The 57,671-nt window shown below is 38.9% G+C and carries 47 protein-coding genes, 1 pseudogene and 1 other annotated feature (2 of these 49 running past the window's edge); of the genes and pseudogenes, 27 read left to right on the forward strand and 21 right to left on the reverse strand.

Annotated elements, in window-relative coordinates:
- On the forward strand, positions 1–875 hold the 3' portion of the coding sequence (gene metA, locus I6751_RS12560) for a homoserine O-acetyltransferase MetA (protein WP_196590849.1). Its footprint begins 85 nt before the window's first position; only the last 875 of its 960 coding nucleotides appear in the window; the start codon falls outside the window, past its left edge; it ends in the stop codon at positions 873–875.
- 159 nt (positions 876–1,034) lie between these two features.
- On the opposite strand, the gene polA is transcribed toward metA, so the two are convergent.
- Positions 1,035–3,665, reverse strand: a complete 2,631-nt coding sequence (gene polA / locus I6751_RS12565) for a DNA polymerase I (protein WP_196590848.1) — start codon at positions 3,663–3,665, stop codon at positions 1,035–1,037.
- Between the two features lie 282 nt (positions 3,666–3,947).
- Here polA and I6751_RS12570 point away from each other — a divergent pair, with 282 nt between their 5' ends.
- From I6751_RS12570 to I6751_RS12600, 7 genes are all read left to right on the forward strand, one after another.
- Positions 3,948–5,003, forward strand: coding sequence for a nicotinate phosphoribosyltransferase (locus tag I6751_RS12570; protein ID WP_196590847.1), 1,056 nt, complete (start codon positions 3,948–3,950; stop codon positions 5,001–5,003).
- Positions 5,004–5,333: 330 nt separating this feature from the next.
- Entirely contained in the window at positions 5,334–7,244 is a 1,911-nt protein-coding gene (gene phnD, locus I6751_RS12575) for a phosphate/phosphite/phosphonate ABC transporter substrate-binding protein (RefSeq protein ID WP_196590846.1), read from the forward strand.
- 221 nt (positions 7,245–7,465) lie between these two features.
- Positions 7,466–8,062, forward strand: coding sequence for a nitroreductase family protein (locus I6751_RS12580; protein WP_182187250.1), 597 nt, complete (start codon positions 7,466–7,468; stop codon positions 8,060–8,062).
- A gap of 67 nt (positions 8,063–8,129) precedes the next feature.
- Positions 8,130–8,678, forward strand: coding sequence for a glutathione peroxidase (locus I6751_RS12585; protein ID WP_196590845.1), 549 nt, complete (start codon positions 8,130–8,132; stop codon positions 8,676–8,678).
- A 179-nt stretch (positions 8,679–8,857) separates the two neighbouring features.
- The gene (locus I6751_RS12590; protein WP_196590844.1) at positions 8,858–10,678 is read left to right on the forward strand and encodes a methyl-accepting chemotaxis protein; all 1,821 of its coding nucleotides are present in this window, start codon (positions 8,858–8,860) and stop codon (positions 10,676–10,678) included.
- 289 nt (positions 10,679–10,967) lie between these two features.
- Positions 10,968–12,224: an efflux RND transporter periplasmic adaptor subunit gene (locus I6751_RS12595; RefSeq protein ID WP_196599109.1), complete on the forward strand. Its 1,257-nt coding sequence runs from the start codon at positions 10,968–10,970 to the stop codon at positions 12,222–12,224.
- The gene (locus tag I6751_RS12600; RefSeq protein WP_196599110.1) at positions 12,221–15,355 is read left to right on the forward strand and encodes an efflux RND transporter permease subunit; all 3,135 of its coding nucleotides are present in this window, start codon (positions 12,221–12,223) and stop codon (positions 15,353–15,355) included. The genes I6751_RS12595 and I6751_RS12600 overlap by 4 nt, the downstream gene beginning before the upstream one ends.
- 152 nt (positions 15,356–15,507) lie before the next feature.
- On the opposite strand, the gene I6751_RS12605 is transcribed toward I6751_RS12600, so the two are convergent.
- Both I6751_RS12605 and I6751_RS12610 read right to left on the reverse strand, forming a co-directional pair.
- The gene (locus I6751_RS12605; protein ID WP_182187244.1) at positions 15,508–16,722 is read right to left on the reverse strand and encodes a multidrug efflux MFS transporter; all 1,215 of its coding nucleotides are present in this window, start codon (positions 16,720–16,722) and stop codon (positions 15,508–15,510) included.
- Between the two features lie 18 nt (positions 16,723–16,740).
- Positions 16,741–17,313 (reverse strand): TetR-like C-terminal domain-containing protein, encoded by a 573-nt coding sequence (locus I6751_RS12610; protein WP_182187242.1) that lies wholly within the window; start codon positions 17,311–17,313, stop codon positions 16,741–16,743.
- Between the two features lie 145 nt (positions 17,314–17,458).
- Between I6751_RS12610 and I6751_RS12615 the strand changes: the two genes are divergently transcribed.
- The 8 genes from I6751_RS12615 to I6751_RS12650 all read left to right on the forward strand — a co-directional run bounded on the left by I6751_RS12615 (position 17,459) and on the right by I6751_RS12650 (position 26,465).
- Complete coding sequence (locus tag I6751_RS12615; protein ID WP_196590841.1) at positions 17,459–17,896, forward strand: MarR family winged helix-turn-helix transcriptional regulator; 438 nt, start codon at positions 17,459–17,461, stop codon at positions 17,894–17,896.
- Between the two features lie 40 nt (positions 17,897–17,936).
- A complete protein-coding gene (locus I6751_RS12620) occupies positions 17,937–19,121 on the forward strand; it encodes an MFS transporter (protein WP_196590840.1) in 1,185 nt (394 codons plus the stop codon).
- Between the two features lie 177 nt (positions 19,122–19,298).
- Positions 19,299–20,873, forward strand: a complete 1,575-nt coding sequence (locus I6751_RS12625) for a ClC family H(+)/Cl(-) exchange transporter (RefSeq protein WP_196590839.1) — start codon at positions 19,299–19,301, stop codon at positions 20,871–20,873.
- Between the two features lie 229 nt (positions 20,874–21,102).
- Complete coding sequence (locus I6751_RS12630; RefSeq protein WP_196590838.1) at positions 21,103–21,708, forward strand: TetR/AcrR family transcriptional regulator; 606 nt, start codon at positions 21,103–21,105, stop codon at positions 21,706–21,708.
- Positions 21,709–21,770: 62 nt separating this feature from the next.
- Positions 21,771–22,820, forward strand: coding sequence for an HlyD family secretion protein (locus tag I6751_RS12635; protein WP_182187232.1), 1,050 nt, complete (start codon positions 21,771–21,773; stop codon positions 22,818–22,820).
- A gap of 2 nt (positions 22,821–22,822) precedes the next feature.
- A complete protein-coding gene (locus tag I6751_RS12640) occupies positions 22,823–24,361 on the forward strand; it encodes a DHA2 family efflux MFS transporter permease subunit (RefSeq protein WP_231037851.1) in 1,539 nt (512 codons plus the stop codon).
- Between the two features lie 121 nt (positions 24,362–24,482).
- Positions 24,483–24,681 (forward strand) — a binding site (T-box leader).
- Positions 24,682–24,819: 138 nt separating this feature from the next.
- The gene (locus tag I6751_RS12645) at positions 24,820–25,299 is read left to right on the forward strand and encodes an Lrp/AsnC family transcriptional regulator (RefSeq protein WP_182187227.1); all 480 of its coding nucleotides are present in this window, start codon (positions 24,820–24,822) and stop codon (positions 25,297–25,299) included.
- Positions 25,296–26,465 carry an aminotransferase class I/II-fold pyridoxal phosphate-dependent enzyme gene (locus tag I6751_RS12650; RefSeq protein ID WP_196590836.1) on the forward strand — a complete coding sequence of 390 codons (1,170 nt, stop codon included), beginning with the start codon at positions 25,296–25,298 and terminating at the stop codon, positions 26,463–26,465. The genes I6751_RS12645 and I6751_RS12650 overlap by 4 nt, the downstream gene beginning before the upstream one ends.
- Before the next feature lie 96 nt (positions 26,466–26,561).
- Here the strand turns inward: I6751_RS12650 and panD are convergent, their stop codons facing one another.
- On the reverse strand, positions 26,562–26,954 hold the full coding sequence (panD, locus tag I6751_RS12655) for an aspartate 1-decarboxylase (RefSeq protein ID WP_182187223.1): 393 nt from the start codon (positions 26,952–26,954) through the stop codon (positions 26,562–26,564).
- Positions 26,954–27,811 carry a pantoate--beta-alanine ligase gene (gene panC, locus I6751_RS12660; RefSeq protein WP_196590835.1) on the reverse strand — a complete coding sequence of 286 codons (858 nt, stop codon included), beginning with the start codon at positions 27,809–27,811 and terminating at the stop codon, positions 26,954–26,956. Before panC ends, panD begins: the two co-directional genes overlap by 1 nt.
- A gap of 511 nt (positions 27,812–28,322) precedes the next feature.
- On the opposite strand from panC, the gene I6751_RS12665 reads away from it, so the two are divergent.
- Positions 28,323–29,780, forward strand: a complete 1,458-nt coding sequence (locus tag I6751_RS12665; RefSeq protein ID WP_196590834.1) for a DASS family sodium-coupled anion symporter — start codon at positions 28,323–28,325, stop codon at positions 29,778–29,780.
- A 104-nt stretch (positions 29,781–29,884) separates the two neighbouring features.
- Here I6751_RS12665 and I6751_RS12670 read toward each other — a convergent pair whose 3' ends face one another.
- From I6751_RS12670 to I6751_RS12700, 7 genes are read right to left on the reverse strand one after another with little or no spacing between them, the layout of a single operon-like run.
- Positions 29,885–30,697, reverse strand: a complete 813-nt coding sequence (locus I6751_RS12670) for an SDR family oxidoreductase (RefSeq protein WP_182187217.1) — start codon at positions 30,695–30,697, stop codon at positions 29,885–29,887.
- A gap of 21 nt (positions 30,698–30,718) precedes the next feature.
- Positions 30,719–30,979 carry an HPr family phosphocarrier protein gene (locus tag I6751_RS12675; protein WP_196590833.1) on the reverse strand — a complete coding sequence of 87 codons (261 nt, stop codon included), beginning with the start codon at positions 30,977–30,979 and terminating at the stop codon, positions 30,719–30,721.
- Positions 30,976–31,338 (reverse strand): PTS glucitol/sorbitol transporter subunit IIA, encoded by a 363-nt coding sequence (locus tag I6751_RS12680; protein WP_182187213.1) that lies wholly within the window; start codon positions 31,336–31,338, stop codon positions 30,976–30,978. The genes I6751_RS12675 and I6751_RS12680 overlap by 4 nt, the downstream gene beginning before the upstream one ends.
- Positions 31,339–31,387: 49 nt before the next feature.
- Positions 31,388–32,395 (reverse strand): PTS glucitol/sorbitol transporter subunit IIB, encoded by a 1,008-nt coding sequence (gene srlE / locus I6751_RS12685; RefSeq protein WP_196590832.1) that lies wholly within the window; start codon positions 32,393–32,395, stop codon positions 31,388–31,390.
- Between the two features lie 21 nt (positions 32,396–32,416).
- On the reverse strand, positions 32,417–32,965 hold the full coding sequence (gene srlA, locus I6751_RS12690; protein WP_182187210.1) for a PTS glucitol/sorbitol transporter subunit IIC: 549 nt from the start codon (positions 32,963–32,965) through the stop codon (positions 32,417–32,419).
- A gap of 20 nt (positions 32,966–32,985) precedes the next feature.
- A complete protein-coding gene (locus tag I6751_RS12695) occupies positions 32,986–33,441 on the reverse strand; it encodes a transcriptional regulator GutM (protein WP_182187208.1) in 456 nt (151 codons plus the stop codon).
- Between the two features lie 10 nt (positions 33,442–33,451).
- Positions 33,452–35,386, reverse strand: a complete 1,935-nt coding sequence (locus I6751_RS12700; protein ID WP_196590831.1) for a BglG family transcription antiterminator — start codon at positions 35,384–35,386, stop codon at positions 33,452–33,454.
- A gap of 352 nt (positions 35,387–35,738) precedes the next feature.
- Between I6751_RS12700 and I6751_RS12705 the strand changes: the two genes are divergently transcribed.
- Positions 35,739–37,244 carry a class I adenylate-forming enzyme family protein gene (locus tag I6751_RS12705; RefSeq protein ID WP_196590994.1) on the forward strand — a complete coding sequence of 502 codons (1,506 nt, stop codon included), beginning with the start codon at positions 35,739–35,741 and terminating at the stop codon, positions 37,242–37,244.
- 105 nt (positions 37,245–37,349) lie between these two features.
- Here the strand turns inward: I6751_RS12705 and I6751_RS12710 are convergent, their stop codons facing one another.
- The 6 genes from I6751_RS12710 to I6751_RS12735 form a co-directional block, all read right to left on the reverse strand.
- On the reverse strand, positions 37,350–38,501 hold the full coding sequence (locus I6751_RS12710; RefSeq protein ID WP_196590830.1) for a glycerate kinase: 1,152 nt from the start codon (positions 38,499–38,501) through the stop codon (positions 37,350–37,352).
- Between the two features lie 108 nt (positions 38,502–38,609).
- On the reverse strand, positions 38,610–39,002 hold the full coding sequence (gene crcB / locus I6751_RS12715) for a fluoride efflux transporter CrcB (protein WP_196590829.1): 393 nt from the start codon (positions 39,000–39,002) through the stop codon (positions 38,610–38,612).
- 196 nt (positions 39,003–39,198) lie between these two features.
- Complete coding sequence (locus I6751_RS12720) at positions 39,199–40,311, reverse strand: [Fe-Fe] hydrogenase large subunit C-terminal domain-containing protein (protein WP_196590828.1); 1,113 nt, start codon at positions 40,309–40,311, stop codon at positions 39,199–39,201.
- Between the two features lie 201 nt (positions 40,312–40,512).
- On the reverse strand, positions 40,513–42,498 hold the full coding sequence (gene tkt / locus I6751_RS12725; protein WP_196590827.1) for a transketolase: 1,986 nt from the start codon (positions 42,496–42,498) through the stop codon (positions 40,513–40,515).
- Positions 42,499–42,637: 139 nt separating this feature from the next.
- On the reverse strand, positions 42,638–45,970 hold the full coding sequence (locus tag I6751_RS12730; protein WP_196590826.1) for an EAL domain-containing protein: 3,333 nt from the start codon (positions 45,968–45,970) through the stop codon (positions 42,638–42,640).
- 140 nt (positions 45,971–46,110) lie between these two features.
- Positions 46,111–46,794: a YjbE family putative metal transport protein gene (locus tag I6751_RS12735; protein ID WP_196590825.1), complete on the reverse strand. Its 684-nt coding sequence runs from the start codon at positions 46,792–46,794 to the stop codon at positions 46,111–46,113.
- A 312-nt stretch (positions 46,795–47,106) separates the two neighbouring features.
- Here I6751_RS12735 and I6751_RS12740 point away from each other — a divergent pair, with 312 nt between their 5' ends.
- Positions 47,107–48,594, forward strand: coding sequence for a methyl-accepting chemotaxis protein (locus I6751_RS12740; RefSeq protein WP_196590824.1), 1,488 nt, complete (start codon positions 47,107–47,109; stop codon positions 48,592–48,594).
- Positions 48,595–48,746: 152 nt separating this feature from the next.
- On the opposite strand, the gene I6751_RS12745 is transcribed toward I6751_RS12740, so the two are convergent.
- Positions 48,747–49,076, reverse strand: coding sequence for a DUF362 domain-containing protein (locus I6751_RS12745; protein WP_196590823.1), 330 nt, complete (start codon positions 49,074–49,076; stop codon positions 48,747–48,749).
- 188 nt (positions 49,077–49,264) lie between these two features.
- Between I6751_RS12745 and I6751_RS12750 the strand changes: the two genes are divergently transcribed.
- The 8 genes and pseudogenes from I6751_RS12750 (at position 49,265) to I6751_RS12790 (ending at position 56,234) form a co-directional block, all read left to right on the forward strand.
- A complete protein-coding gene (locus tag I6751_RS12750) occupies positions 49,265–49,783 on the forward strand; it encodes a MarR family winged helix-turn-helix transcriptional regulator (RefSeq protein WP_196590822.1) in 519 nt (172 codons plus the stop codon).
- A gap of 32 nt (positions 49,784–49,815) precedes the next feature.
- Entirely contained in the window at positions 49,816–50,298 is a 483-nt protein-coding gene (locus tag I6751_RS12755) for a Fur family transcriptional regulator (RefSeq protein WP_196590821.1), read from the forward strand.
- Positions 50,299–50,339: 41 nt separating this feature from the next.
- Positions 50,340–51,202, forward strand: a pseudogene (locus tag I6751_RS12765) (cation diffusion facilitator family transporter).
- Between the two features lie 93 nt (positions 51,203–51,295).
- Positions 51,296–51,691 carry a pyridoxamine 5'-phosphate oxidase family protein gene (locus I6751_RS12770; protein ID WP_182187181.1) on the forward strand — a complete coding sequence of 132 codons (396 nt, stop codon included), beginning with the start codon at positions 51,296–51,298 and terminating at the stop codon, positions 51,689–51,691.
- A gap of 340 nt (positions 51,692–52,031) precedes the next feature.
- On the forward strand, positions 52,032–52,922 hold the full coding sequence (locus tag I6751_RS12775) for a carbohydrate ABC transporter permease (RefSeq protein WP_182187179.1): 891 nt from the start codon (positions 52,032–52,034) through the stop codon (positions 52,920–52,922).
- A complete protein-coding gene (locus I6751_RS12780) occupies positions 52,919–53,731 on the forward strand; it encodes a carbohydrate ABC transporter permease (RefSeq protein ID WP_231037849.1) in 813 nt (270 codons plus the stop codon). The genes I6751_RS12775 and I6751_RS12780 overlap by 4 nt, the downstream gene beginning before the upstream one ends.
- 20 nt (positions 53,732–53,751) lie before the next feature.
- Positions 53,752–55,116, forward strand: a complete 1,365-nt coding sequence (locus I6751_RS12785) for an ABC transporter substrate-binding protein (protein WP_196590818.1) — start codon at positions 53,752–53,754, stop codon at positions 55,114–55,116.
- A gap of 11 nt (positions 55,117–55,127) precedes the next feature.
- On the forward strand, positions 55,128–56,234 hold the full coding sequence (locus I6751_RS12790; protein ID WP_196590817.1) for an ABC transporter ATP-binding protein: 1,107 nt from the start codon (positions 55,128–55,130) through the stop codon (positions 56,232–56,234).
- On the opposite strand, the gene I6751_RS12795 is transcribed toward I6751_RS12790, so the two are convergent.
- Complete coding sequence (locus tag I6751_RS12795) at positions 56,149–56,925, reverse strand: glycerophosphodiester phosphodiesterase (protein ID WP_196590816.1); 777 nt, start codon at positions 56,923–56,925, stop codon at positions 56,149–56,151. The two genes, I6751_RS12790 and I6751_RS12795, sit on opposite strands and share 86 nt — an antisense overlap.
- A gap of 214 nt (positions 56,926–57,139) precedes the next feature.
- Positions 57,140–57,671, reverse strand: the final stretch of a protein-coding gene (locus tag I6751_RS12800) for a methyl-accepting chemotaxis protein (protein WP_196590815.1). Its footprint extends 1,190 nt past the window's final position; 532 of the gene's 1,722 nt are visible here — the last part of the coding sequence; its start codon lies off the right edge, out of view; its stop codon occupies positions 57,140–57,142.

A 57,671-nucleotide genomic window follows, 5' to 3' on the forward strand; every position in this document is an offset into this window, starting at 1 on the left:
ATAAGCAGGATATACGTCCGCTGCATATTCTCATACTGAACCTTATGCCGTTGAAAACGGTAACGGAAACACAATTGCTGCGTTTGCTGGGAAATACTCCGCTGCAGGTCGAAGTTGATTTTATTTATACGCAGTCTTATACACCGGCACACACTTCCATGGATTACCTGACTGAATTTTATGGTACTTTTGCGGATGTCAAAAATAATATATATGATGGTTTTATCATGACGGGAGCTCCGGTGGAACAGCTGGAATATGAAGATGTAGCCTACTGGGATGAAGTCTGCCAAATAATGGAATGGACAAAGACTCATGTGTTTTCGTCATTTTATATCTGCTGGGGAGCTCAGGCCGGGCTTTATTATCATTATGGAGTGCCTAAATATGCAGTGGAACCAAAGATTTTTGGCGTATATAAACATCGTCTGCTGGTAGAACATGAAAAATTGTTCAGAGGGTTTGATGATGAATTTTATGTACCGCATTCACGTCATACTGAAGTGCGGCGCAGTGACGTTGAAAAAGTCCCGGAATTGACGATTATGGCTGAATCGGATAGTCGCTGCGGAGTCTATGCCATTGCCAATTTGAAGCATCGTCAGTTTTTTATTACCGGACATGCGGAATACGACCCGTTATCATTGAAATGGGAGTATGACCGCGACGTAAAAGCAGGATTGGATATTCAAATACCCTGTAATTATTATCCTAATGATGATCCTAAAAGACAGCCTGTTGTGAAATGGCGCAGTGTAGCTAACCTGCTTTTTGCTAATTGGCTGAACTATTATGTATATCAGGAAACACCATATGATCTGGCAAATTTAAAAAATACTTCGACACCATGGCGAAATGGTATCAGAGAAATATAATAAAGGGGTGTCACATGAAAGGCATTGACCTCATAAAGATGCAATTGACCGCTTGCGGCCTTCCGCCGTTTTGAAAGTGGATAAAAAGAACAAAACATTGCAATTTATGAATGAAAATGATTATGTGTGATACCCCTTTTTATTATTTATAGCAGACAGCTATTTAGTTGCAGCCCAATTGATACCAGTGTTTATGTCTATGGTCAGGGGAACTTTTAATTTGACGATATCCTGCATTGTTCTATGTAAAATATCCTTTAGGACAGGTATTTCAGAATTGATGCATTCAATGACCAGTTCGTCATGAACTTGTAGTAAAATGCGGCTTTTAAGGTTTTGCTTGTTTAATTCCTGCCAAGTGGCAATCATAGCCATTTTAATGATATCGGCAGCGGTGCCTTGTATAGGTGTATTCATTGCCATTCGTTCATTTTGTGAGCGAATGTTATGATTGCTGCTTTTTATGCCGGGCAGATAGCGGCGGCGTCCGAATAAAGTAGTAGTATAGCCTTTTTCATGTGCCTGGTCAACGATGTTGTCCAGGTATTTTTTTACTCCTTCATATTTAGCAAAATAATTGCTGATATAGTCGGCGGCTTCCTGGCGGGAAATGTGCAGCTCTTGTGCCAGGCCATAGTCGCTTTTACCGTATACAAGGCCAAAATTAATTGCCTTGGCATGGCGGCGCAGTTCCGGTGTTATTTCATCAAGCGGTACGTTGAAAACTTCTGAGGCAGTGCGGGAATGGATGTCTTGTTCCAGCTGAAAAGCTTCAATAAAATTTTTATCATCGGACATATGTGCTAAAATGCGCAATTCTATTTGAGAATAATCGGCTGATAAAAATAGATCATACCCCTTGCCTGGTTCAAAAAGGCTGCGAATTTTTTTACCGGCATCGGTTCGTACAGGAATATTTTGCAGATTGGGGTCAGAGCTGCTTAATCTGCCTGTGGCAGTAACTGTCTGGTTGAAAGTAGTATGTATGCGATGTGTTGTTGTATCAATCAGTTCATGCATCGCATCTAAATAAGTACTTTTCAGTTTATTCCACATACGATAATCAAGGATCTTCTCAATAATGGGGTGATAGGGGCGTAAGGATTCCAATACTTCGGCATTGGTGGAATAACCGGTTTTAGTCTTTTTTTGCACAGGTAATTTTAGATGCTCAAATAATACTTCACCAAGTTGTTTAGGAGAATTGACATTGAATTCTGTTTCAGCCAGCTGATATATTTCAGTGAGTAGTTTGTAGATGGTGCCGCCGATTTCGTCGGACATATTTTTTAATTTGGTGTCGTTTATATATACGCCGTATTCTTCCATCGATACAAGAACATCTTCCAAAGGCAATTCGGTTTTTTCATATAAATTGTAAAGATCTTTGTTTTGCAGGGCATCTGTTAAGATGTCGGCCAATTTTTTTAATGAAATGGTATTTATGTAATAAACGGCTTCAGATTGCAGGCTGTCACTTGAATCAGGCTTGTAGGCAGGCGGTTCTTCAATAAGATATTTAGCAGCTAAACTGGTCATATTATAATCGCCGGCTGCCGGATCAAGCATATAAGCGGCAAGCAACAAGTCGATGATTTTACCTTGCGGTTTAAACGCGCAGTGCAAAGTGTTTTTTAAATCATAGGTTATTACGGTCAGATTTTTATCCTGAAAAAGAGACTTGATGAAGTTCTCAAATTCGGGTTGATTGGGCAGATATAAAGCCGGTTGTTTTTCGACCATTGTTTTGAGAACAAAGCCATTACATGTCATATGGGGAACTTTGCCGGAGATTATCGGCAGGTAAATAAAATATTTATCAGTTTTGATTTGCCGGGCAAGTTTGGCAATATTGTCTGGCACCAGCGTAATATACTCATTGGCGGCAGCGGGAACAGCAGTGGGAGCATCACTGCCGCAGAGCCGATTCAAAGCCGGCCAGACGCTTTTAAGCTCATTGACGGTGCAAAAAGATTTTATTAAGTTTGCATCTGGTGCAATAGTGAAATCTGTTGTGTTGAAAGATAATGGCATATCACATTTTATCGTAGCTAATTTATAGGAAAGAAAGGCCATTTCTTTGTCATTAATTAATTTTTCCTGCAATTTTTTACCGGAAATAGCGGTAATATTTTCATATATACCAACTAAGGTTTGATATTGGGTCAGTAATTTCAAGGCAGTTTTTTCACCAATACCATATACACCGGGAATATTATCCGATTTATCACCCATTAATGCCTTAAGATCGATCAATCGTTGTGGTACGATACCGTATTTCGCCATAAAAGCTGTTTCATCAAAAATGTCGGTTTCACTGATACCTTTTTTTGTCATCATTACTTTTAGATTAGGACGGATAAGCTGTAAGGCGTCACGGTCACCGGTAACTATTATTGTTTCATAATTGTTGGCAGCGGCACTAGTGGCAAGTGTTCCTATAATATCATCGGCCTCATAGTTATCCATTTCAATAAATTTTATGCCCATGGCATTACTGAAATCGTGTAATAAGGGAATTTGGCTTTTGAGTTCATCAGGAGTTTTTTCTCGGGTCCCCTTGTAGTCTTTATACATTTCTGTACGGAATGTTTGGCGGCTTTTATCAAAAGCTATTGCTGCATATTGTGGCTGCAGTTCTTCAAGCAGCTTTACGAGCATTCTGACAAAACCAAAAATGGCATTGGTGTATTTCCCGGATTCAGTTGTTAAGAGTGGCAGAGCAAAAAAAGCCCGATACATTAAACTACTGCCGTCGATTATAACAAACTTATTATTTTTTTGATTCATAGTGATAATACTCCTAAAATTGTTATTTACTATAAAATATAACATAATTAAATGTTTCTTCCAACATTGAATATACTCAGAAAAAGCTTGCAATGTGCTTGTCAGTAGACAATACAGCTTAAAAATATTATAATAAACGCAAGTTTTATTATAAGGTTATAGTATGTGGTAAAGCAGGGTGTCTTATTTATATATTATATGGCCCGGCGTATTTTTATTAATTTGTCGGCTGAGTATAATAAGAGAAACTGAATAGATACCATAAATCTAGGAGGATGTCTGATGAAAAAGAGATTGGATCCGGATTCATTCGATTTTCCGGTGGAAAAAATAGAAAAGGGATTTTATAGTGATATTTATTTTTTGCGGACGCAGGCAATTTTAGAACAAGCTGATATGGCACCTCACGTTACTGTACAAATTTTTCAACGTGATTACGCAATGCTTTGCGGTATAGATGAGGTCATTGCTCTGATCAAGAAATGTTCGCGTAATCCTAAAAAATTGAAAATTATGGCACTTCACGACGGCGATAAAGTGGCACCCTGGGAAACAGTGATGACGATAGAAGGCAATCTGGCTGATTTTATTCATTTGGAAACGGTATACCTGGGCATATTGGCCAGAAGAACAAAGATAGCCACGAATTGCAGCAGGGCAGTTGAAGCAGCCAATGGCAAACCGGTGCTGTTTTTCCCATCACGTTTTGATGAATACACTGTTCAGGAGGGCGATGGTTATGCGGCTAAAGTGGGCGGTATGGACAATGTATCAACTCCGGCTAATGCTATGTGTTGGGGAGTAGAGGCGGCTGGAACGATACCGCATGCTCTGATAGCAGCATTTAACGGAGATACTTTAGCAGCGACAAGGGCTTTTGATAAATATATGGATCCCAAAATAAGCCGGATAGCATTAGTTGATTTTAATAATGACTGTGTCAATACCAGCTTGGCAATTGCACGGGAACTCGGTGATAAGCTTGAAGGTGTGCGGCTTGACACTTCGGATAAGATGGTCGATGTATCATTGATCGGGCAGATGGGGCATTTTAAACCTACAGGGGTAAATGAGCAGCTGGTGCGCAATGTCAGAGCGGCACTTGATAATGAAGGGTTTAATCATGTGAAGATTATTGTATCAGGCGGATTCAATCCTGACAGGATTCGTTTGTTTGAACAAAATAAAGTTCCGGTTAATGTATATGCTGTGGGCAGCAGTATTTTTGCCACTAATGTTGATTTTACTGCGGACGTGGTATTGCTTGACGGAAAACCGTGTGCCAAAACAGGGCGTCATTATTTACCTAATGAACGACTGGAAAATGTAGAAATGTAGGTTATGAATTATGGGATTTGGTGATATTCTCATTTTTATTTTATTGGGTGCAATGATTGTATATACATTTTGGGACGATATATTTGATCGTTGATAATTCTGGAATTTACCATACTATAGATAAAAAGCTGTTGCTACAGTGACAGCTTTTTATCTATGCAGTGAATACATAAATTGTTTGTGTTATTAACCTGATAAGTAATATATTATGCTTGACTATAAAAAATAATAATGATATTATGAAAAAAGTATATCAATAATTATAGATAGAAAGAAGATTTCCATTATTTGGAAAAATAAATTAATATTATTATAAGAGGATGAAATAAAATGAATTGTAAAGTATGGCAAACTATTTTTTATAGTATTGGTGTCATATTGACAGGTGTTATTTATGCCGCAGAACAAAACATATTTTTAGCATTAGCCGGTGGGATATTGGTAAATATAATTATTAGTGTCATATTGGTAAAGCGCGATAACTGCCGGGAGAAAAATCAACCGGTTGCTGAAGTGACAAAGACTCAGGAGGCAAATAATGACTTTGGTAAAGATGTTAATCTATTGAAAGTTGCTGAAGAATTGGGATTTACAGCGCAGCAGATTCGCTGGGGAGTATCGGAATATCAGGAGGTTTTGCACAGACTGCAAAAACTTTCTGAGGAAATAAATTTGCATAGCGGTACAAATGCAGCTCAGACTGAGGAAGCCACAGCTTCAATTGAGGAAATAGCATCTTCAGCCAGTGATGTTTATAAAGCTTCCGAAAATAGTTTTACCCAGTGTGCAAAATCTTCAAAAATCGCCTTGGAGCATCATCAGCAGATTGAAAGTATGAGCACATCTATGTTGAATATAGTCAATACGGTGCAGGATGCTATCAATCAATTGAATAATTTGAACGCGGCTTCTGATAAAATAAAGGATTTTGTTGGGAAAATTAGAAATATTGCCAGTCAGACTAATCTTTTGGCACTTAATGCTGCTATTGAATCAGCCCGGGCTGGTGAAAATGGAAGGGGATTTGCTGTTGTCGCTAAAGAAGTAAGAAAACTGGCAATAGAAAGCGAAACAACTACGAAGGAAGTAGAAGATATAGTCCTGGATATCACCAATAATATAACTGGTGTGACAACTACGATAGAAAAAGGCAGTAAAAAATTACAGAATATGGAAGTGCTTGCCAAGGAATCAGCGGAGGCAATCAATGGCATAGTAAATGATGTAAAGGACATAGAAACAAATGCGCATAATTTGTGCTCACTGTCGGATAGCCAGCGAAGCTCCACTGAACAAATTGCTAACGTTATAGAACAAATCAGCGGGTCAACTGTTAATATTGCAGCGAATACACAGACTTCATTAGATAGTGTAACTAAACAAGAAAAGAATGTTCAAGAACTTTTTGAATATACAAAGTCTATGCTGGCTATTGCTTCACAAGTGCAAAAAGTGGCCAGTCGTTATAAAAAACCGGATGAAATAATTTTTGGAGTCAATCCGTTCGTGTCACCTTTTGTCATTAAGGAAACATATTTGCCAATATTGGAAGAAGTTGCACACGATATCGGTTATAAGGCGAGAGTGATAATTGTTTCAAATTATGATGCACTGGGAAAGGCTATAATGGAAAATATTATTGATGTCGGCTGGTTTTCTCCGTTTGCGTATGTTTCTACTAAGCAAAATGCTGATGTGATACCTATGGTGACGCCTGTAGTAAATAAAGCTACATCTTATTTGGGATTCATAATCAGCAAAAAAGACAGTGGAATAAGATCAATGGATGATTTACAGGGGAAAAAGTTTGGGTTTGTTGATGAAAAATCAGCATCAGGTTATATTTATCCTAAGGCGTTATTGATTAAAAAAGGTAAGGATCCAGACAAATTTTTGGGCGAAATTCATTTTCTTGGCAGCCATAATAAGGTCATTGAAGCAGTGCAAAATGGTATAATAGATGCGGGGGCCACTTATTCAGAAGCACTGGATCTGGCTAAAAAAAATGGTACTTTGTCTGATGCAGATATCTATCAAGTGGCACAGACAGAACCCATTCCTAAGGATGTTATCGCTGCGTCGGCTGTATTAGATAAAACTTTGGTAAAAAAATTAACGGAAGCATTTACTAAACTGAATGAGGAGCAGACACGATGCAATAAGACACATATCAATGGATTCGTAAGGTCGGACGATAGTAAGTATGACATAGTAAGAGAGGCTGCTGCTTTAGTAAAATAAACGGCAGTTTCAAATAAATCAGAAATTATATATAGCATTTATGTAATAAAAGCTGCTCTGCGTGAGATGCAGGGCAGTTTTTATTCAAGCTGATATTTATGAATATAAAACATAAAATTGATAAATTGGCATTGATATTTTAATAACTAAGTAATATAATAATAATTAGTTATTGAGAACGTTTTTCATATAATAGATATGTATAAGGGGAGTTGATTGTAATGAGATGTTTTCAAGAAGCGGTGAGTAACCGCCGTACTAATTACGAACTGGGAAAAAATATTGATGTTCTGCCGTCGCAGATAGTGGCAGTAGTGGAAAAAATGACACGGGAAGTGCCATCGGCTTTTAATATGCAGTCAGCGCGAGTCATAGTAGCTATGGGGGATAAGCATGATACTATTTGGCAGGATACCAAAGATGCATTAAAAAAAGTTGTGCCTGCTGATAAATTTGCTCCTACAGAAAAAAAACTGGCTGGTTTTGCAGCGGCATATGGTACTATTTTATATTTTGATGAAACTGAAACGGTCAAGGCAATGCAAAAGCAGTTTGCCCTTTATGCTGATAATTTTCCGATATGGGCGCAGCAGGCAAATGGTATGTTGCAGTTTGCCATCTGGACAGCGCTCACCAATATGGGATTGGGTGTTAATCTGCAACATTACAACCCCTTGATTGACGATAAAATAAAGGCAGACTTCAGTGTTCCGGACAGTTGGAAATTGATTGCTCAGATGCCTTTCGGACAGCCATTGCAGGCACCAGCACCAATTGAAAAAATGACTATAGGCAGTCGGGTAAGGATATATGCCTGAGCTGTATATATAGCAATAATTAATGGTAATAATTATTGGCAATAATCGAATATAGGAGGATGATAAAATGTCTATTTATGATTTTACAGTAAAAACAAATCACGGTGAAGAAAAATCATTGGCTGATTATAAGGGTAAAGTGTTAATTATTGTTAATACCGCCAGTAAATGCGGATTTACACCACAGTATGAAGAACTGGAAAAAGTTTATCTAAAATATAAGGATAAGGGATTTGAAATATTAGCCTTCCCCAGTAATCAGTTTGCTCAGCAGGAACCGGGCAGCGCTAAGGAAATTGAACAATTTTGCAAGCTTAATTATGGCGTTACCTTTCCTATTTTTGAAAAGAATGATGTTCGCGGTGAAACGGCACAGCCATTATTTAAGTATCTGATTTCACAGCAGGCTTTTAAAGGTTTCGATCAAAATCATCCTAATGCCAAAGGACTGCAGAATGCAATTAATACAAAATTTCCTTCATTTATGGAAGGAGATTCAATAAAATGGAATTTTACTAAGTTCCTGGTTGATAAGCAGGGTAATGTCGTTGGACGTTATGAACCAACAACTACACCACTTCAAATGACGACGGCAATCGAAAAATTGTTAGGTTGATTTTAGCTTGTAAAATAATCCCCTATACAAAACATTTGTGTTTTGTATAGGGGATTATTATTATCATTACAATAATTATTATAAAAATAGAGGATAATTAAATAAAATATTGAATTATAAGAATATACCAAATAATACATATGATATATGTACGACTACAGAAAGGAAGGCTTTATTCTATGAAAACATTACAATCTATAACGGCACTCAATTCAGTAAAGACGCTGCATTCTATAAAGGGCAAGCTTATTATGACGATAGTATCAGCATCGGTTATCAGTGTCCTTTGTGTAGGAGGATTTTTTATCTATACTATTTTGGCCAACAGTGCCGCGCAGATAAAAGAGTATCGACAATCTCTGCAGGATAGTGTTGATCGAGAGCTAAAAACAGAAACGGAAGTGGCGCTGGGGGCCGTTCAGACAATATATGCCAAGCAGCAGGCGGGTATTTTGACGGAAGAACAGGCAAAAATGCAGGCTGCCGAATTGGTGCGTAATATGCGTTATGATGATGGCAAGGGTTATTTTTGGATTGACACATATGATGGGATAAATGTAGTTTTATTAGGGCGGGATACAGAAGGAAAATCCCGGATAGATGCAGTTGATCCAAATGGAAGACATTACATAAAGGAAATGATTGAAAATGGACGCAAAGCCGGCGGCGGATATACTGATCTGATGTTTCCTAAGCCCAATGAACAGGAACCATTACCAAAACGTAACTATACAATGAATTTTGAACCATATAAATGGGTTATAGGTACTGGCATATGGATAGATTATATTGATGGTAAAGTAGCTCAGCAGGAAGTTTATCAAAATCAAATGCTTAAAAGCAGTATTATAAAAATATTGTTATATATGGTACTTTTACAGATAGTATTAATTGTTGGTGCAGTGTATATCAGCAGGACATTGGCAAATCCAATCAGATTTGTCACGCAAAAAATGGACATACTTGCGGGCGGTGATTTTGGCGAAGATATAGATGGGGACATTTTGGAACGTAAGGATGAAATCGGGATAATGGGCCGTTCATTAAAGAAACTACGTGATAATATGAGAACTCTTCTGCAGAAAATTGCTGAATCAGCAGAGTATTTGGCGGCATCTTCTGAGCAGCTGACATCAAGTTCAGAACAATCGGCTACAGCCAGTCATCAAGTGGCTGATTCAATGGTCAATGTGGCTAATTTGTGTAGTGATCAATTTACTGCAGTTGAAGGAGCGGGTAAACGAACAAGCGAATTATCAACACATATGCAGGACTTTATGAATGCTATCGAAGAATCAGGGCGCAATATAAAAAATACTAATGATACAGCTAAAGCGGGGAATGAAAAAGTTGCCGCTGCCATTGAAAAAATGAGTCTGATAAAAGAATCGGTAGGTCAATCAGCTGAAGTGATTAAAGGACTTGGTGAAGAATCGAAAAAAATAGGTGTTATTGTTGATACAATTGGTAATATAGCCGGTCAGACCAACCTTTTGGCATTGAATGCAGCAATTGAGGCAGCACGTGCCGGAGAACATGGAAAAGGTTTTGCCGTTGTTGCTGAAGAGGTTAGAAAATTAGCTGAACAATCACAAACAGCAGCTGCTGAAATAGCAGGATTGATTGGTTCTATACAAAAAGAATCACAAAATGCTGTTGATGTGATGCAAAGCGGTGTCAGTCAAGTTGAGGATGGTGTGGGAGCAGTGGATAACGCCGGTAATAGTTTTGCCGATATTGTGAATATGGTGAAACAGGTGGCGGAAAAATCTAGTGCTATGGAAAAGATTGTCAATGGACTGGCTGAAGGGGCAGGTGAAATCTCAACAGAAGTTAAGAAAATAGATACTATGAGCCGTAGTGTTTCTTCCGAGGCAGAAACAGTTTCAGCAGCGACTGAAGAACAGACGGCTTCGATGAATGAAATAGCCGATTCCAGTAAATCCTTGGCTGAAATGGCACAGGATTTGCAAAATGCCGTAAATAAATTTAAAATTTAAAAATAGCAGAGATAATGATTGAGAATAAAAGGGTACTTCAAATGCAGATATCATTGCATTTGAAGTACCCTTTTGTCGTATATTGAAAATAAAACAAATATTTAACCGATAATATGGTAAAAATTGCATTTATGACATAATTTTGTAACAAATTGTAGTAGAATCAGTAATATAATATAAAATTAAATGTTGTCATTTTTATCGATATTTTAGGAGTTTATCGTGCCGTGAGGATAAGATAATTGGCATACATTGTTGATACACCAATAAAAATTAAAAGGTGAAAATTGTGATAAAAATATTGGACAATGTGTTAAAAACTAAACGTAAGCGGCTGTTATTTATCGGAATTATCATGATTATATGTATATTGGCAATAGGCATATACAGGCTGGTTTATCAAAAAGGAGTAGTATCAGATAAAAAACTGGTCACTGCGATACATGCTATAGATGTAAAAAAAGAAGATATTGTAAAGAATATATCTTTAGTGGGGCAGACCATACCAAAAGAACAGGTGGATGTCGCAGCCAAATATGCGGGAAGAATAGATAGTGTAGATGCCGAACTTGGGCAAAAAGTTACAGCCGGACAGGTGTTGATTAGAGAAGACAGTAATGATGCTGCATTATCAGTAGATGTAAACAGACATGCATATAATCAGGCAGCAGCAGACGAACAAACAGCACAGGCACAATTGGATGCCAATTATAATAAGGCCAAAGCAGATTATGATAAGGCTTTGGCAACATATCAGCGTAATAGCCAGGTATATGCCGTAGGCGGGATTTCAGCTGATGATATGGATGCGGCCAGACAGCAAATGCAGGATGCTGAGGCAGCATTGTCTGCTATAGAAAACCAGATGAATGCAGGAACAGCTTCGTCAGTATTATCTGCACAGGAAAATATGGCGAAAGCAAGAAGTTCATTGACGGCAGCACAAAGGCAGGAAAATGATATGACGCTGATATCTTCAATTGATGGAACAGTAGGGTATAGGCAGGTTGAAGCGGGTGATATGGTAACGGTGGGACAAAAACTCATGAGTATATATGATAATAGTTCCATATATGTTGATTATCAGGTTTCTGAAGAAGATTTACCGGCGTTTTCAGTTGGAATGTCACTTCCGGTAAATATTGAATCGTTGCATGACACATTCAATGGCAGTGTAATATACATAAGTCCCACTATTGATGCGACTTCAATGACTTATATACTAAGAGTATCATTGGATAATGCCAATGAAGCATTAAAGGGAGGAATGTTTGCCCGTGCCGCATTGAAGAGCGTATTGCGGAGTGATGTATTGGCTGTGCCCAAAGCAGCAGTATTGGCTAAAAATGGGAAAAATTATGTTTTTGTAATTAAAGCGGATAATACGGCAGAACGAAGGGAAGTCACCGTTGGCACCGCCGGTGATGATGCTGTTGAGATACTCGGCGGATTATCGGGCGGAGAAAATATTGCTGTTGATAATTTGTCACGTTTGCGCGATGGATTAAAAGTAGATGTACTGACTGACGGGAGTGATGCGGCATGAACATCACCCGCTATTGTATAAAAAAACCTATTGGTATATCGATGATAGTTTTATTTTTTGTTGTACTGGGACTGTTTAGTTTTTATAAAATAGGAGTGGAATTACTGCCGGCGATAAATATTCCCTATGTCACAGTGACTGTTAATTATCCGGGGGCTGATTCAGAGGAAATAGAACAAGACGTAATTAAACCGTTAGAAAATTCACTTTCTTCTTTGACAAACTTGAAACACATGACAGCTGTTGCCAGACCAGAAAAAGCGCAGATCACTTTGGAATTTCAATTTTGGACCAATATTGATACGGCTGCTATTGATACCAGTCAATATGTTAATGCTGTTTTAAATAAACTGCCAAATGGAATACAAACACCTACTGTTTTAAAAAGAGATGTAGATGCACTGCCAATTTTAGAAATATCGGTGTTGTCTAATAAGCCGCTGGGTGATGTTTATACTGTGGCTAATGATACTTTTGTTGAAAGACTACAGCGGGCGGGCGGTGTTTCTGACGTACAGATTGGCGGCGGCCGGGATAAGGAAGTTGCAGTCAATGTGGATAAAGATAAACTGGCATATTTTGGATTATCCTTGTCGCAGATTGTATCACGCATTGAACAGGAAAACATATTGACACCGGCCGGTTCTGTTTACGGACCGCAATCGGAAACGAATGTACGGCTGACAGCTCAGTATAAATCACCTGAGGAACTGGCCTCCATACATATAAATAACAGCAAGGGGACAGCTATTCCACTGTCGAGCATAGCAGATGTGCAAGAGCAGGATCAGCGTGTTACACGCTATGCAAGGACAGACGGTCAGGATACAGTATCTTTATCTGTATATAAAAACAGTGATGCAAATCTTGTTGATACCACTAAAGCTGTGATGGAGCAGCTGGAATTGCTGCGCAAGGACTATCCAGATTATCAGTTTGTAGTAATTACCAATTCTTCTACATATGTGGAAGATGCCTTGCATAATACGCTGGAAGCATTAATTGAAGGGCTGTTTACCACAGGACTGGTTTTGTTTCTGTTTTTGCGCGGCTGGCGCTCTACTGTAGCTGTTCTTATCGCTATACCTACTTCTCTGATAACGACATTTTTTATGATGTATACGGCAGGATTTACGTTTAATATGCTGTCTTTAATGGGGATGTCATTATGTGTTGGTATACTGGTAGATGACTCAATTGTAGTATTGGAAAATATTAACAGGCATTTGAGACGAGGAAAACCGGCGGATCAGGCTGCAGAAGATGGACGTAATGAAATAGGTACGGCGGCTATAGCAATTACTTTGTGTGATGTTGTTGTATTTATGCCGATTGCTTTTATGAACGGCATGACGGGGCAGTTTTTCCGGCAGTTTGGTCTTACAATAGTGTTTGCAACACTTTGTTCACTTGCAGTATCTTTTACGCTGACACCTATGCTGGCATCACGATTTTATAAAAATGGATTAGGAAATCCCCCCAAGGGGAAATTATGGGATTTTTTTGACTCTGTGGGGGATAAGACATTAGTATATTACGAAAAATTATTACATTGGAGTTTTTTTCATACTAAAAAAATTACAATGTCCGTGGCAATTATGCTGTTGGCAGCCATAAGTTTGTATTATCCGCTGGGGATTATCGGCGGAGAATATATGCCAAAAACTGATGAAGGTTCGTTTAGGATAATGATGCAGTTTCCGGTAGGACAGAATATTGATGCGACAAACGATAAGGTCAGGCAGGTAGAAGAATATTTAATGCAGCAGCCGGAGATTAAAACTTATTTATCGAGCGTGGGGCAGCCGGCAGGAAATTATGGATCAGTGAGTGTACAATTGATTGATAAGAGTAAACGTGAAAATATCTGGCAGTTTACCGATAAAGTGCGGGGTTATTTAAGAAAGCAATTTCCTGAGGCTTCTGTCCAGGTGAATCCGTCGGCCAGCTCTATGCCGGGAGTTTCCGGAGGAACAGGTACGGGAAATTCAGCCGGAAATACAGCACCGGTGCAAATAGAAATAAGTGGGAATGATTTAAAGAATACAGTTGCAGCATCATATAAGGTGCAGGATATTTTGAATCAAACTGATGGCTTGAAGGATGTGCGCAGTTCATATACTGAAGGGGCACCGGAATTGCGCTTGGTAGTTGACCGGGAAAGGTTGCGGTATTTCAATACTACAGCTAATAATATTCAAAATGTTTTTTCCGGTGCTATAGCAGGATCACTGGCAGGATACATGATGAATGATCCGAATAATGATAATCAGGATACAGATATCTATGTACGGTTAAAAGGCAGTGATGGGTTTAAGGTATCCGATATCCGTTCCATACCGGTAAGTACTAATACCGGGTTGATTAGATTGGAGGATGTCGCAGATATAAAATATGATGCGGGACCGGTTATGCTGAGGCGGGTTGATAAGCGGGAGGCAATAAACATTTCTGCCAATATTGATGATGGGCGTTCACTACAGGATATGATCGCAAAAATTTCCCGGAATCTGTCGAAAGAAAATTTGGGAGATAATGTAACCTATAGATTTACCGGACAGGCTGATAATATGCATGACACTTTTACCGAAATGGGACAGGCCATAGCACTTTCACTTCTCCTGGTATATATTTTATTGGCAGTTTTGTATGAATCATTGTCAACTCCTGTAATACGAATGCTTTCGTTACCATTTGGACTGATAGGAGCGTTTGCATTTTTGGCTCTGACAAGAAATACAATCAATTTATATTCATTGCTGGGAATTTTGGTAATGGATGGACTGGTGGCTAAAAATGGTACATTGTTGCTTGATTATACGTTAACTCTCATGCATCGTGGAAAAGATGCCAAAGTGGCAGTGGTCGAAGCTGCAAAAACAAGAATAAAACCTATATTTATGACATCTATAACGATGGTCACGGGTATGCTGCCTACGGCATTAGCGGTGACACCGGGTTCTGAAAGCAGAGTGAGTATGGCTTGGGTCGTAATTGGCGGACTGTTGTCTTCTACTTTTTTCACTTTGATTGTGATACCATTGGTGTTTGTTTACTTTGCCCAGACAAAATTTTCATTGAAAAATATGTTGGCACCAATTAGGAAAATTGCCGGTATATGGAGGCATTAATAAGATAAATAGGGGCTGCCGCGCAAATAGTATTGACATCATAAAAATGAAATTTCGTAGTTTTTCTGTCTCTTAAAGACGGGTAAAAATAGTGAGATTTGCATATTTATGAGGGAAAGTAGTTGCGTGCGACAGCCCTGTCCAGTTTGATATTAGTGTGAGTAAATATTGTGGGAGAATTTTTGGTCGGCTTTTTTATAGATGAATTCACGGACACCGATAACATTTATAAATAACAGTAAACTGGTGGAGAAAAATAAATTTCTGATGCCAAAATATGCGGCGATTTGGCCGCCAAAAACGGAACCACAGAATACACCGAGAAATTGTGCAGTCTGATTGTAACTAAAAATACGTCCGGCGATTTCCGAGGGAATATTTTGCCGCAGAATGGTATTTATTGACGGCAGCATTGCACCGGTGGCAATACCGACGAGAAAACGCAGTCCCATGAGCTGCCACTCATTTTGTACAAAAGCCTGGGGGATAAATAATATTGCGGCACAGATAAGAGCAGCCAAAATTACTTTATGGGCACCAATATGATCAGACAGTTTGCCCAGCCAGGGGGCAGCCAGTATGCTTGATAGTCCCGAAGAGGCAAAAACCATGCCGGAAATGAATGCCAAATGTTCAGTATGCGGAGTCAAAGTACCAATATATACAGTAATAACGGGTTCAATGGAGAATAAGGCCACCTGTACGATGAATGTCGTTATAAACATGCTGATGATCAAAGATTTGTTGGCGAGTGACCGCCAGATAGCGGAAAAAGATAAAAGGTTTTTTCTGGTCGGGATAAAATCTTCCCTGACAAAAAATAGTGTTAATAAAAAAGCAATCAGCAATAACAGGCCCATTACAATAAAAACCTTACGTATACCTAAAATTTCTACGAGATAGCCACCAATAAGGGGGCCTAAAAGCATACCACTGACAGAACCGGTAGATAACGTTCCCAATGCCCAGCCGGCTTTATTTTCAGGTGTTTGTGTGGCAATCAGCGTTATGGCGCCGGAGTTAAAACCTGAAATGGTTCCCATAAGCATGCGCAGTCCTACTAATTGGTATACAGAACTGACAAGACTAATGCTGCCTACTACTATTGACATACCCAAACTGGCACGCAGCAGCATAGGTTTTCTGCCATATTTGTCGGCTAGTTTTCCCCAGAAAGGTGAGAAAAAAGCCATAATGAATGTAGTACTGCCAAATGCTATACCAGACCATGTTTCGATGTCGGGCAGTGAGTGTACGCCTAGTTTTTGAATAAATAATGGTAATATTGGCGCTACTTGGCTTAATGCTGACGAGGTGGCAAAAGAACCAAGCCAGCAGATAATTAAATTTCTTTTCCAATTTTCCATAGAAGCACCTGCTTAAAATTATTTTTTTTCGATTGATTTTATGCCATTGATAAATGTCTGCAGCAATAAACGGTAACTTTCGTCTTTATCAATAGGCTGATGAAACCACCCCGAATTTTCCAGAGAAATAAAACCGTGCATTATACTGCGGAGTCCCCGTACAGCATGGGTCAGGTAATCTTCATGCAGTTGATAGGCAGATAAAATTTTAAACAAGATTTCCATGAGTGCATGGGTAGAAGCTTGGAATTTTTCATCGTCTTTAAATTCCCAGGATAATGAAATAATTGCTTGATATTGGCCTGGATGATCATGGGCAAAATTACGGTAAGACTCGGCAGCTCCTAAAATAGCTTCTTCTCTGGCTTTTCCGATGACTGCTTGTATCAGATGCTGTCTTAGCTGGGCATTTGCGTAAATAATTAGTTCGCATTTCAAATGGGCTAAATTTTTAATATGATTATATAAAGACTGTTTTTTTATGTTTAACTTTTCGGCAGTGCGGGTCAGGGTAACTGCGTCGAGACCCTCCGTATCAGCAATATTGGCTGCAGTCATGATAATAGTTGAAAGATTAATAATTGAACGCATTATATCACTCCTTAAACTGACAGTGTACATTATAAAACTTACATAGTAAGTTGTCAACGCATAGAATTTAGTTGACAGTCACAATAAAATTTGTTATAACATAATAATTAGGTACCTTAATAAAATAATATGAGGATATGTTTTTATGCGCGAAAAAGAAATTAGCGAATTGCATAATTTATTCCATAAAATGGGAAATTTGCGGGAAAGATTTTTTCATCAGTTTAGTGAAGGTTCAGTTATGCCATTGGGGCAGTGCAGAGTAGTGCATTGTTTAATTCAAAGTGGAGAAATAGCGCAAAATGAATTAATTAAAAAGATGACTATACGACCGGGATCATTAAGTGAGCTATTGGGAAAATTAAAAAAGAATGGTTATGTAGAAAGAATAAAAGATGATAAAGACAGACGGAGAATGTTGATAAGATTGACAGAAAAAGGACGGACAGCGGCGGTGATGCATCATCAGATACATGTGAGAATTTTTGATAAGATGTTTAGTGCATTATCTGATGAGGAGCTGACGGATTTACATAGAATATTGGAAAAACTTGTCCATTCCTGGGATGATATAAATAAATAAAAATAAAGTTGTTGAAAAAACATATAAGGGAAGTGTTCTCTTGAAAAATAAGTATTTGTATTTTATGGCGGCAGCACATTTATGTAATGATATAAATTCAGGTGCTTTACCAGCACTACTGCCATTTTTCGTGACTTTTTACGGCATGGATTATAAGGCTGTGGGCGGGCTTATGTTTGCCGGCAGTTTTCTGTCTTCAATAGTGCAGCCAATTTTTGGCTATCTGGCTGATCGGGTATCGAGACCATGGTTTATGTCATTTGGGGTATTATTGTGCGGTGTATCTTTGGGAGCTACCAGTTTATTTACAAACTATTGGGCAATATTCGCAGCGGTTACTTTTATGGGAATAGGCAGTTCGATTTTTCATCCTGAGGCCGCCCGATTGGTAAATCGTATTTCAGGCGGTAAAAAAGGCCTGGGTATGAGTATATTTTCCGTTGGCGGTAATGGCGGATTCGGAGTAGGGCCTTTATTGGCGGTGGCATTGGTTACTGCTTTTGGCATGAAGGGGATAATTTCCTTTGCTGCTATTGCAATATTGATGAGCGGAGCACTTTTTTTCCTGGTACCGCGGATAAAAAAAGCAGCGGATAGAATGGAAAAATATGCTGTAAAAATCTCGAGTAATCAGGAAACAGTACAAGGTGAAAATAATTGGCATGCTTTTTCTCGGTTGACAGTGGTTATTGTCTGCCGTTCCATAGCCTTTTGTGCAGTGGAAAGTTTTTTACCATTGTTTTGTGTACATGTATTGCTTCAATCAAATGGCGTCGGCAGTTCAACGCTGACAATATTATCATTGATCGGGGTGGTAACGACACTTATTGGCGGAGTACTGGCGGATAGGTTTGGTTATATCAAAGTTATAAAATATTGCATGGCAGGATTGGTAATTTCATTGGTAGCAGTGGTAATGACAAGAAATATTATCGTACTGTATATGTTATTGATACCACTCGGATTTGCGGCATTTGCTTCATATAGTTCCTATGTGGTATTGGGACAGAGTTATTTGGCAAAAAATATTGGTTTTGCTTCCGGTGTAACATTGGGATTATCGTTCAGTGTCGGTGGTATAGTGGTTCCGTCTTTGGGCTGGTTCGCTGATAGTTATGGATTGCCGGCTGTAATGAAATTAATTGTTTTAATTGCAGGAGTAGGTGCGCTGGGAACGTTTTTCCTGCCGCCGATATCTAAGAAAAAACTCAATAAATCGATGTGAATACAGCATATTGCCATATAATAAACGAGTGGGGAGCTAAATGCCCTGCCCGTTTTTTTATTATGAATGGATTAAAGGTAAATTTGGGAAATGCTGATAAGTGTGGTAAAATTTTGATGATATTAGTTTATATAGATAAAATTTATAGAGAGAAATCATTCCTGCGGGAGAATTTATATGAAAGAAACATATTTATCAAAAGCTGTGACTGCTTTTGGTGAGGATAAAGCCAGGTATTTCCGTCTGCAGTTATGTCTGGAGGGAATTTTAATTGGTGTTGCAACCGGGCTGGTAGTATCGGCTTACAGAGGCCTTTTAGAAGGTTCAGAAGAACTGCGTCCTTGGGTATATAAACATTTTTCATGGGATAATTGGACAATATTTTTATTATATTGTTTGTTGATGCTGCTGTTTGCATTTTTATTGTATCGGATTGTAAAGAAAGAACCGATGGCATCTGGTAGTGGGATACCGCAGATTAAGGGAATATTGCTGGGAAAAATGCATATGAATTGGTTCAGCGTTTTATTTTACAAGTTTGTCGGAGGGGTAATTGCTATCGGTTCGGGACTTTCGCTGGGGCGTGAAGGACCAAGTGTTCAGCTGGGGGCGGCTTTGGCACAAGGTATAAGCCGTAGCAGGAGACGCTCACGTATGGAGGAAAGGTTTTTACTTACCAGCGGAGCCTGTGCCGGTCTGGCAGCTGCTTTTAATGCACCGCTGGCAGGAATTATTTTTGGGTTTGAAGAATTATACCGCAATTTTTCTCCTGTTGTGCTGATGGCAACAGCAACGGCTTCAGTGACAGCAACGGCTGTTACGGCCATCTTTTTTGGTGAAATACCGGTGTTTCATATCGGTAATCTGCCGGTGTTGCCGATGAAAATGTATGGCTTGTTGATTTTATTGGGATTGTTTGTTGGTTTTTTAGGTTTGGGATTTAATCGTTTATTATTTAAAGCAATGGATTGGTTTGACGGGCAAAAAATTTTAAAAAAAATGTGGAAACCGGCATTGCCATTAGCAGTAGCAGTTATTTTGGGATTTGTTTTACCGCAAGTTTTAGGCGGTGGTAATCGTCTGGTTGATATATTAGTGAAAGAACATTATGGATTAGCTTTTTTGTGCATATTATATCTGGGGAAAATATTTTTTACAGCGTTATCATTTGGTTCAGGTGTTCCGGGAGGTATATTTTTACCGATGCTGGTTTTGGGAGCATTGGCTGGTGGTGTATTCAGCCATATTGTTATAGCTGTTGGTGTGGACATTTCTGCTTATGAGGTCAATTTTATCGTTTTTGCGATGGCGGCATATTTTTCAGCGGTAGTTAAGGCACCGATTACCGGCAGTATTTTGATTATGGAAATGACTGGGTCATTTCAGCATATGATGGCCTTGATATGTGTATCAATGGCAGCATATGTTGCAGTTGATATGGCTAAAGGAAGAGCTGTGTATGATGCATTATTATGTCGTTCTTTAAATAAGCATGCACGGATAAAAAAAGTTTTGCGTTATAAACGTGTAATAATAGAACGGGTAGTGGGCAATGGCAGTAATGCTGATGACAAATGCATTAAATCCATTGAATGGCCGAAGCATATTCTGATTATAGATATCAGGCGCGGTGAAGAAGAAATTGTTCCAGACGGAGAGACACGCCTGCAGGTCGGTGATTATTTGTATATTTTGGCATATGAAGACCAAATTGAAATACTGCAGGGTATATTATCAGAGGAAAATAATTAAGAGGATATTGTCAAGTTTCTTAATTTTATTCGTGCGACTTTTGTTCATAGATACGTTATGTTGACTTTTATAAAAGGCTGTTTTCATTGACTGCTGTGTTGATGAAGGCAGCTGATTTTTTAACAATGATGTTTTGTTTGACAAAATTTCCTGCCGGTGTGATAATTATGTTAGTTAGTATAACTAACATAATTAATGATTATATATTGCGTAGAAATGAGGTTAAAGCATGGAAGATAATCTGAGCACTGCGGATAGGATCATTCAGGCGGCTTTGAAGTTAATGATTGAAAAAGGATTTGCGGCAGTGTCGATGAAAGATATAGCAGCTGCCGCCAAAACATGTGAAATGACTGTTTTTAGACATTTTTCCAGTAAGCAGGGAGTATTGGAAGCAGTTATAGAAAGATGCTCTTTTGTTCCTTCTTTAAAAGAAATATTCGAAAATAAATTAACTGGAAATCTGCGGACAGATTTATTGATGATAAGCAGTACTTATCATCAAATAATGGAAAAAAATAAAAATGCTGTAATATTGCTGATAAAGGAAAAAACTTTTCTTGCAGCAAAAGACTGGGAGAAATTACCACCATATCATTTTAAGAGATTTATGGTAGCATATTTGAAGGATTTGGAATCACAGGGGAAATTGTCAGCAGACGTTAATATAGAAGTAGCTGCTTTATCATTTATTACTATGAATTTCGGTTTTTTTTATTCGAAAATAACTTTGGATAGGAGATTTGTTGATATATCTACAAAAACTTATATTGAAAATTCTACACAGCTGTTTGCCAAAGCGTTGTTAAAATGTGAAATTAAAAATAATGTCTGAAGGATTGTGACAAACAACGTTTTTTTATTATGCGGGAGCAGTTAAAAATAAAAGGTGATGAAATGAAAATTAATGCAAAGATGAAAAAAGCGGCTGCAGTTGTTCTTATTTTATTAGCTGGGGCAGGTATTTATTATTTTTTATACCGTGGTGAAGTATCCACAGATGATGCAGCGATTGACGGGCATGTAGTAGAAATAAGCCCGAAAGTAGCGGGATATATAAAAACCGTATATGTAAAAGATAACCAAATAGTTAAAGCTGGTGATGTCATTATGGAAATTGACAGTCGGGACTATGATTTGCAGGTTAAAAATGCCCAAGCGGCTTTGCAGGCTGCTCAATCAGCATTGGCGGCGGAAAAAGATGATGCTGAGACTACTTTAATAACAGCTCCGGCGGGAGTAGAGGCATCACAGGAAAAAGTTAATGCTGCCCGGGCGGCGTGGGAAAAAACTGCGTCTGATAAGCAGCGTATGCAGATGCTGATAGAAAATGGTGCATGTTCGCAGCAGGAGTATGATCAGGCGGTCGAATCAGAAAAGTCAGCACGGGCGGCATTGCAGCAAATGCAGGCGGAGCTGAACTCTGCTAATTCTGCACCAAGTGTGATTGCCAAAAGCAATGATAGTGTAAAACAGCTTGAAGCACAGGTAGAAAAAGCTGCGGCGGAACTTGAACAGGCCCGGACTAATTTACAATATACAAAAATAACTGCACCAATAGATGGACGGATAACGAAAAAGAGTGTTGAAGCCGGAGCTTATGTCCAGTCTGGAACGCAATTGTGTTCTCTGGTTAGTTCAAACTTATGGGTGACAGCAAATTTTAAGGAAAATCAGCTTAAGGGTATGCGCCCGGGAGATAAGGTGGATATATCTGTGGATGCGTTTCCCAATATGAAATTGACCGGAGTCGTTGATAGTTTTCAGGCGGGAACAGGTTCGTATTTTTCATTATTTCCAGCAGAAAATGCCACAGGTAATTTTGTTAAAACGGTTCAGCGAATTCCGGTAAAAATAGTATTTAATGACATAAATAATGAGCAATTATCTGTGCTGGGTCTGGGAATGTCGGTTATTCCTACTGTACATTTATTTGGGGCAAAATGATTATGGCAGGGAAGGTGGTAAATCCATTTTTGATATCTACTGCAGTTAGTCTGGCCGCTTTTATGGAAATTTTGGATACGACGATAGTGACTGTGGCATTATCACATATTGCCGGCTCGTTGGGATCCGGTACAGATGAAAGTACGTGGGTACTTACGTCTTATTTAGTGTCAAATGGGATTATATTGCCGTTGTCCGGCTGGCTGGCAGCATTTATGGGACGCAAAAGGTTTTTTATATTCTGTATTTTAGGATTTACGGGGGCATCTTTTTTATGCGGTATAGCTACATCACTGCCGATGCTGATTATTTGCCGATTGTTGCAAGGATTGGCAGGCGGTGGACTTCAACCAAGCCAACAAGCGATAATAAAGGATAGTTTTCCTCCGGAAAAGTTGGGAATGGCATTTGCCATTACAGGAATTACTACGGTAATAGCACCAATACTTGGACCGACTTTGGGTGGATATATAACGGACAGTTATAGCTGGCGCTGGATTTTTTTTATTAATGTACCAATAGGTTTTTTGGCAGTGTTTTTAGTAAAGGTATTGGTAAGTGATCCGCCAAGTGCACAAAAGAGACAAGTCGCTTCAATAGACTATATTGGACTGGGATTGGTGGCCTTGGGATTGGGGGCATTGCAGATCGTCCTTGATAAAGGACAACAGGAAGACTGGTTTGACAGTACCTTTATTATGCTATTTGCCGGCATAGCTGCCTGCGGCATTATAACTGCCATCTGTTGGATTATTCGTCAGAAGAATCCGATAGTAAAACTGAGTTTATTCAGGCTGCCAAGTTTTTCCATGCCATGCATTATGCTGTTTTTTGTTGGATTTGCGCTTTATTCCAGCTCTGCGCTTTTACCGATGCTGGTACAGACAAATTTTGGTTATGATGCTACTTTAGCAGGATTAGTACTTTCGCCTGCCGGAGTAATTGTAATGCTGATGATGCCGATAGTGGGTAAATTGGTGACTAAAGTTCAGGCAAAATATTTAATTGCCATCGGTATGCTGCTGAATGCTTTTGGCATGTGGTTGACAGGAATGGTAACACCGCAGACTGATTATGAAACTTTTGTCATAATGCGAGTGTTTCAGACAATAGGATTGCCATTTTTATTTATTCCAGCCAGTACGCTTGCTTTTTCTAAAATAGCACCAGCGGACAGCAGCAATGCCTCGGCTATTGTTTCATTGATGCGGAACCTGGGAGGCAGTGTTGGTATTGCTATAGTTATGAATAAGCTCGTGCACAGCGAGCAGATAGAACAGGCTAACCTCGTGCAGCATTTGACAGTTGATAATTTTGGTTATAAAACGGCAATTGCTGATTATATGCAGGCAGCGATAAACTCTGGAATACCGGCTTTGCAGGCACCAATCAGTGCCATGGGGCATATTTATCAAGAATTGATTCATCAGGCTGATATTTTAGCTTTTCATGATACGTATGATTTTGTTGCTGTGGTGCTATTGACCTTAGCAATAAGTGCACTATTTATGCCCGGAAACAAATTAAAAAAAGCAGATTAAACGATGTATTATTTTTATATACAAAGCAGCAGGCAGGTAAATATGTTTTTTAATCGAATGATGTCTGAAAAATTTACTTGCATTTAAGGATTTGTATGTGCTATGATAAAAAGCACATACAAAGTAAGTGATGAACAAGAAAGTACGTTATATTATTTTTCAGAGAAGCGGTGGTGGGTGCAAACCGTAAAATTAATATAGCGGAAAGCTGCTTGCGAGCTGTCAGTGAAAACTGACCGGGTGGTTCGGCGTTATCGGACTGAAAGTGAGCATTTTGCTAACTAAGGTGGTACCACGGGAACAGTGTCCTCGTCCTTTTCGGATGAGGGCTTTTTTTTATCCCTTTGATTGTATTGTCGGGTTTTCCCTGTCTTGAAAATGACTGCAGCATTGGATGGTATTTAAGGGATGGTAATACAGTTTTAGACGAAATTGTGACTGTAAAGGAGAAATTAGTTATGAGAGAATTATTGCAATTGCTGGAACATGATGCCCGCCGTCCAGTGAAGGAATTGGCGGCGATGCTTAATAAACCGGAATTTGAAATTGAAGAAGCAATAAAAAAACTTGAAGATGACAGAATAATAATGAGTTATAATACACTTATTGATTGGGAAAAGTTTGGGGATCATAATGTTACTTCAGTTATAGAAGTCAATGTCGCACCACAGCGAGAAGTTGGTTTTGATGCTATCGCTGAACGCATATATCGTTTTGACGAAGTCAAATCAGTTTTTCTTATGTCAGGAAGTTTTGATCTGCTGGTCATCATTGAAGGGCAGTCATTGAATAAAGTGGCTGATTTTGTGGCTCGACGTTTATCTACCATTGAAGGGGTGACGTCAACGCGCAGCCATTTTATGCTTAAGGCTTATAAAAAAGATGGTACGATTATCGATGACAAGGAAGATGACCGCAGGCTGGTGATGACACCATGAATGATTGGGAACAGGCACTATCTGATACAGTCGACTTGGTACCGCCTTCGGGCATAAGAAAGTTTTTTGATGTTGCGGTCAGTATGGATGATGTAATAACATTGGGTATAGGTGAACCTGATTTTGTCACGCCATGGCATATTCGTGAAAGTTGCGTTTACGGATTGGAAAAGGGATATACTTCTTATTCCACGAATAAGGGTATGCTGCCGCTGCGGCAGGAAATAGCCAATCTGTATAAAAAAAATTATGCCATAGATTATAATCCGGCAGAGGAAATAATTGTGACGGTGGGAGTCAGCGAGGCTGTGGATCTGGCTTTGCGGGCAATATTGAACCCCGGAGATGAAGTGCTGATTCCTGAACCGTGTTACGTATCATACAAAGCATGTGTTATTTTGGCCGGAGGTAAACCTGTTCCGGTACCGACTAAAATAGAAAATGAGTTTCGAGTTACTGCCGCTGATTTAAAAAAATTTGTTACACCTGCCACTAAGGCATTGCTGATAGGCTATCCTAATAATCCTACAGGAACAATTCTGACTGAAGAGGAATTGAATGGATTAGCCAAATTTGCCGAGAAATATAATTTGATTGTTTTGTCCGATGAAATATATGGGGATTTGACATATGGCGGATTGGAACATATTTGTTTTTCAACATTACCAGGTATGAAAGACAGGACAATATTGTTTAATGGTTTTTCTAAAGCGTATGCAATGACCGGCTGGCGTCTGGGTTATGCCATGGCCAATCCTGTGTTTATTGAGGCCATGAATAAGATCCATCAATATACGATGCTTTGTGCACCGGTGACAGCTCAGGTAGCTGGGATAGAGGCTTTGCGCAACGGTGAAAAAAACATGCATAAAATGATCAATGAATATGATCAGCGTCGGCACCTTATATATGAAGGATTTTGTCGTATGGGTTTAAAGACATTTGAACCAAAAGGGGCTTTTTATATATTTCCCAGTATCAAGGAAACAGGTATGACATCAGAGGAATTTGTCGAAAATTTATTGGAACGTGAGCATGTAGCAGTCATACCGGGTAATGCTTTTGGTGAATGCGGTGAGGGGTTTATTCGCTGCTCTTATGCCACTTCGGTAGATAAAATAGCCGGAGCGTTAAACCGTATCGAAAATTTTCTTAAAAATATTTGATGAAAATTATGCATCACTTTAAACCGCCCCTGTGAATTATATCCAAATTCTAATTCACAGGGGCGGTTCAATACAAAATATGATTATAGTGAATGATCAGGTTGACAAAGGCAGCTCTTGCTGTTGTTCTTTGGTTTTTATTTGTATAGGTCGATTTGTTTTATCTACCATTACAATTTTGGGGATATAGTTATGCGCTTCAGCTTCATCCATTAAAGCATAACCGATGATGATGACAATATCACCGATGACAGCTTTTCTGGCAGCAGCACCATTTAGGCAGATAATACCGCTGTGGCGTTCGCCGCTTATAACATAGGTTTCAAGACGCTCACCATTATTATTGTTGACGATTTGGACTCTTTCACCAGGCAAAATGCCTGACAATTCGAGAAGTGCTTCGTCGATAGTAATGCTTCCCATATAAGAAAGATTGGCTTGCGTTACTGTGGCACAGTGAATTTTACCATGAAGCATATTATAAATCATCAGGCGTCAACCTCCAGTATAGTATTATCAATGAGCCGCGTAGCACCAAATTTTACGGCAACTGCTAATAAGGTGCGTTTATCAAGTGTTTTTCCGACAGTGATCAATCCGGGCAATGTGTACATTTCGACATAGTCGATTGTACTTAAGGGTTCGGCAGCAATCATACTGCGTACGGCAGTTGAAATAACATCGCTGTTTTTTTCACCCTGAAGAAAAAGTTTTTGTGCTTGTTTAAGTGATTTATAAAGTACCGGCGCAGCTTTTCTTTCAGCAGGATTTAAATAAATGTTCCGAGAACTTTTAGCAAGACCGTCGGCTTCTCTGATGATTGGCATGATATGCAGCCGGACGGGGAAAAATAAATCATCGACCATGCGTTTTAAAACTTCTGTCTGCTGGGCATCTTTTTGACCAAAATAAGCATTGTCGGGAGCAGCTATGTGAAACAATTTGGTTATAATGGTAGCCACGCCGCGAAAATGGATCGGGCGTGTGCGGCCGCATAGTACTTTACTTATACTGCCGGTGACCTCGACCCAGACAGGATCTTTATGGGGATATAGTTTATCGGCGGGCGGCGCAAATACGATATCCGCACCGGCTGCTTCTGCAGTCTTGCAGTCTTTTGCCAAATTACGGGGATATTTTTCATAATCTTCATGGGGCCCAAATTGTGTTGGATTGACAAAAACACTTACTATGGTGAGATCGTTTTCTGTGTGAGCGGCATGTATGAGTGAAACATGTCCTTCATGCAAAGCTCCCATTGTTGGAACAAGGGCAACAGACTTGCCAGCCTGTCTGGCAGTGGCAGATAATCTCTGCAATTGTTTGATGTCTGTACATAAAATCATGATGCAGCCTCTTTTCTTATTTTTGTAACAAACAGGAAAAGTGAGAGACATAATAAAAAAAAGCGCACTTTGACGGACAAGTGCGCAGAAATATCTTATGCCTTCGTCTCGGTCACGGTGATCCAAGCGATATAGATGATGTCAACAAACCAGGTTCGTGATACAGCTCGCGACGATGCTGTTCAATTCATATGTTTGTTACCCGCATATAATAGCATAGAAAGAATATATATGCAAATTAATAAAATTTTGTATATCATTATTGCACATGTGTCATAATATAACTGTAAATGGCATGTTGTTTTGCAATAATATGCATATAATAGTGTTTTACTATTGAAAGTAAGCTTGCTTTATATTATAATTAAGTAAACTTTGTAGGCAACGAAGCCTCAAAACAACGTGTTTTGAGGCTTCGTTATTTTATAAAAAAGTATTTGCATAATTACATGCAAAACTATGTATAATTAATAAATATTCATATAAATATAATAAGCAGGGAGGTTATTATATGGGTAAAAAGTATGGTCTTATTATCGGAGCTTTGGTTTTGTTTGTAATAATATTATTACCGACACCTGACGGATTGTCGGTTTCCGGTCAAAGGGTTTTGGGGATATTGATATTTTCCGTAATAATATGGATGACGGAAGCAGTCCCTTATCCGGTAAGTTCAATATTGATAGTATCGTTGATGGCGTTATTACTGGGATTGTCACCAAACCCGGCACAGCCAGATAAAATATTGGGCACAACAGGGGCACTGAAATTCGCCTTATCGGGATTTAGCACCAGTGCATTAGCCTTGGTGGGAGGTGCGATGTTTATCGCTGTGGCGATGGTTAAAACAAAACTTGATACGCGGATAGCATTATTGATTTTATCGAAAATAGGTGCCAAGACAAATCGTGTTTTGATAGGGGTAATTGCCGTAGGATTTATTTTAAGTTTTTTTGTACCCAGCACTACTGCCCGGGTATCCTGTATGGTGCCGATAATTTTAGGAATAATACATTCTTTTGGTGTTTCAATGAAAAGCCGTTTTGCGGCAGTAATGATGATCGCAGTGGCGCAGGCTGACAGTATTTGGAATGTAGGAATTAAAACGGCGGCAGCGCAAAATATGATTGCTTTAAGTTTCATTGAAAAACAGCTGGGTTATTATATCAGCTGGGGTGAATGGTTTATAGCAGCCGCACCGTTTGCGGCTATTATGTCGGTAGCACTCTATTTTATTTTATTGAAAATGATACCACCGGAAACTAAGGAGATTAAGGGTGGTAAAGAAGCGGTAGCCAAAGCATTAAATGAAATGGGACCAATGTCCGGGGATGAAAAAAAACTAATGGGTATATCTTTGATATTGTTGTTTTTATGGGCAACAGAAAAAATTGTTCATCCGTTTGATACTACTACGACAACTTTGCTGGCGATAACAATCATGCTTTTGCCTAAGATTGGTATTATGGATTGGAAATATGTGCAAAATCGTGTCAGCTGGGGCACTTTGATGCTTTTCGGAACGGGAATAAGTCTGGGAACGACTATATTGGCAACCAAAGCGGCTGACTGGATTGCATCGTGCATTGTTAATAAGTTTGACTTATATGCGATGACGGCGTTTGGTATATTAGCCGTGTTAAGCTTATTTTTAATTGTTATACATTTAGGATTTGCCAGTGCAACGGCATTATCGGCGGCAATGATTCCCATAATGATTTCTATTTTGCAGGGAGCATCACAGGTGCATACCCTGAATGTCATTGGAATGACGATGATACTGCAGTACGTCATTTGTTTTGGTTTTATTCTGCCTGTTAATGCTCCGCAGAATTTGGTGGTATTTAGTACCGAAACAGTGACAGCGCGCGATTTCATACGCACCGGAATACCGATAACTATTGTGGCATATTTATTGATTTTATTGCTGGCGGGGACTTATTGGAAATGGCTTGGTATTGTTTTATAAATATTTTATATTGGCAGTATTTGTTGTGAATACAAGCAGAAGGGCCGGGTATTTTTATAAATACCCGGCCCTTCTGCTTATTGGTAAAATATTACTTTAAGGTATTAACCACGTGTTTTTCCGCCGGCGATGTTAAGTGTTATGCCATGAATATAACTGGCTCGATCACTGCCGATGAAACATGCCGTGTCGGCGACTTCGCTTAATTTACCGGAGCGCCCAAGCGGAATGGTAGTCGTTTGGGAATAACCGGCACGTAATTGTTCAACACTTATGCCTCTGGTGTAAGCCAAAGCGGTTTCATATTTGATGGTGCGAAGACCAGTGGCTTCCATGATGCCGGGTGCAAGTCCGACTACACGGATGTTGTGTTTGCCAAGTTCCTTACACCAGGAACGGGTAAGTGAATTCAAGGCGTTTTTAGTGGCGGCATAAACGCTTTGTCCTTCTGAGCCTTCCAGACCGCTTTCGGATGACATATTGATAATGACACCGCTGTTTTGTTTGACCATTTGGCGGGCAGCTGCCTGAGCGCAGATGAATACACCTTTTAGGTTGACGTTACAGACCAGGTCCCAGACTTTTTCATCGAGTTCAAATTGCCCTCCGGCATTCTGGGAATCAACCAGGAGACGTGGGATATTTATGCCGGCATTATTGACTAAAATGTCAATTTTATTAAATTTTTTCAGTGTTTTGGCTATCATGGCATCCACGGATGACTTTTTAGTGACATCGGTAATGGCATAAAGAAAGTTATTGGAATTACTGCCTTTTATCTCGGGCGGTTCATTATTCATATCTGCTGCTATAACGTTACTGCCCTGTTTTAAAAAAGCTTCTGCTATAGCTTTGCCTATTCCTGAGGCACCACCGGTGACGATAACTACTTTGTTTTCAATATTTAACCAACTCATGAAAATCCTTCTTCCTTTGATTTATCTGTCTAAGCTGTGGATGAGTTTAATGAATTCTTCTATATCTTTGGCTTCTTCCGATCCGTCGGCCAGTATTTCCAGCTCGTCGCCTGATTTAACTAATAATCCCAATATTGCTACCATATCCTTGGCATTAGCCAATTTATGGTTTTTCCGCAGATAAATAACACTTTTATATTTTCGGGCAGCATTGGCTAATTCAGCAGCATAGGCAGCGTGCAGGCCAAATGGATTTTTTATTAGAAGCTTGTGTGTGATCATGGCGTTATTATTTCAACCACGGAACCTATTTTCATTGGGTGCGGTTTCTTTTTTTCTACAACAATTGCACCTGGCAGAACAGAATTTTCCGATGCGGTAAAATTTATCGTGAGATGGCCGAGTTCATTGAGATTTTTTTCGGCAATTTTACCGACGTACATAATTTTAAATTTTTCACCATCTATTGAAAAAAACTGACCGGGTGAAATATGAGCGCTGGTTTGTACGATGGGAATAGTATAGCAATAATCTTTTAATGTAGCAGGGGCATTATCACCGAAAAGAATTATCATTTCATCACCGAAGGCAGTTACGTCTTTGCCGGTATTGACTATTTTATTGGTATAAATTACATTCATTATTATATTCCCACCTAAAGATAAAATTTATTGCAAGATTTATTTAATATTATGAATACATGCCAAAACTGAACAACCAGCCGACTAAGACACGTGGTACACCTATAAGAAAACGCGAATAAAGAACGGATGGAACGCCGACTTCAACTGTTTCCGGGTCTGCTTCAGCAAGCCCTAATCCAACTGGAATAAAATCGCAGGCATTTTGGGTGTTTATGGCCATCAATGCCGGCAGCGCAAGGTTAGGATCAATATGGCCTTTGCCGATTTCTACACCGATCAGTGTGCCGATGATCTGGGCTATAACCGCTCCGGGACCAAGCAATGGAGAAAGAAATGGCAAAGAGCAGATGAAACCTAAAATTACTAAACCAACAACATTACCGGCTAAGGGAACGAGCAGATTGGCAAACCAATCACCAAATCCGGAACCGTTAATGATACCAATCAACATGGCGACAAAACCCATAAACGGCAGTATTGTATTAATCATGGAATTGACGGCATCGCGACCAGCCTGATAGAAAATGGATACAACTTTACCGGCACCCATCCCGATTTTTTGGATAAAAGTATTGGAAGAAGTTTCACCCATTGTCTGAGAAACTTTTTTATTGGCGGAATATTTGAATTTACGTTCTTGTTTTTCGGGCTTATTTTGTGATTCAGTGGCAGGTATGTCATCAGTTGATGTTATGCAATCGAGAGTGACACCGGATACATAGATATCTTCTGTAATGTATTTTGCCAGTGGGCCGCTCTTACCGACGGGATTCAGATTGATTGTAGGGATGCGTTTTTGTGGATAAATCCCACAACGCAGAGTACCTCCGCAATCGACAATGACCAAGAAAATTTCTTCTTCGGGTACTGAAGTTTTAAAACCGTTTATTACCCGGCAGGCAGTTAGTGATTCAATTTTATCGGCTATTTCTGGTTTAGCACCGCCGGCAGTTATATATAAGAGAACATCTTTACCTTCATGAGGTTGTACAAGTAAGGGCCCGCCAAATCCGGCATTGCCTTTTACAATTCGAATGGCTTTATATTCTGTCATGATATGCTCCTCCTTTTATGATCATTCTGTTTTTAAGTTGTTGCTAAGCTCGATGCGCTGTTGGCGCATGACAATTTTTGTGGTGAAATCAGTTACCCAACCGGCGAAAAAGTTCATAATGAGACCGACTAATAAATATCTAAGAGCTAATGGTGTGGCGTCTAGGCCTAAAGTAGTGATGCCGTTGGCAATGCCAAGCCAGATGAAAAGTTCACCGACATTGATATGCGGGAAAATACCGCTGTTGGTATGGCAGTGGTAAGCAGCTGATGCATAATAACTTGGTTTCATGCGTTCTGGCAAAAATTTCCCCATAGAAAGAGCCATAGGGTTACCTAACATAAAAGCAGAAAGAAAAGGTAAAATCCCATAAGCAAGAATGACATTTTTTGAACAGACTTTAGCAAAATTATTGATTTTTTCTTGGCCGATGAAAGCGATAAGAGAATTCATAAATATAAGCAGTAACAATACTTTTGGGATAATACCGGTTACCCAGGAAACAAAAGTCTCTCCGCCAAGTGTGAATAAATTCATAAAACCTGCTGCTAAATTTACTACAAAATCCATAATCTCGTCCTCCTAATTAATTATTTTTTTGCGAAACTGAATCTGAACATATCAAGCAGACGCCCAAAGGGACTTTTCTTTTCCGGTAAAGTGCCGCCGGCAGTGATTATATTGTAATTATTGCGGGCATCAATGATAGCTAAAGACAGCGTTTTAGAATAATGTATCTGTTTGCAGTCTTTTTGTGTTAAGGTACCTATATATTTACCGATGAATGAGTGATTTATATCTTTATAACGGGCGAAAACAGTTACACCTTGAATATATTTTCCTTTTTTGATGATTCCCTGATCATCTATAAGAAACATTATTATTACACCCGAGCGCAGTATGCCGTCATGTTTCCCGATTGCAACCCGGCCATTGCGGCGAAATTCACGATAGTGTTTGGTGAAGCGGTTCATTTGTAAAAATGTCAGAATGTATTGTAGTATGAAAGCGCAAAATCCCAATATGATGATAACGAAACTATTCATAGCAGCCTCCTTAATTAAAAATATTGCAATCCTTAATAAAATACATCAGTATGTCGTTGTAACTATTCATTTTTGAAATGTCCCCGATAATCTTTTTTTGTGAAGACATGCTGATGATTTCGTCATAAATTTTTACTAAAATACCATCATCCTCCGAGTCGGCCGGGATACCAACCAGAAAAATAATTTGTAAGTCGGGATATAAAGAATCGTTAAGTTTATTGGGAATAAGTCCTAAAGAAATCACCACTTCAGTATTATTATCATATCTGGCATGAGGAAAGGCCACATGGCTGTCAAGAACCATTGAAGATTTTTCTTCGCGGGATAATATTCTTTGCCAAAACTTTTTTTCCACCAGATCGGCTGTGATCAATTTATTGACCATGTGGTGTACCGCCTGAAGATAATTAAAACTGGAATCAAAGATGGTTATTTTATCAGGAGAAAGCAGGCTGAAAACTATTGATTTTACACCGTGCAGCATGGGAATCTGCAGCTGGTGTGCATAAAATATGCGTTCGATACTGTTGCGTAAATATGTTTCATCGACTACTTCATTTATATAAATAATAGGGATTTGTATTGATATATTTATTTTTACCGTGGAAATTAATAAATCATGATTTATTAATTTTTGTTCTGAGAATTGTTCATTATAGACAAAAATATCAATGACTGCTTCACGGGCCAATATTTTTTGCAGTTGAGCAATGATGAGTTTCGCTCTGGCACGGCCTGTCCCACATATCAATGCAACTTTGTATGGATGCCTGATATGGTTTTGTTCGGTTAAAAATATTTGAAAATATGCTGTCAGATAATCTACTTCACTTTCGGGAATTTTGACTGACATTCTTTTTTCGATGACATTTTTGGCAATCATGGACATATGGTAGGCTACAGTATATTTTTCTTTGATATCATCATTTGTTTGATTCTGTATTGGCAGGCCATAACGAAGACGGTTGGTTAGAAAATAATTATGATAGACGAATTCATCAATAATATCACTGTTTTTTTCGTCTAATGTAATTTCCATTTCGTCTTGTATAGTCGAAATTATTTCTTTGGTTATCTGTAAAATGTCATCGGAGACTATGATATTGGATTCAAGGGAGGAAATATCATAAGGTGTACGCATGCTGATTAACGGGATAATCAGAAATAATCGTTCATTACGGGGAAAATTAATTTTTAGAATTCGCTCCAAACTGTCAAGACTTTTTTGTAAAAACTTAAAATAATAATGATTGCCTAATTCCTGATATTTGCTATCCAATTTTACCAGGCCATGGCCCTGTACAGTTCTGTTAAGGCTCAATGTTATATAGCGGATAAAATTTTCTACTACGACTTTGTCTAGCTTTAAGGGAGCAAGATCCAGTTTAACCTTTGCAGTGATTTCCGGGGAAAGTGTCGATTCAGCACAAATGATATTATAATTATTATCGAGAACAAAAAAACGCAGATTTAGTTCGTCACCAATTAAGCTGATACCGATACTTGATTGTCCGGCAATGGTAAGATGATAATTTTTTAAAATGGTTTTTAACTTGGTCATGTCTTTTATTAAAGTTGAGCGACTGATGTTCATGGCATAAGCTAACTCATCGATTAAGTAGGGAGAGTCGGAGGACATCAGCATGTCAATGATGAAAGCCATTCGCATCTGTGGTGAATCAAAATTGGAATTTCGTCTTTCAATGCCATTGCGCTGTTGTTTATAACGAGGAAAATCAGTTATGAACAGGCGAGCTACAGAACGGTTTAAATCGATTAATGCACTGTCTTTGAGGTCGGAATTGATATCTTTGATATCATTTTGGATTGTTTTTGTACTTACATCTAATCGTTTGCTTAACTCATCGGTACTTAGTTCTGATTTATTTTCCAACAGACGGATGATTTTAATTAAACGATTTTCAGCATCAAACCAATTCATTGTAAATACCCCTTTCCCCTCCGACAAATACAGTATATTATGTCGGAAGGATTGTGTTAATATGCTTTTTTTCTAATTTTCAGAAATAATTTAATTTACTTTTTTTCTTTTTTACAGAAAAACTTGGATATATTATATAGTAATTTAGGAAAGTACAATATATATTATCGATTTTTTTATATATTTTTAGATGTGATTATTTTTGCAGAATCAATATAAGATAAAATCAATTACGCTTAAATTTATTGGATAAGAAGCTTTTTAAATAATAAACTTTGACTTTTTTATCCATATTAGTATAAAATCAAAGGATAATTAAAATGCAATAATAAAATTGGAAAAGAGTGTTTTTATGTTGGTTCATGAGCTGCTGTTGCGCGGGAAATCCGACCACACGGCTATAATTACAAAGGAACATCGTATTACATATCAAATTTTGCAGCAAAAAGTTGCCGATTGCAGAGATTATTTGTATGGTAAGGGTGTAAAAACAGGTGATAAGGTAGCTATTGTCTCCCATAATAATGATAATTATATTTATGCTTATTTTGCATTGGTTTCGTTGGGAGCTGTTGTTGTGGCGATTAATTATCAATTGCAGCCACCGGAAACAGCTTATATAGTGAGTGATTCTAATTGTGTCTGTATATTGACTGAAAACCCGATAATATTTGATAAGGGACGGCGGGAAGAGGCTTTTGCGGCAGACTGTCCGCAATATCCTATTACAAAATGCGGTGAAGCAGTGACACAAATACATGCTCCGACTAAGAATGATAGAATTAGTGAAGACGATGTATGTGTCATCATTTATACATCGGGTACTACAGGAAAACCTAAAGGGGCAATGCTTACCCATAAAAATTTGACCAGTAATGCTGCAATGTTTGAAAAAGTCCTGCATGTGGATGAGGTTGATAATGTTCTTTGCGTATTACCGATGTATCATTGTTTTGCATGGACATGCTGTATACTTAATGGTTTTTATGGTGGCAGCTGTGTTACTGTAATGGAAAGTTTTACACCTAAGGAAACAATTGATGTTATTAACAGGGAAAAAATCACAGTATTGTATGTTGTACCGTCTATTTGTTCGTTGTTGACTAAATTGGCAGCGGCAGAAGAGCTTGCTTCGGTGAGATTGGTAGTAATCGGAGGAACAGTATTGCCGGTATCGGTTGCAAATGCTTTTTCACATAAATTTGGTTTGGTTATAGCTGAAGGCTACGGTTTGTCTGAGGCCGCACCGGTTGTTGCGGTTAATCCGCCGGGTAAAGAAAAAATCGGCTCCATTGGTATTCCTTTACCAGGAATTGCGATTCGTATAATTCAATCGGATAATACTGAAGTGGAGCCAGGACAACCAGGTGAATTATTAGTGCGCGGTGATAATGTCATGCCCGGTTATTGGAATTTGCCGGAAGCTACAAAAAATACAATTGTTGATGGTTGGCTGCATACAGGAGATATAGTCCGCCAGGATGAAGACGGATATATTTATATAGTTGATCGGATCAAAGATATGATAATAAGTATGGGAGAAAATATTTACCCACGGGAAATTGAAGAACTGTTGTATGCTTATCCGGGGATCGATGAAGCGGCTGTTATCGGAGTACCGGATAAATTGCGTGGTCAGGCTGGATGCTGTTTTTTTAGTGTAAATAAGATGCAGGAAGTTTCTGTTCCGTTTTTAAAAAAATATTTACGAAAGAATCTTGCTTTATATAAAGTGCCGCGTGAATTTCATAAATTAGATGAATTACCAAAAACATCCACGGGGAAAATAGTTAAGCGCAAACTGGTGGAGTTATATAAAAATAAGGGCATGTTTACTGCGAATGATGATGGTTTTTAATATTTTACAGTAAAATTGAGTTGGCAACAATTATTTGGTTTAATTTAATTTAAAGAAAATGATATGAAAATACTCTATGCAGGTTCTGCATAGAGTATTTTCATATCATTTTTCCATCAAGCTGCCAATTTTTATCAGCTGGCAGGTTCGTACAGCAGCAAGCTGTAAAAGTAATGCTGCATTTTCCATGCAATAGTCAAGAGAACATGGAGCATAAGGTATAGCCGCAACGGCACTGACACCGTAATTTGCAAGATTATGAGCGGCTTCGCTGAGTGCACCGGAAAGGCAGATAACTGGAATGTGCTGCCTTTTTGCAATCTCGGCAATACGAATCGGTACTTTTCCCTGGATGGTCTGCTCGTCCGTGTAACCTTCGCCTGTGATAATGAAAGCAGCACCGGCAATGATTTTTGGGAAATTAATGGTATCCAAAATAAGTTTACTGCCTGATATTATCCGCCCATTGGTAAAAAGCATGAGTCCGGCACCGAGTCCGCCGGCGGCACCACTGCCAGGTATATTACTGACATCAATACCAATATCATGTTTGGCAATATTGCTGTAGTGAAGAAGAGCTGCGTCAAGTTCGGTTACTGTCTCCGGTCGGGCACCTTTTTGTGGTCCGTAAACTGCAGAGGCACCGGCGGGGCCGCAAAGCGGGTTATCTACATCACTGGCTATACAAATATCGGTGTGGCAAATGCGCTTATCAATATTTGTTGTATCAATATAAGCTAATTGAGATAGAGCAGCTCCTCCGGCAGGTATTATTTGATGGTTTTTATCAAAAAATTTTACACCCAGGGCTGCGGCCATGCCGACACCGCCATCGTTGGTGGCACTGCCGCCGATACCTATTATGATACGGCCAACACCAGCGTCTAAAGCAGCTTTTATCAGCTGCCCGGTCCCGTAAGTGCTGGCATGCCGTATATCACGTTTATTTTCCGGCGTTATTAATAATCCTGATGCTTTGGCCATTTCAATAACAGCGACAGATACCGTATTTTCGGAAAAGATATACCAATCAGCATTTATTGGCTCATTTAATGGCCCCATTACTGCATTAGTCATAATTTTCCCATGTGTTGTCTGAGCTAGGGCATCAATAGTGCCTTCACCTCCATCGGCGACAGGAACTTTGCTGATAGAAGCTTTTGGGAAAACCTGTTTAACGCCCATCGCAATAGCCGAAGCAGCCTCACCGGCAGTAAGGCTGCCTTTAAAAGAATCAGGAGCAATAACAATGTGCATGATGAAATCAACTCCTTTGACAATGTATATAAACTAACTGTATGTCAATTTATATACATTGTCAACGCACCTAAAAGTAAAAATATTTGTAAACATTGCATATAGTGTTTAAGAGTTCATGAAGTTGGCAAGTGTTATACCGGAATAAACAGCTGCCAGTCCAATGATCAGGTTGGCTGCTATGTTAACGAAAGCATAAAATATTGAGATACCACGAAATAATAATAAAGTTTCCATACTGAAAGACGAGAAAGTTGTAAATCCACCAATAAAACCAATAACTAATAAAAGACGCAGCGGCTCAGAAAGAATAAAGTTTTCATCGATAGCAAAAAACATAATAAATCCGATAAAAAAACTACCGACAATATTGACAAAGAGTGTGCCAAAAGGAAATACAGTTCCAAATCGTGCCCCGATTAAACTGGTGGCAATGAATCTAGTGATAGATCCAATTCCGCCGCCAATAAATACTAATAAGATTTGTTGATAGTTAAACATAAATACTCCTTAAGTGTTTTCTAAAAAAATATAGACCCCTACCGTATGGTAGGAGTCATTAATACATGGTGTATTTTAAAGCGAACCCCATCGCTTAATAAGTAACATCTATAAATTATAGCAAATGTCATAGCTTTTTGCAATGAAAGAACAACAAAAGCGCAATAAAATTTTTAATCATTTTATTGCGCTTTTGTTAAATACTGCGGACAAATAAATTTTTATCTTCGAGTAAACTTTCCAGTGATTCAAAACCAAGCCGGTAAAGTAGTTTTAAAACATAAGGATTATCGAGTGGTGTTTTATATAAGGCTTTTTTACCATAGGTGTTTACCAGATCACGTGCAGTGTCTTTTTTTAATAATGATTTAGGACCGCCGACACAACCACCGACACAGCCCATACCTTCAAAGAAATTGGCAGTGCTTTTACCTGTCAGTAAATCATCAATCATTTGCCGGCATGCAGGAATTCCATCAGCCTGCTGAGCAGTTAATTCAATGTCGTGGTGGGGATTAAGAGTTTTTAAAGTTGCCTGGACGGCGGCACTTACTCCACCGGTACGGGCATATATACGACCTGCTTCGGATGAAAGTTCCTTGATAGTATCTTTTTGGGCTAAGAGATTAACACCCAATAAATCAAACATTTCTTGTGTTTCTTGAAAAGTAAGTACGTAGTCTACAGCGCCAACGATGTCCTTTTCTCTGGCTTCAGCTTTTTTCGCTACACATGGTCCGACAAATACTGTTAAGGACTCGGGCTGGAATTTTTTTACAACACGTCCGGCGGCAATCATTGGAGAGACTGACGGCGGCATATGCGGAACCAGATCTGAATACATTTTTTTGATCATCGCCAACCACATCGGGCAGCAACAGCTGGTAAGCATGAAATCTTTATTAGTGTGGATATTATGTTCAAATTCTAAAGCTTCCCTGAGCGTCAATATGTCAGCAAATACAGCTACTTCAAGTAAACCACTAAAACCAAGTTCTTTGAAGGCATTTCTGACCATCCCAGGGTGCACATCATCACTGAATTGCCCCATAAATGCCGGCGCTATCAAAATAAACGCCGGATGGTCGCGGTTATCATTTAGTGCCTGTAGGACGGCAAGGACATCCTTGCTTATCTTTTGTTGATTATTGGTTTTACCGGCGGAAGATATCATTTCTGCTGCTTTCGGATGGGGAAAATGTTGAGGGGGATTAAAAAGGCAATCCAGCTGTTTTGTGATATCAGCAAGCGAACCTTTATCTGATGCCTTCCTTAACGCCTCTTCATATAATTCACTGATAGCTCTCATAAATTCTCCTGTCTGTTGATTAAGCATATATCATTTATATAAATACGATATTTTAACGCCATAATAAAGTCAATTAAGTCAGTCAAAGGGAAATGGATCTGTAGGTAGGGTAAGTTAATTATGAATAAAAACAGGGCAGGACCTGCCATTGATTATTGCCTGACAGCAAAACCTGCCCGTAAAGACTATAGTATAAGATTTTTATTTCAGTAATTTTCGCATTGTTTCAGCAACATTTTCTTTAGTAAAGCCAAATTTTTTGAAAAGTTTATCGGCCGGTGCCGATGCGCCAAACCCTTTCATTGTGACGGTTGTACCATCAAGACCAACATATCTGCCCCAGCCAAAATCAGCGGCGGCTTCAACAGCAACGCGTGCCGTTACGGCGCGTGGCAAGATATTATTTTTATATTCATCACTTTGTTGTTCAAAAATATCCATACAAGGCATGCTGACAACACGTATATCAATATTTTGTTTTTTTAGCAATTCCTTGGTTTCTATGGCCAGGCAAACTTCTGAACCGCTGGCAATAATAATCCCATCCGGAGTTTTTTTGTCGGCATCGGCAATGATATAAGCACCTTTAAGAGCTTCTTTGCTGCTGCCGGCAAGCTGAGGTAAATTCTGTCGTGTCAAAACTAATGCTGTAGGTGTATGTTCACTGGTTATGGCTAAATACCATCCGGCAGCAGTTTCTGTGGCGTCAGCCGGACGGAATACATTGATATTAGGCATAGCCCTGAGCATCGCCAGCTGTTCTATCGGTTCATGAGTTGGACCATCTTCACCGACACCGATACTGTCATGAGTGAGTACATAAGTAGTCGGTATTTTCATCAATGCCGCCAAACGGATCATTGGTTTCATATAATCGCTGAAGACGAAAAAGGTAGCAACATAAGGTCGCAGACCACCATGCAGTAATAATCCGTTGGCTATGCCAGCCATTGCTAATTCTCTGACACCGAAATGCAGATTGCGACCGGCGTAATTGTCTTTGTTAAAATCAGTTTCATTGTTCATATGGGTTTTATTGGAAGGTGCTAAATCTGCACTGCCTCCGATAAGCTGCGGCAGAAAATCTTTTATGCGGTTTATCATTATGCCTGAAAGATTTCTGGTTGCCTGTGGTTTGTCTTCATAAGCCCAGAAGTCTTTATCTTCCAGAAGTGCCGTACTGTCGGCAGCAGTGTGGAATTTATCCCATAAATTTCTTTCTTGTGGAAAATGTCTGCTGTAATCATTAAACAGCTTTTGCCATTTTGCCTGTGCAGACGCACCTTTTTCAGCAAGTTTTTGATAGTGAGTGTAAACTTCATCAGGAATAGAAAATGGTTCTAAAGAAGGCCATTGGAGATTTTCTTTTAATGCCCGTACATTGTCTTCACCAAGTGGTTCACCGTGCGCACTGGCCTTACCCTGTTTTGCCGGACAGCCATAACCAATTTGAGTTTTTATGGTAATGAAAGAGGGATGGATGGTGTCGGCCTTTGCCGTTTCGATAGCTTTACCAATGGCGTTTAGATCATTGCCATCTTCGACGGTAATGGTCTGAAAACCAAAAGCAGCCATGCGGTTTTGTACATTTTCAGTAAAAGCGATATCGGTACTGCCTTCAATGGATATTTTGTTGCTATCATATAAGATGATCAATTTGGACAGACCCAATGTTCCGGCGAGAGAAAAAGCTTCGGATGAGATGCCTTCCATCATACAACCGTCACCGCCAAGGGCAAAGGTATAGTGATCAACTATAGGAAAATCGGGTTTATTGAATACTGCGGCTAAATGGGCTTCCCCCATCGCCATACCGACTGCCATTGCCATGCCTGCACCGAGCGGGCCGGTTGTTGCTTCTACACCAACGGTATGCCCATATTCAGGATGACCCGGTGTGAGAGAACCATCTTGGCGAAAATTCTTTAAATCATTTAAAGTCAACCCGTAACCAAAGAAATGCAGCAGTGAATATAACAACGCTGAACCATGGCCACCGGAAAGAATGAAACGGTCACGATTTTTCCAAGTGGGATCTTGTGGATTATGGTTCATGTGATTGGCCCATAATTCATATGCCATTGCGGCACATCCCAGAGGAAGACCGGGATGTCCTGAATTTGCCTTTTGTACCGCATCAGCCGATAATACACGGATAGCATTTACACATTTAGTATCAATATTCATACTAGTTCGCTCCTTTTTAATTCATTGGTGCATGGGACTATAAAAATTATCTGAAAAGTCTGCCGCACACACCTGGATAGAAGATTATCATACCTGTTTATTGAAAATAGTAAAGTTACATGGTATGTAAATATTTAAATTATTGTATACTATTTAAGCATAACTTAACAGCAGCATCTCTGTCAATTGGTTTGCTGAAAACATAGCCTTGGATATAATCACAACTGCAATCACGTAAATTATTAAGCTGTTCTTGTGTTTCTACCCCTTCAGCAATAATATCCATTGCTAAGATATGTCCTAAGTTGATAATTGAAGAAACAAATTCGAGTTGAACAGTATCCATGGTAATTTTATCGATAAAGGATTTATCGATTTTTAAACAATTTATAGGGAGATTGCGCAAATAAGTAAGTGAAGAAAATCCAGTGCCAAAATCATCCAGAGCCAGGCTGAGACCATTATCTTGAAGTGCTTTTAGTTTAGGGATGACATCGTCAAAATTCTCCATCAATACGCTTTCTGTAATTTCCACTTCTATTTGCTGAGGAGAGACGCCTGTTTTGGTGATTATCGAAAAGATGGATTCGATAAAATTGTCCTGTTTTATTTGTCGCGGTGATATATTTACAGCTATACGTAGATTTGTTTTACCATTATTAGCGAGAAACCTGGCAAATTTACATACTTCCTCGAACACCCATTGACCAATTTCCAAAATCAGCCAGCTCCTTTCGGCTAAAGGGATGAAACGCGCCGGTGATACCAAGCCGTGTTCAGGATTTTTCCAGCGTAGCAAAGCCTCCAGTCCGATAAGCCGTTTACCATCGTTGGAGAATTGCGGTTGATATTGCAGAAAAAGCTCATTTCTCAGTAAGGCTTTATGGAGATTGTTAATCATTACTGTATCAACAACATTTTTATGTAATAATTCAGGAACAAAGAATTTCCAACAATTTTTACCGGCCTGTTTGGCGGAGTACATTGCGGTATCTACTTTTCGCAGTATATCTTCAACGGTTTTTCCCTGCGACGGATATAAGATGACACCGATACTGGCCGACAGCAATATATGGTCACTATCTATATCATATTCACTGCAAAGCCTGGCTGAGAGACGGGTCGCTATATCAGCGGCTTTTTGCTTTGTGGTCTTTCCGGGAACAATGACAGCAAATTCATCACTGCTGATTCGGGCAACAAAAGCATTTCCCGCAAAAAAATCCAAAAGGGCTTTACCGGTGGCGGTAATTACTTTATCACCGGCCGAATGCCCGAAAGTATCATTGACAGCCTTAAAGTCATCGAGATCTATTGAATATATAATACCTTCGGATTGATTAGTGGTTGCCTTGGCTAATTCTCCCTTTAGACGCATATGCAAATTGGCTCTGTTAGGTAAATTGGTCAGGGAATCATAAAAAGCGACACGTTCTACACTTTGTTGGGCATGAACCCGTTCTATAGCAAGAAAAGCTAAATCAGCGAATTGCCGGAGAATTGTGATATCTTCGTCAGATATGTCATGGTCATCCTGCCATATTACAGCCAGAACACCATGTACAGTATTTTCCTGCTTTAGAGGAACCAGAATCATGCTCACTAAAGGAGCCGACGCGGAATCATAAAAATCATGATACTGCCAGCGATCACGTCCACGGATGATGAGCCCCTGATTGTATACTGACTTTAGTGGTCCTTCCTGAAGTTTGATATCAGTATTGGCAAATTGTTCATACATGCCGATACCATGTTCAAGAGAAAAAGTAGTACCGGTATGATCGTATTTGCCGATAAAACCATCCATTGCGCCGACCAGCTGGATAGCATTGAACAAAATAAGCTCGGCCAATTTATCCGGACCGATAGAAGAACGAGTAAAAAGATTAGTAGTAGCACGATATTGTTTTTCACGCAGTAACAGATTATTTTCAACTTGCTGACGCAGATGGATTTCTTCGTGTAAGTCATCATTAGCTTTTTGCACTTTTGTGTTGATGGAACATATTTCTTCATTCATGGCCGTAAGTTCTTGATTGGCTGCGCAGAGCTCCTGAGTTCGTTTTTCTACCTCTTGCTCCATTTTCCCATATGCTTCGTGTAATGCCGTTTCAGCCTGCAGCTGTTCGGTGACGTCATGCCAGATAAAAACAGCGTACAGACTTTTCCCTAAAAGCATGGATTCTGCCGATAATATACCAATACGCTGTTCATTATTTTTAGTATACCAAGTGGTGTAAATATTGTGAAGCGGCATATGTTGGAGTAGAATATCACGACATTTTTTTTTATCAGCGCTTTTCCACAAGCCTGATTCTTCGAATCTGCGCCCAATGATATCCTCACGGTTATATCCCAGAACATTAAAAAAAGCGTTATTTACCTCAATTATTTTGCCGTTACTGAGATTGACAATGCCGACGGCGTCAGCAACATGCCGAAATGCCTTAAAATATTTTTCCTCAGGACGGGCAAAGTGTTTACCTAAGAGGAAAATTATTAAGGTACCGATTAAGAGGCAGATTAAAGCCGTTATCAGTAAAATCATATTGAGTTCAGAAACATTACTGGTAACAATGCTTTGCGGAGCTGATACGGCTACCAGCCAACGACTGTTATCCGGCAGCTGGACGGGGGTAAAAACAACAAAACGGCTGCCTTCTGATGTATTATAAACGCCCTGTGTGGGTGAATCGTTATTAATTGCTGTATGAAATAAATTTATCAGACTGGAATTATATTCGGGTAATTTTGCTGTACTGGTTGTTGACGGATAATTATTCAACAGATTTGCTTTTCCATTAAATTCGGGATGAGTACCATGGGCAATGATAGTACCTGATTGTGTAACAATAAATCCATAGCCGTTATTCATGAAAGAAATGCCGTTTACCATATTCATTAAACTGTCAAGCGGCATTGTGGCCTGTACAATACCGGTAAGAACGTTGTCGGTAAACACAGGTGTGGCTATAGAAATAGAAAGTCTGCCAGATGTTTTTGATATAATAGGTTCAGAAATAGCCAACTGCCTTGTTTGCACGGTTTTTTTGTAGTAATCGCGATCACCCAAAAAATCAGTGTCACCTGTTGGCCGAATGACGTTGCCAGCCAAATCACCATAACTGATGGTAGTCAAATAGGGATTCCTGTTCAGTGCATCGGCAAGTGTACTGACTATTTCAGCGTGGTTTTCAGGATGGACAATATCAGGATAATTGGCAAGATCCTGCATATATAAGACTAAATTATTAATAAAGGCAGAGGTTTGATGGGAGTAATCTGTACCGATTGCCTGGGCTGTTTTATTGGTGCTTTGGGTGAGTGCCTCATTGGAAAAATGATAGCTTACAGCAGTCAGTATACTGAGCGATATAATCATAAACAGCAGCATTATTAATAAAAGACGGGTGCGGATATTATTTAGATTAAAAATACGCTCTACTCTATCGGTTTTGATGAATCCGTTCATTGTTTATCCTCATATTATAAATTATTTATTGGTAACTATTATGATAAAATATGCAATGAATAAATTCTCCACCTATTTAAGAAAAACCTTCTATTTTTTACATGACTGCTATTTTATAATCAGCATAAATAATGATAAAGTTATTTGTGCTGAGGGGAAATACCATACGATTTAATAATACCCCAAAGCAGTACCGCTATGACAAATATTATTTCAATATAAGTCTTAAAAGGAGATAAACAGGCTGCAGTCATTTTATCATTAGTGACCATTTTAGCGGCTGTGAAGGCAAGAACGGCACCACCAGCATAAATTACCACGGGAAATTTTTCCAAAATTATTAAGAAAAAATTTGCACCGCAGATAATTATCGGCAGACTTATCAAAACACCACAGATGATAAGACTCCATTCGTCTGCATTGGCAGTGCTGGCTACACCAGCCATAGATAATATATTGTCGACACTCATTATTAAATCTGCAAACATAATGGTTTTGACAGCACTTAATAAAGTAGCTGGAGCATTGCTTTTTGTCTGATGCTTATGGGCAGTCAGAAGATTGGCAGCGATATAAAGCAGGAGCAGTCCGCCTAAAAATTGCACAAAGGCTATCGACAATATTTTTATGGCAAATATAGTAAAAATAACGCGAATAATTATGGCACCAGCGCAGCCAATGATCATTGCTTTGAAACGATACTTTGCTGGCAGGTTTTTACAAACGAGTGCTATTAATATGGCATTATCACCACTCATAGCAAGATCAATAAGCAATATGCTGCTCAATGCTATCAACCAATCAGCAGAAAATATAGTTGTCATAATAAAACTTCGCTTTCATAAAAAAATAAAGACCCTACCTTACAGAAAAACTGTAAGATAAGGTCTTGCATACAATAATTGCCAGCCGTACCGGGGTTTATAATACCCGTATTGACGATAGTCGGCTGCTAAGCTACTCCCCTTAACTCCATTGAACATAATTATTATACTATAAAATAAGCTGTCTTTCAATTTAATAATATATTAGTTTTATTCTTGTGATATTTAATATTATTTTTAGTTAAGACTGGATTTACATTAATAATGAATGTATACTATATGATATATTTGACTGTTCAAGGAGGACGTGCCATGTTTAAATTTTTTAATAAAGAAGAGCATCCCTGCGCTGAAGCAACATCAATATTGGACGCTGTTGAGGCGATGATGAATGGTAAGAATACGGCATCATTAAAAGAAACTAAGGCTGAATATCCTATACACCAACGAATGCTGGCACAGTTTGATAAATTAATAAAAAATGAAGCACAAATGGCTGAGGCTTGTCAAAATATTTTGTCTATTGCGGCTTCACTCAGTCAATTTGACGTAAATATGAATAATACTGCAGCCAATACAGCTGATTTTGCCCAAAAGGTAGCAGAGCTTGCTGAATCGAATTTGGCGATTGTTGAGGAAATAACTGCTAATGTAAGTGATGTAAATAAAAATGTTTCCGATACCTCGAGTAAAATGGATGATTTAGCAAATAATTCACAAAAGCTGGTTCAAAAAAATGATGAGAGCCTCAAGCAGATAAATGAAATCAGCGCATTAAAAGAAAAGGTCGTCACTGATATGCAGACGATGAAGGTGCAGATAGAAAGCCTGGGCACTTTAGCCGATAAGGTAAATGACATTCTCGATGGAGTAGCGGCTATTGCTGAACAGACTAATTTATTGGCACTTAATGCATCTATTGAAGCAGCCCGTGCCGGTGCTGCCGGTCGGGGATTTTCCGTGGTTGCTGAAGAAATACGCAAACTTGCCGACAGTACGAAGGCCAACCTCAATGATATGAGTACTTTTGTCGGTAATATCCACACAGCGGCTAATGGAAGCCGTGCCGGTATCAACAGTACACTGGATTCCACAGAGTTAATGAATCAAAAGATAGATGCAATATCTGCAACTATTAAGGAAAATGTAACTACAATGGAGAATACTATTGGTGCAGTGAATTCCTCATCTGAAATTATGGCACAGATAAAAGAAGCTGTCACCCAGGTAAATCAGGCGATGAATGTATCTGCACAGGATGCACAGAATTTAAATGATATGACGCAGGATATTAAAAATAATTCTATTGAATCAGGAAATGAAGCCGGGCAAATATCGCAGATTGATAAAGAACTGAGCAATATGGCTAGAAATATGATGCAGGCTTTAAACGGCGGCGCACATGCATTATCCAATAAAGAGATTATTGATAAACTCTATTCAGCTAAACAGGCACATGCTAATTGGCTGGACAATCTGCGTAAGATCGTTTCTGAAATGAAATTGCATCCGATTCAGACTGACTCGCAAAGATGCGCTTTCGGACATTTTTACCATGCAATAACACTCAATCATCCCGATATAAAAGAAAAATGGCAGGCAATAGATCCGGTGCATGAACAATTTCACAAGACTGGTGATAAGGTAATCGCTGCTGTGAAGGGGCATGATTCAGCAGCAGCCGGTAGTGCGATCAAGGAAGCGGAACAATTATCTCAGCAAATATTCAAACTGCTCGATGAGGTTATTGCTGTACTTGAACAAAAAAGTAAACTTGGTGAAGAGATATTACGCAATTAAGATATTAAGAAAAGGGGCTGTCATATAAAAAGCATTGACTTCATAAAGATGCAATCCGCTATCGTTGGGCCTTCATCCTTTTGAGGGTGTACAAAAAGAGGATTATTGTTCTTTATGAATGAAAATGGTTAAGTGTGACAACCCCCTTGTTTTTAATCATGCATAAATCGATGGCGGCGATGATGCATATGATGATGAAAATTCATCATCCGGCGGTGTTGGGAATGCTCTTGATGACAAGATCCTTTTTTGGCCATAGTGCTGTCAGTCTCGGGGTTATGGGAAGCCGGCGGTGTGATGTCGGTTCCGCTTGAGCCAGTTGTAATGGCTCCAACCGGACAGATGGAAATGCACTTGCCGCAATTTATACATTTTTCCTGATCTATTTGGTAGAATGAGCCTGATAAAGCTATGGCATTGGCAGGACAATGGCGGGCACATTTGCCGCAGGCGCGACAAACGGCAGTAATTGTGAATGACATTTTTTAACACATCCTTAATATTAATATAATTAGGACCCTAATTAATATTAATATTAGGGAAATACTAAGTCAATAAAAAAATTAGGAACCTAATTATTTATTGACTAAAAAATAAACGCATGCTATAATGCAATTAAGTTAGGAACCTAATTACATTGAAATGATTAATAACTATAGGAGATATTATAATGAATAATACTTATGAATTATCAATTGCACTGCATCGTTTAGGACGGCAGCTGCACCGGGCTTACCATCGTGGCAACCATCATAACGGACATTATCGCGAGCAGTCACATCTATTGTTTCTCATTGCGGAAAATGATGGAATTATTCAGCGCGATTTAGCGGAAAAAATGGATGTCAGACCATCCTCAATGACAGAAATGGTGACTAAAATGGAGACAGCAGGCCTGATTATCAGGCAGCAGGATAAAAAGGATCAACGGATTATGCATTTGTTTTTAACAGAACAAGGTAAAGCGTCAATTATTAAATCAAGAGAAAAAGATATAAAATTAACCGATAATTTTTTTCAGGGACTTACGGAAGAAGAAGTAGGAGAGATGCTGCGTCTTACTGAAAAACTTTGTGCATATCTGGAAAGTACCACAGAAATGGAGCCGGATATTTGCATGCATCGTTCGCATGGTGGTTTTGGGCAGCGGATGAGACATATGATGGGACATCATCATCGTGATGAATAGTGTGGTTGTTATAAAAAAAGCAGGTTTTTGATATGAGTGAAAGTATACTTCAAAATATTTTACGACAATTAAAAAATAACGGATGTCGTTTAACTGAACAGCGGCGCATAGTCATAAAGATAATTTTAGCGCATAGGCATGATCATATGACAGTGGAATTTATTTATGACCATGCAAAATCAGTAACTAGTAATATTTCTTTGACTACTGTATATAGAGTCGTTGATTTTCTTAAGCAGAATAATTTTATCCGCAAAGTATATGCTGAGGATGAACGTTATTTTTATGAGTTCATTAATCCTGATGAAATTATAGTACATCCACACTGTGTGTGCAGGAAGTGTGGTAAAACCATAAACGTGTTGGATTCTGGGATCTTGCTGCAGATAGCTGCATGCAGACAAAAAATTGCAGCTGATTACGGTTTTGCTGTCACGTCATCCAATATTGTCTATTATGGAATTTGCAAAAAATGTCTTGAAGCTCTTGATTTAGTTTCGGTTCAGGTGAGGTGATAAGTTTGAATACCTTTTTACTCAGTATTTTTCCTACTGGGATGAAACACAATAATATCGGTTTATATGTTGGATGCACAGGAATTTTGGTAAATTTTTTAATTTTTCTAATAGAATTATCAGCCGGATTAGCAGTAAATAGTACCAGCTTAATGGCCGATTCTTTCCATAATCTTATTGATGCCGGTTTTTCGGTTGGAACAGCGGCAGCTTTTCTTCTTATTGGTAAGCCGGCAGACAACAAACATCCTTTTGGTTTTGGACGCAGTGAATATTTATTATCTTTTGCATGGGGATAGGGTTAACTGCAATCGGGATATTTTTTGGACGGGTTTCTTTGGAGAAAATCATCGATCCTGAACCAATGCTTGTTAATGGGACTGCTATTATTACGATGATGTTAGCAATTGTTCTTAAGCTGGGATACAGCCTGCTTAACCGCAGTTGCGCTGAAAAAATTGCATCCATTGCCTTAAAGGCCAATTATTGGGAAACTATTGTTGATGTGTTTACATTATTGACTGCCCTCGGTTCACTTGCTGCAGCAAAATTCGCTGATATTCAGCTGGATGGAATTTTGGGGATCGTAATTTCCGGAGTGATAATTTATTCTGGCGCAAAAATAATGAAAAAAGCGGCAGATGCACTGATCGGCGAGTCTCCCAATCCGGCGGTAGTCAATACTATTACCGCGAAGTTAATCAGCAATAAATATGTCGCTGGCTGGCATAATCTTGTTGTGCATGATTACGGCTTAAATAAAATCGTAGCTTCAGTTCACGTTGAATTTCCGACAAATGTATCATTTGCCACTGTACATCATATTATGGCAGATATCGAACGATCCCTTTATGAGTCGGGTATAGAAGTTACCATTCATCCCGATCCGATTAAGAAAACATGACATGATTTTTTTGTGGCGGAAGATTATGGCGGTATTGGAAAGGATGTACTATAATTATATCAGTATAATACAAAAAATAAAGGGGATATTGGGATGAGTGAAGTATTGAAGTTTTTACAGAAAAATAAGATTTTTTATCTGGCGACTACAGTAAACAATGTGCCGCATGTCAGGCCTTTGGGGTTTATTATGGAATATAATGGTAAACTTACATTCTGTACATCAAATAAAAAAGCTATGTATAAACAACTCATAGCCAATCCCGAGGTTGAAATATGCTGTGTTGATGCTGATTATAATTTTTTGAGAATTAAGGGAAAAGCTGAATTTTGTACGAACAGTACTGTACAGCAAAAGGCGTTGCAAGTTATGCCATCCCTTGGTAATATATATTCTGTCGGAGATGGTGTTTTTGAAATATTTTCTCTGAATGAGGCAACGGCAATATTGCAGACAATGTCAGGGGAAAAACGTAGGCTGGAAATATAATCTTATAATTTATATAGTATTGATAATTGTCAGGCGTATGATTTTTCATACGCTTTTTTTTGTAAAAAACGATTATAGAACTATGAAAATGGGGTAACAATATGAGAGTGTTAAATGCAGTCATTTTCATTCATTAATATATGCAATATTCTGCTTTTAAAAAAGGTGGAAAATGACGTAACGGTCTTGGGGTGCATTCTTATGGGTTCAATGCTGTTCATGCGACAACCACAAAAAGATAAATTTAATATCACTTTTACAGTGCCATAACAAAATGTTTTTAATAGTATGTTATTTTAGTTTTAGGAACATTATTAAACCATACTGGAAGTGATAATTTTTGCATTGGCGATTTTTAAATGTTTTTTCTGGTTTTAAGGAAGCAGCATTGTATTTAATACCTTCTTTATCATTATTTATCGTATTTATTTTTTATCCATTATTGAAATCAATTAAATTAAGTATTTTTAATAGCGATTTAGTTGGCAGGGAGACTACTTTTGCCGGATTCAGCTATTACAGCGAAATGCTCAATTCATCACAATTTTTGCATAGTTTATTGGTAACGCTGTTATTTACTTTTTATACTGTGGTTCCTGGTATATTAATAGCATTGTTTTTAGCCTGTATGGTAAATAGTGAATTAAAAGGGATAGCAATATTTCGCACGATTTTTGCATTCCCATTATCCATTGCAGTTGCCGGTGCGTCAATGATATTTATGATGCTTTTTAATCCCAGTTCAGGTGTATTTAATTACTTTTTGCAATTGATACATCTGCCAGCGGTATTTTGGTTGTCGGATGCGCATTGGGCATTATTGTCGGTAGCGATTATCAGTATATGGCGCAGTGTAGGATTTAATACCATTGTATTGCTGAGCGGATTGCAGGCTATTCCCGAACAAATATATGAAAGTGCCCGTATTGACGGAGCTGTTTCTTGGCGGCAGTTTATTGATATAACATTGCCGTTGTTGTCGCCAACATTATTTTTTGTGTGTATCGTATCAGTGATAAATGCTCTGCAGACTTTTGGGGAAATTAATATTTTGACACAGGGCGGACCGATGGAAGCTACTAATGTAATCGTTTATTCGATTTATCGGGAAGCATTTTTCAATACTAATTTTGGCTATGCAAGCGCAGAATCCGTAGTTTTATTTTTACTTATCTTAATATGTACTTTATTTGAATTTTGTTTTCTGGAGAAAAAGGTGTTCTATAGATGAAAAAAAATTGCGTGCGTTATTTGATACTGATAGTGATGGGTCTTATTATATTGGCACCGTTTTTTTATGCGGTCATAGTCAGTTTTGAGTCTGCGGAAGATACGCTGGCTTTTCCTCCGGTATTTGTTCCGGGGGAAATTTATATTAAAAGCTATCTCGAAGCATTTAGAACAGCACCGCTTGTTATTTTTATTATAAATAGTTTTGTGGTGTCACTATCGGTTACCGTCGGGCAGGTTATAACGTGCAGTCTTGCCGGATATGCATTTGCCTTTTTAGAATTTCCGTTTAAAAAAGTGTTGTTCATTATATTTTTATCGACGATGATGATACCAGCTGAAAGTATTATTATCCCTAATTATTTTACAATACGCTCATTAGGCTGGTTGGACAGTTATCAAGGGTTAGCTGTTCCTTTTATGGCATCTGCTTTTGGAACTTTTTTATTACGGCAGTATTTTCAGACCTTACCGCGGGAAATATATGATGCGGCTAGAATCGATGGCTGTGGCAGGCTGCGATTTTTTTTAACTATGGTATTACCCTTATCGAAACCGGCTATTGCTACTTTAGCAGTATATGCCTTTTTGACAACATATAATCAGTATATGTGGCCGCTGCTGATAACGAATACAGATGGAATGCGTACGGTACAGATCGGGCTTGCTATGCTGCAGTGGGACCAGGGAATATCATGGAATACTACAATGGCCGGAATAGTAATTGTTTCGCTGCCCACAGTAATACTGCTTATTGCAGGACAAAAACAGTTAGTCAAGGGATTGACAGCAGGATCAGTAAAAGGGTGAAAAGGAGAGAAATATATAAAATGCAAAAAAAATCTTTATGGAAGAGGATAGCGGGACTGCTGTTATTGGGAGTAATGGTCATGTCTATTACTGGCTGCGGTGACAGCAGCAATGAAGCCGGTAAAGGTAAAGAACCTACAAAAATTGTGTTTTGGTATGCCGTAGGGGGAAAAGTAGGTGAAGCAACAAAAACGCTTGTAAAAGAATTTAATGATATGCATCCGGATATCAAAGTAGAGGCGGTTTTCCAAGGTGATTACGATTCAGCAATAAATAAATTGAAACAGTCAATAGCATCTAAATCGACACCAAATGTAATGCAGGTATATGATATTGGTACGCGTTTCATGATTGACAGCAAGGCAGTTGTGCCTGTACAGAAATGGATAGATAAAGAAAATTTTGATACGTCGAGTTATGAAAAAAATATATTGGCTTATTATACAGTGGATAATAAATTATATTCTATGCCATTCAATACGTCGACACCGTTACTTTATTATAATAAAGACATGTTTAAGGCAGCGGGTCTTGATCCCGACAATCCACCGAAGACGTTTGAAGAAGTGGCGGCCGATGCTCAAAAATTAACTCAAAGAGACAGTTCCGGCAAAGTCACCAGACCGGGAATGGCTATGGCTATTTACGGGTGGTTTTTTGAACAATTTTTGGCAGAGCAGAATGCGCAGTATGCTAATAATGGAAATGGCCGCGATGCGATGGCGACTGCAGTATCATTTAATTCGCCACAAGGAGAAAAAGTACTCAACTGGTGGGCCGATATGGTGAAAAATGGCAGTGCTGTTAATATGGGACGCAAGACAGAAGATACAATGAAGGCATTTGTATCAGGACAAACTGCGATGACTATCGATTCAACGGGCGTGTTGGGTGATATAATGGATGGCGTTAATGGCAAGTTTGAGGTAGGAACGGGATTTATGCCGCATCCAGAAGGTTCTGCCAATGGAGGCGTTATAATAGGCGGAGCATCATTGTGGATGCTCAGCGGGCATAGCGATGCGGAAGAAAAAGCTTCATGGGAATTTATTAAATTTATGACAGCCCCCAAGCAGCAAGCTTTTTGGCATATAAAAACAGGTTATTTCCCTGTTACGACGGCAGCTTATGATGATGACGAATTAAAAAAATATGATGCTAAATATCCTCAATTCAAAATAGCAATCGAACAGTTGCATAATACACCAATTAATCGCAGTACTCAGGGTGGATTGCTTGGTGTGTTCACTCAGGCACGGCAGGAAATTGAAAATGCGATTGAACATGTTTTAGCCGGACAGGCTTCTTCGCAGGATGCGTTGCAAAAAGCAGCGGATACTGTTAATGATGCAGTAGCAAGATACAATTCATCAGTGGAAAAATAGAGGGGTATAGTGTGGCTACTATAAATTTTTATCAGGTTAATAAAGAATTTGGTGATTATACTGCTGTTGCACCTTTCGAGCTGACTGTCAAAACCGGAGAGTTTTTAGTACTGGTTGGACCATCAGGGTGTGGCAAGACAACTATTTTGCGGATGTTGGCAGGGCTGGAATCACCAACTAAGGGACAAATATTTTTAGATGGTGATGACATTACTGAACTGGAACCCAAAAATCGTGATATAGCAATGGTTTTCCAAAATTATGCGTTATATCCACATATGACGGTATATAATAATATGGCGTATGCTCTGAAGCTGCGTAAATTTAATAAAAAAAGCATAGCAGATGCAGTTAACAAAGCTGCTGCTATGCTTGATTTACAAGACCTGCTTGCAAGATATCCACGGCAGTTATCAGGCGGGCAGCAACAGCGCGTGGCATTAGGAAGAGCAATAGTTCGCCAGCCAAAGGTTTTTTTAATGGATGAACCATTGAGTAATTTAGATGCAAAACTGCGGGTGCAGACCCGCACAAGACTTATTCAGCTGCATAAAAAGTTGAAAGCAACAATAGTGTATGTGACTCATGACCAAATTGAAGCAATGACTATGGGAACGCGTATTGTTTTAATGAAAAAGGGAGTAATTCAACAGGTAGGTGAACCCATAGAACTTTATCAAAAACCTGTCAATCGCTTTGTGGCTGCATTTATGGGAACTCCACCAATGCAGTTTTTGAACGGAGAAATCAGCCGAAAAGGCAATAACAACATATTCCAAAATGAAAACTGCCGGCTTATTTTACAGGGGGAATGTCAGTTTATCGGACGTGCCTGCATTGGAATTCGTCCTGAAGATTTGGAGTTATGCAGCGTCGAACAAAGCTGTTCAATAAGCGGTGTAATTACAATTATAGAAAATATTGGTGCTGAATCAATAGTACATTTCAATGTCGGTGATGGACAGCTGGCAATGAAACTCACTGGAATGGGAACTGTACTGCGGGAGGGAGAAATCATAACGGTGAGACCGATTAATCTGGTTCATGTGTTTGACGAAACGACGGGAAACAGTGTGGCGCGGCTTTGTCCGCTTTGCAGCAGTCCGGATAATCACTGAAAATCCCGGTTAATGGAAATCTATTGATAAAAGCAAGCTCATCTTTATTGTTTATTGTATAACAATTAATGCCGATGCCGCTGTTTCTGGCTTGATCGACCCATTTACAGTCAAGATACTGCCAGTTGGAATGGAGGTAATCGGCGTTTGTACTATTTATTTGTTCCAATACGTTTACAGGCCTTGATGAAAAAAGTACTCCGGTTTTGAAATGACTGTCAATAGTTTTTATTTTGCATAAAGATGGATGATAGAATGACGATATTATGATGCGGTTATAATAGTTAAAATTATCAGGTGACAGGTTTTTTATGATATCGATCAGGTGCTGTTCAATATTTTGGTAGATAACGGGTCCATTTTTTATTTCAATATTCAGCAGAAGCGGTGTTTTTACATACCAGGTGAAAAATTCAGCAAAGGTTAATATAGGTTCACCAGTAAATTTATTATTGAACCAGCTGCCAAAATCCAGACGTTTTAATTCCTGCAAAGTCAGGTCGCGCAGCCAGCCACTGCCGTTGCTGGTACGATTTACAGTATGATCATGACAGATGATCAATTCATTGTCCTTAGTCATTTGTACATCAAGTTCAATACCGTCGGCTTTTAGAATTGAAGCCGATCGGAAAGCAGACATAGTGTTTTCCGGGGCATAGGCACGGGCACCGCGATGGGCATAAATCAGCATAAAACAGACCTCCTTATAATTAAAAAGATAATATTATTGTAAGATTTATGATAACTGCATTTGTTATTATTAGGTAAATGTTATGATAAGTTTTGCGGTATGAAATAGATGTAATGATTATGACGGGGGAAAGAATTTTGACATTGATTTATATAAAAGGCCCGGATTTATTTTATAATAAATCCGGGCCTTTTATATAAATCAAATAAATCAGTTAAACTTTAAAAACATGGATGGATTGTTCAAGTTTTTCTGCCATTTTTGCTAAATGTTCACTGGCAGTGGCTATTTCCTCAACTGACGAAGATTGTTCCTGGGCGGATGCTGAAATAGTTTGAGCGTGTTCAGATGTTTTTTGCACTTCGTTATCAATGCTCTCTACTGCGGTTACTACATCCTGTGTGCCGCTGGTTATTTCTTCCACAGCAGCTGATATCTCGTGAATTTGACTGGTCATATTACGGACCATTGTCAATATTTTGCCGAAGCTGTCCCCGGCGCCTGAAACGATTTCGGTACCGCGGCTGACTTCTGCTTTATTGTCATTCATGTAACTTACGGCATTATTAGTTTTGGTTTGTATTTCATTGATGAGATCAGTAATCTGTTTGGCTGCATCCTGTGATTGTTCAGCAAGTCTTCTTATTTCTTCTGCAACAACGGCAAAACCTCTGCCGGCTTCACCGGCTCTGGCGGATTCTATTGCGGCATTTAGGGCTAAAAGATTGGTTTGACCTGATATGGCA

This window comes from Pectinatus frisingensis (assembly GCF_015732285.1).
In the GTDB taxonomy this organism is placed as follows: Bacteria; Bacillota; Negativicutes; order Selenomonadales; family Selenomonadaceae; genus Pectinatus; species Pectinatus frisingensis.

Excerpts from the sequence above, each read along its gene's own strand:
- I6751_RS12625 (WP_196590839.1), top strand. The coding sequence starts at position 19,299 with ATGAAAGAAACATATTTATCAAAAGCTGTGACTGCTTTTGGTGAGGAT.
- I6751_RS12665 (WP_196590834.1), top strand. The coding sequence starts at position 28,323 with ATGGGTAAAAAGTATGGTCTTATTATCGGAGCTTTGGTTTTGTTTGTA.
- I6751_RS12650 (WP_196590836.1), top strand. The coding sequence starts at position 25,296 with ATGAATGATTGGGAACAGGCACTATCTGATACAGTCGACTTGGTACCG.
- I6751_RS12645 (WP_182187227.1), top strand. The coding sequence starts at position 24,820 with ATGAGAGAATTATTGCAATTGCTGGAACATGATGCCCGCCGTCCAGTG.
- I6751_RS12585 (WP_196590845.1), top strand. The coding sequence starts at position 8,130 with ATGTCTATTTATGATTTTACAGTAAAAACAAATCACGGTGAAGAAAAA.
- I6751_RS12735 (WP_196590825.1), bottom strand. The coding sequence starts at position 46,794 with ATGACAACTATATTTTCTGCTGATTGGTTGATAGCATTGAGCAGCATA.
- I6751_RS12745 (WP_196590823.1), bottom strand. The coding sequence starts at position 49,076 with ATGTCATTCACAATTACTGCCGTTTGTCGCGCCTGCGGCAAATGTGCC.
- crcB (WP_196590829.1), bottom strand. The coding sequence starts at position 39,002 with ATGTTTAACTATCAACAAATCTTATTAGTATTTATTGGCGGCGGAATT.
- I6751_RS12590 (WP_196590844.1), top strand. The coding sequence starts at position 8,858 with ATGAAAACATTACAATCTATAACGGCACTCAATTCAGTAAAGACGCTG.
- I6751_RS12640 (WP_231037851.1), top strand. The coding sequence starts at position 22,823 with ATGGCAGGGAAGGTGGTAAATCCATTTTTGATATCTACTGCAGTTAGT.
- I6751_RS12695 (WP_182187208.1), bottom strand. The coding sequence starts at position 33,441 with ATGAATAGTTTCGTTATCATCATATTGGGATTTTGCGCTTTCATACTA.
- I6751_RS12730 (WP_196590826.1), bottom strand. The coding sequence starts at position 45,970 with ATGAACGGATTCATCAAAACCGATAGAGTAGAGCGTATTTTTAATCTA.
- tkt (WP_196590827.1), bottom strand. The coding sequence starts at position 42,498 with ATGAATATTGATACTAAATGTGTAAATGCTATCCGTGTATTATCGGCT.
- srlE (WP_196590832.1), bottom strand. The coding sequence starts at position 32,395 with ATGACAGAATATAAAGCCATTCGAATTGTAAAAGGCAATGCCGGATTT.
- I6751_RS12710 (WP_196590830.1), bottom strand. The coding sequence starts at position 38,501 with ATGCACATTGTTATTGCTCCTGATTCTTTTAAAGGCAGCCTTACTGCC.
- I6751_RS12670 (WP_182187217.1), bottom strand. The coding sequence starts at position 30,697 with ATGAGTTGGTTAAATATTGAAAACAAAGTAGTTATCGTCACCGGTGGT.
- I6751_RS12630 (WP_196590838.1), top strand. The coding sequence starts at position 21,103 with ATGGAAGATAATCTGAGCACTGCGGATAGGATCATTCAGGCGGCTTTG.
- I6751_RS12605 (WP_182187244.1), bottom strand. The coding sequence starts at position 16,722 with ATGGAAAATTGGAAAAGAAATTTAATTATCTGCTGGCTTGGTTCTTTT.
- I6751_RS12720 (WP_196590828.1), bottom strand. The coding sequence starts at position 40,311 with ATGAGAGCTATCAGTGAATTATATGAAGAGGCGTTAAGGAAGGCATCA.
- I6751_RS12705 (WP_196590994.1), top strand. The coding sequence starts at position 35,739 with ATGTTGGTTCATGAGCTGCTGTTGCGCGGGAAATCCGACCACACGGCT.
- I6751_RS12580 (WP_182187250.1), top strand. The coding sequence starts at position 7,466 with ATGAGATGTTTTCAAGAAGCGGTGAGTAACCGCCGTACTAATTACGAA.
- I6751_RS12755 (WP_196590821.1), top strand. The coding sequence starts at position 49,816 with ATGAGTGAAAGTATACTTCAAAATATTTTACGACAATTAAAAAATAAC.
- I6751_RS12750 (WP_196590822.1), top strand. The coding sequence starts at position 49,265 with ATGAATAATACTTATGAATTATCAATTGCACTGCATCGTTTAGGACGG.
- I6751_RS12780 (WP_231037849.1), top strand. The coding sequence starts at position 52,919 with ATGAAAAAAAATTGCGTGCGTTATTTGATACTGATAGTGATGGGTCTT.
- srlA (WP_182187210.1), bottom strand. The coding sequence starts at position 32,965 with ATGGATTTTGTAGTAAATTTAGCAGCAGGTTTTATGAATTTATTCACA.
- I6751_RS12770 (WP_182187181.1), top strand. The coding sequence starts at position 51,296 with ATGAGTGAAGTATTGAAGTTTTTACAGAAAAATAAGATTTTTTATCTG.
- I6751_RS12700 (WP_196590831.1), bottom strand. The coding sequence starts at position 35,386 with ATGAATTGGTTTGATGCTGAAAATCGTTTAATTAAAATCATCCGTCTG.
- I6751_RS12740 (WP_196590824.1), top strand. The coding sequence starts at position 47,107 with ATGTTTAAATTTTTTAATAAAGAAGAGCATCCCTGCGCTGAAGCAACA.
- I6751_RS12680 (WP_182187213.1), bottom strand. The coding sequence starts at position 31,338 with ATGAATGTAATTTATACCAATAAAATAGTCAATACCGGCAAAGACGTA.
- polA (WP_196590848.1), bottom strand. The coding sequence starts at position 3,665 with ATGAATCAAAAAAATAATAAGTTTGTTATAATCGACGGCAGTAGTTTA.
- I6751_RS12795 (WP_196590816.1), bottom strand. The coding sequence starts at position 56,925 with ATGCTGATTTATGCCCATCGCGGTGCCCGTGCCTATGCCCCGGAAAAC.
- I6751_RS12610 (WP_182187242.1), bottom strand. The coding sequence starts at position 17,313 with ATGCGTTCAATTATTAATCTTTCAACTATTATCATGACTGCAGCCAAT.
- I6751_RS12600 (WP_196599110.1), top strand. The coding sequence starts at position 12,221 with ATGAACATCACCCGCTATTGTATAAAAAAACCTATTGGTATATCGATG.
- panD (WP_182187223.1), bottom strand. The coding sequence starts at position 26,954 with ATGATTTATAATATGCTTCATGGTAAAATTCACTGTGCCACAGTAACG.
- panC (WP_196590835.1), bottom strand. The coding sequence starts at position 27,811 with ATGATTTTATGTACAGACATCAAACAATTGCAGAGATTATCTGCCACT.
- I6751_RS12635 (WP_182187232.1), top strand. The coding sequence starts at position 21,771 with ATGAAAATTAATGCAAAGATGAAAAAAGCGGCTGCAGTTGTTCTTATT.
- I6751_RS12675 (WP_196590833.1), bottom strand. The coding sequence starts at position 30,979 with ATGATCACACACAAGCTTCTAATAAAAAATCCATTTGGCCTGCACGCT.
- I6751_RS12615 (WP_196590841.1), top strand. The coding sequence starts at position 17,459 with ATGCGCGAAAAAGAAATTAGCGAATTGCATAATTTATTCCATAAAATG.
- phnD (WP_196590846.1), top strand. The coding sequence starts at position 5,334 with ATGAATTGTAAAGTATGGCAAACTATTTTTTATAGTATTGGTGTCATA.
- I6751_RS12570 (WP_196590847.1), top strand. The coding sequence starts at position 3,948 with ATGAAAAAGAGATTGGATCCGGATTCATTCGATTTTCCGGTGGAAAAA.
- I6751_RS12785 (WP_196590818.1), top strand. The coding sequence starts at position 53,752 with ATGCAAAAAAAATCTTTATGGAAGAGGATAGCGGGACTGCTGTTATTG.